We start from the raw sequence: 55,694 nt of genomic DNA, 5'->3' as shown, positions 1-55,694 counted from the left end.
AAGACCCGCAGCACCGCGATCCACACCAGGCAGGAACCGAACATGTGGGTGCCGACGACGAACTCGGGCGAGTCGTTGAAGTACTGCACGTAGCCGACGAGGCCCTGGAGCATCAGCACGGCGAACAGCTCGGCCGTGCGGCGGCGCGGGGCGGCGGGCGCGTTCACGGCCCGCAGCACGAACCACAGGGCCACGGTGAGGCCGATGACGACGTAGACGAAGTCGACGTGCAGCTGGGTGATCTCCCGCCAGTTCAGCGGGATGCGGTGCACGTCCTTGGCGGCGTCGCCCGCGTGCCGGCCGGAGCCGGTCACCACGGTGCCGATCACGATCAGCAGGGCGCTCGTGACGACCAGCACCCAGGTCAGCTGGCGCACCGGCACGGCCACCAGGTCGCGCGGCCCGGCGTCCCCCTCGCGGGAGCGCTGCCACATCACCACCGCGACCGTCAGCAGCGCGGTCGACAGCAGGAAGTGGGCGCTGACGATGTACGGGTTGAGGCCCGTCAGCACCGTGATGCCGCCGACCACGGCGTTGCCCATGACGATCCAGAACTGCGCCCAGCCCAGCCGGGTGAGGCTGTGGCGGCGGGGGACCGCCGAACGGGCCGCGACGATCGTCAGGCCGATGACCGCGCACAGCACGTACGTCAGCATGCGGTTGGTGAACTCGATGACGCCGTTGATGCCCATGGCCGGCGTGGGCGTCAGGCTGTCCTCCGTGCACGTGGGCCACGTGGGGCAGCCGAGCCCGGACTGGGTGAGCCGGACCGCGCCGCCTGTCACGACGATGACCACGGCCATGACGACGCAGGCCAGCGCGGCCCGCTCGACGAAGCGGGCGGAGGGCTGCCAGCGGTCGGCGACCATCTGGAGGGGGTTCAGCGTTCTGGGCACGGGAGCCATCGTAAGGGCCCGCTTGTGCACGGATTCACGAGGGGGGTGTGTGGCGGATTGCCCGGGGCTGAACGGGCGTGATCACTCCCAGCGGAAGAACCGGGCCGCCGCGCCCAGCCCCAGTGCGGCCCACGCGGCCAGGACGCCGAGGTCGGCCCAGGGCATGGCCGCGCCGTCGCGGAGGACGTCCCGCAGGCCGTCGGAGAGCGCCGCGATGGGCAGCAGCTCCAGCACCGACCGGGCCGCTTCGGGGAACTTCTCCAGCGGCACGATGACGCCGCCGCCGACGAGCAGGAGCAGGAAGACGAGGTTGGCCGCGGCCAGCGTCGCCTCCGCCCGGAGCGTGCCGGCCATCAGCAGACCCAGCCCGGAGAACGCGGCCGTGCCCAGGACCAGCAGCAGGACGACGGCGAACGGGTTGCCGTGCGGCGACCAGCCGAGCGCGAAGGCGATCACGGTCAGCAGCACGATCTGCAGGACCTCGGTGACCAGCACCGAGCAGGTCTTCGCGGTCATCAGCGCCCAGCGCGGCAGCGGGGAGGCGCCCAGCCGCTTGAGCACGCCGTAGCGGCGCTCGAAGCCGGTGGCGATGGCCTGCCCGGTGAACGCCGTCGACATCACCGCCAGCGCCAGCACGCCGGGGGTCAGGAAGTCGACGGCCTTGTCGTCGCCCGTGTCGATGATGTCGACGGTGCTGAAGAGCGTCAGCAGGAGGGTGGGGATGACCACGGTGAGCAGCAGCTGCTCGCCGTTGCGCAGCAGCATGCGGGTCTCCAGCGCGGCCTGCGCCCGGATCATCCGGCCGAGGGGGGCCGCACCGGGCTTCGGCGCGAAGGTACCGGTGGCGGTCATGCGCGCAGCTCCTTGCCGGTCGGCTCCAGGCTGCAGCCCTCCGGGGGGCAACCCCCGGGCCCCCGGCCGGTCCGTGTGTACCCGCTCATGCGCGCAGCTCCTTGCCGGTCAGCTCCAGGCTGCAGTCCTCCGGGGGGCAACCCCCGGGCCCCCGGCCGGTCCGTGTGTACCCGCTCATGCGCGCAGCTCCTTGCCGGTCAGCTCCAGAAAGACGTCCTCCAGCGTGTGCCGCTCGACCGTTATGCGGTCGGGCATGACGCCGTTCTGCGCGCACCACGACGTCACCGTCGCGAGCAGCTGCGGATCGACCGCGCCGTTGACGCGGTACGAGCCGGGGGCCGGCTCGGCGGCGGTGGAGCCGTCGGGCAGGGCCTTGACGAGCGAGGCCAGGTCCAGGCCGGGCCGGCCGCCGAAGCGCAGGGTGTTCTCGGCGCCGCCCCGGCACAGCTCCTCGGGGCTGCCCTGGGCGACGACCCGGCCGCCGTCGATGATGGCGACGTCGTCGGCCAGCTGTTCGGCCTCGTCCATGTAGTGCGTGGTCAGCACCACCGTCACGCCGTCCGCGCGCAGCTCGCGCACCAGCGCCCAGGTGGCGTGCCGGGCCTGCGGGTCCAGGCCCGCGGTCGGCTCGTCGAGGAAGACCAGCTCGGGGCGGCCGACGACGGCCATGGCGAGCGAGAGGCGCTGCTGCTGCCCGCCGGACAGCCGCCGGTAGCTCGTACGGCCGCAGTCGCCGAGGCCCAGTCGCTCGATCAGCGCACCGACGTCCAGCGGGTGCGCGTGCAGGGACGCCGTGTGGCGGAGCATCTCCTCGGCGCGGGCGCCGGCGTAGATGCCGCCGCTCTGCAGCATCACGCCGATGCGCGGGCGCAGCGCGGCGGAGTCGGCGAGGGGGTCGAGCCCGAGGACGCGGACGGTCCCGGCGTCGGGGCGGCGGTAGCCCTCGCAGGTCTCGATGGTGGTGGTCTTGCCGGCTCCGTTGGGGCCGAGGACGGCGGTCACGCCGCCGGCCGCCACCGTCAGGTCGAGGCCGTCGACCGCGGCTTTCGGCCCGTACCGTTTGACCAGGCCGTGGACTGCGACCGCGGGCTCTGCATGCATGCCCGGAAGTGTACGAAGTGCGGGGGTGCGCGCGGCCCGCCGGGGTCAGGGTTAGGTGACCCTAAGTGATCAAAGCCACCGTTCCGTGATCCGTTCGCGCTTGTCGCGCCTCCGGTAATTACGCAACAATGGTGTTGTGAAATACGCGGGCGAAGCTCCACAGGGCCCCGTGGCCGAGCCGGCCGCCGGGTCGGGGCCGCGCGTACCCGCAGGTCACGACGAGCTGCTCGGCACCCGCAACCGCGTCGCCCGGTCCATCCTCGACCACGGCCCGTCCACCGCCGCCGAGCTGGCCGAGCGCCTGGAGCTGACCCAGGCGGCCGTCCGCCGCCACCTCGACGCCCTCGTCGCCGAGGGTGTCGTCGAGCCCCGCGAGAAGCGTGTCTACGGCGCCCGGTCCCGAGGCCGCCCCGCCAAGGTGTTCGCCCTGACCGACTGCGGCCGGGACGCCTTCGACCAGGCGTACGACCAGCTCGCCCGGGACGCCCTGCGCTGGATCGCCCAGTCCGCGGGCGGCGGCGAGATGGGCGACGCCGCGGTCGCGGCCTTCGCCCGTGCCCGGATGGCCGCACAGGCCGAGGGGTACCGCGAGGCCCTGGCGGCCGTCCCGCCGGAGGACCGCGCGGAGGCCCTCGCCCGGGCATTGACCGCGGACGGGTACGCTGCTACGGCGCGTAGCGCGCCGGTCGGCGAACAGCTTTGCCAGCACCACTGCCCGGTCGCCCATGTCGCCGAGCAGTTCCCGCAGCTGTGCGAGGCGGAGACGGAAGTCTTCTCCCGCCTGCTCGGGACGCATGTGCAGCGTCTCGCCACCATCGCCCACGGTGACGGTGTGTGCACGACGTTCATCCCCAAGAAGACCACCACCGCATCCACCAGCACGGCCGGGAGGAACCCCGCATGACTCTCCCCACGGAGACTGCCCACCCTGAGCTTGAGGGCCTGGGCACGTACGAATACGGCTGGGCCGACTCCGACGCGGCCGGTGCCGCGGCCAAGCGCGGCCTCTCCGAGGAGGTCGTCCGCGACATCTCGGCGAAGAAGTCCGAGCCGGAGTGGATGCTCAAGCTGCGTCTGAAGGGTCTGAAGCTCTTCGAGAAGAAGCCCATGCCGACCTGGGGCTCCGACCTCACCGGCATCGACTTCGACAACATCAAGTACTTCGTGCGCTCCACCGAGAAGCAGGCCGCTTCCTGGGAGGACCTGCCGGAGGACATCAAGAACACCTACGACAAGCTGGGCATCCCCGAGGCCGAGAAGCAGCGCCTCGTCGCCGGTGTCGCCGCCCAGTACGAGTCCGAGGTCGTCTACCACCAGATCCGTGAGGACCTGGAGGAGCAGGGCGTCATCTTCCTGGACACCGACACCGCCCTGAAGGAGCACCCCGAGCTCTTCCAGGAGTACTTCGGCACGGTGATCCCGGTCGGCGACAACAAGTTCGCCTCGCTGAACTCCGCCGTGTGGTCCGGCGGCTCCTTCATCTACGTCCCGAAGGGTGTCCACGTCGACATCCCGCTGCAGGCTTACTTCCGTATCAACACGGAGAACATGGGCCAGTTCGAGCGGACGCTGATCATCGTCGACGAGGACGCCTACGTCCACTACGTCGAGGGCTGCACCGCCCCGATCTACTCCTCCGACTCGCTGCACAGCGCCGTCGTGGAGATCATCGTCAAGAAGGGCGGCCGCTGCCGCTACACGACGATCCAGAACTGGTCGAACAACGTCTACAACCTGGTCACCAAGCGCGCCGTGGCCTACGAGGGCGCGACCATGGAGTGGGTCGACGGCAACATCGGCTCCAAGGTGACGATGAAGTACCCCGCCGTCTACCTGATGGGCGAGCACGCCAAGGGCGAGACCCTGTCCATCGCCTTCTCCGGCGAGGGCCAGCACCAGGACGCCGGCGCCAAGATGGTCCACATGGCGCCCAACACCTCCTCCAACATCGTCTCCAAGTCGGTGGCGCGAGGCGGCGGCCGCACCTCCTACCGCGGCCTCATCGAGATCGGCGAGGGTGCCCACGGCTCCAAGTCGAACGTGCTCTGCGACGCCCTGCTGGTGGACACCATCTCCCGGTCGGACACCTACCCCTACGTCGACGTCCGCGAGGACGACGTCTCCATGGGCCACGAGGCGACCGTCTCCAAGGTCAGCGACGACCAGCTCTTCTACCTGATGAGCCGCGGTCTGTCCGAGGACGAGGCCATGGCGATGATCGTCCGCGGCTTCGTCGAGCCCATCGCGCGCGAGCTGCCGATGGAGTACGCGCTGGAGCTCAACCGGCTGATCGAGCTGCAGATGGAAGGCGCGGTCGGCTGACCCGGCCACCGTCCCCATCCGCAGCGAACCCTTTGTGACAGGAAGAGAGCACGACGACAGCCATGGCTGACAACACTCCCGCCGGCAGCACGACCGACGGCGCCATCCAGGTGGGCGGGCCGAAGCAGCCCATCGACGCGCGGGTCAGCGCACCCGCCTCGTACGACGTGGCGGACTTCCCCGTGCCGCACGGCCGCGAGGAGGAGTGGCGGTTCACCCCGCTGGAGCGCCTCCGCGGTCTGCACGACGGCACGGCGGTCGCCGACGGTGCCGGCGTCAAGGTCGAGGTGAGCGCCCCCGAGGGTGTGACCGTGGAGACCGTCGGCCGCGACGACGCCCGGCTCGGCAAGGCCGGCAAGCCGGTCGACCGGGTCGCCGCCCAGGCGTTCAGCTCCTTCGAGACGGCCTCGGTCGTCTCGGTGCCCAAGGACACGGTGCTCACCGAGCCCGTCCGCATCGGCGTGCAGGGCGTGGGCGGGGTGGCCTTCGGCCACCAGGTCATCGAGATCGGCGCGTTCTCCGAGGCCGTCGTGGTCATCGACCACACCGGTGACGCCACGCTCGCCGCCAACGTCGAGTACCTCGTCGGCGACGGCGCCAAGCTCACCGTCGTCTCCGTCCAGGACTGGGACGACACCGCGGTGCACACCGCCCAGCACACCGCGCTGGTCGGCCGCGACGCCACCTTCAAGTCCGTGATCGTCACCCTCGGCGGCGACCTGGTCCGCCTCCACCCGCGCGTCGTCTACGCCGGCCCGGGCGGCGAGGCCGAGCTGTACGGCCTGTACTTCACCGACAACGGCCAGCACCAGGAGCACCGCCTCCTCGTCGACCACGACACCCCGCACTGCCGCAGCAACGTCGTCTACAAGGGCGCGCTGCAGGGCAAGGACGCGCACGCCGTGTGGATCGGTGACGTGCTCATCCGCGCGGCGGCCGAGGGCACCGACACCTACGAGCTCAACCGCAACCTCGTCCTCACCGACGGCGCCCGCGTCGACTCGGTCCCCAACCTGGAGATCGAGACCGGCGAGATCGTCGGCGCCGGCCACGCCTCGGCGACCGGCCGTTTCGACGACGAGCAGCTCTTCTACCTGATGGCCCGCGGCATCCCCGCCGACGAGGCCCGCCGGCTGGTCGTGCGCGGCTTCTTCGCCGAGCTCGTGCAGCAGATCGGCATCCCCGACCTGGAGGAGCGCCTCATCGCCAAGATCGAGGCCGAGCTGGAGGCGTCCCTGGCATGAGCGAGTTCGTCAAGGTGGCCGCCCTGAGCGACCTGGAGGAGGACACCCCCAAGCGGGTCGAGATCGACGGCACCCCCGTCTCCCTCGTCCGCACCGAGGGGGAGGTGTTCGCGATCAACGACATCTGCTCGCACGCGAACGTCTCGCTGTCCGAGGGCGAGGTGGAGGACTGCCACATCGAGTGCTGGCTGCACGGCTCCAGCTTCGACCTCCGCACCGGCAAGCCCGACGGCCTGCCCGCCACGCGCCCCGTCCCCGTATACCCCGTCAAGATCGAAGGGGACGACGTGCTCGTCTCCGTCACCCAGGAGTCCTGAGTTCCCCATGGCAACGCTTGAGATCCACGACCTGCACGTCTCCGTCGAGGCCGAGAACGGCCCCCGGGAGATCCTCAAGGGCGTCGACCTGACCGTGAAGCAGGGCGAGACCCACGCCATCATGGGCCCCAACGGCTCCGGCAAGTCGACCCTGGCCTACTCGCTGGCCGGCCACCCCAAGTACACGATCACCGGCGGCACCGTCACCCTCGACGGCGAGGACGTCCTGGAGATGTCCGTCGACGAGCGCGCCCGCGCCGGCGTCTTCCTCGCCATGCAGTACCCGGTCGAGGTCCCCGGCGTCTCGGTCTCCAACTTCCTGCGCACCTCCGCCACCGCCGTCCGCGGCGAGGCCCCCAAGCTGCGCACCTGGGTGAAGGAGGTCAAGGAGGCCATGGCGCGTCTGCAGATGGACCCCGCCTTCGCCGAGCGCAACGTCAACGAGGGCTTCTCCGGCGGTGAGAAGAAGCGCCACGAGATCCTCCAGCTGGAGCTCCTCAAGCCGAAGATCGCGATCCTCGACGAGACCGACTCCGGCCTGGACGTCGACGCCCTGCGCATCGTCTCCGAGGGCGTCAACCGCGTCCGCGAGACCGGCGAGGTCGGCACCCTGCTGATCACCCACTACACGCGCATCCTGCGCTACATCAAGCCCGACTTCGTGCACGTGTTCGCCAACGGTCGTGTCGTCGAGTCCGGCGGCGCCGAGCTGGCCGACAAGCTGGAGGCCGAGGGCTACGAGGCTTATGTGAAGGGTGGCGTAACGGCGTGACCATACTGCTGCCGGGTCTCCTCGACACCGACGCGATCCGCAAGGACTTCCCGATCCTCGACCGCAGGGTCCACGACGGGAAGAAGCTCATCTACCTGGACAACGCGGCGACCTCCCAGAAGCCGCGCCAGGTGCTCGACGTGCTCAACGAGCACTACGAGCAGCACAACGCCAACGTCCACCGTGGCGTGCACGTGCTCGCCGAGGAGGCCACGGCGCTGTACGAGGGCGCCCGCGACAAGGTCGCCGCCTTCGTCAACGCCCCGAGCCGCGACGAGGTGATCTTCACCAAGAACGCCTCCGAGTCGCTCAACCTCGTGGCCAACATGCTCGCCTGGGCCGACGAGCCCTACCGGGTCGACCACGACACCGAGATCGTCATCACGGAGATGGAGCACCACTCCAACATCGTGCCGTGGCAGCTGCTCGCGCAGCGCTCGGGCGCGAAGCTGAAGTGGTTCGGCCTCACCGACGACGGCCGGCTCGACCTGTCCAACATCGAAGAGATCATCACCGAGAAGACCAAGGTCGTCTCGTTCGTGCTGGTCTCCAACATCCTGGGCACGCTCAACCCGGTCGAGGCGATCGTGCGCCGTGCGCAGGAGGTCGGCGCCCTCGTCGTCGTCGACGCCTCGCAGGCCGCCCCGCACATGCCGCTGGACGTCCAGGCCCTCCAGGCCGACTTCGTGGCCTTCACCGGCCACAAGATGTGCGGCCCCGACGGCATCGGCGTCCTGTGGGGCCGCCAGGAGCTGCTGGAGGACCTCCCGCCGTTCCTCGGCGGCGGCGAGATGATCGAGACCGTCTCGATGCACTCCTCCACGTACGCCCCGGCGCCGCACAAGTTCGAGGCCGGTACGCCCCCGATCGCCCAGGCCGTCGGCCTCGGCGCCGCGGTGGACTACCTCACCTCGATCGGCATGGAGAACATCGCCCGCCACGAGCACGCGATCACCGAGTACGCGATCCGCAGGCTCCAGGAGGTCCCGGACCTGCGCATCATCGGCCCCACCACGGCCGAGGACCGCGGCGCCGCCGTCTCCTTCACGCTCGGCGACATCCACCCGCACGACGTGGGCCAGGTCCTCGACGAGCAGGGCATCGCCGTCCGGGTGGGCCACCACTGCGCCCGCCCCGTCTGCCTCCGTTACGGAATTCCTGCGACCACGCGGGCGTCGTTCTACCTGTACTCCACCCCCGGCGAGGTCGACGCGCTGGTCGAGGGCCTGGAGCACGTACGGAACTTCTTCGGGTGACGAGGGCTGACTGTGAAGCTTGATTCGATGTACCAGGACGTCATCCTGGACCACTACAAGCACCCGCACGGCCGGGGCTTGCGGGACGGCGACGCAGAGGTGCACCACGTCAACCCCACGTGCGGTGACGAGATCACCCTGCGCGTGCGGCTGTCCGGTGAGACCATCGAGGACGTCTCGTACGAGGGCCAGGGCTGCTCCATCAGCCAGGCGAGCGCCTCGGTGCTCAACGAGCTGCTGGTCGGCAAGGACCTCGGCGAGGCCCGTCGGATCCAGGAGACGTTCCTGGAGCTGATGCAGTCCAAGGGCAGGATCGAGCCGGACGACGCGATGGAGGAGGTGCTGGAGGACGCGGTCGCGTTCGCCGGCGTCTCCAAGTACCCGGCGCGCGTGAAGTGTGCTCTGCTGAGCTGGATGGCGTGGAAGGACGCGACCGCCCAGGCACTGGGCGAGGGCTCCGACGATACTGCGAGGAAGACCGCATGACCGACAAAGCAGAGGTGGCCGGCACCAAGCCGGCCACGGAGGAAGAGGTCCGCGAGGCCCTCTACGACGTGGTCGACCCCGAGCTGGGCATCGACGTCGTCAACCTCGGCCTGATCTACGGCATCCACATCGACGACGCCAACATCGCCACCCTCGACATGACGCTGACGTCCGCGGCCTGCCCGCTGACCGACGTCATCGAGGACCAGGCGAAGTCGGCGACCGAGGGCATCGTCAACGAGCTCCGCATCAACTGGGTCTGGATGCCGCCGTGGGGCCCGGACAAGATCACGGACGAGGGCCGTGAGCAGCTCCGGGCACTGGGCTTCAACGTCTGATCCCCAGCCCTTCCCGTGCGTGCGGCAGCCCGCCACCTGACCCGGTCAGGCGGCGGGCTGCTGCTGTGTGGCGCAGTGGATGCCACCGCCGCCCCCGGCGAGGGCGGGGATCGGAACGACGCGGACGTCCCGCCCCGGGTGCAGGGCGCCCAGGAGGGCCGCCGCCTCCTCGTCGGCCCGGCGGTCGCCGAAGCGGGGGATGACGACGACGCCGTTGGCGACGTAGTAGTTCACGTAGCTGCCGAGGAAGTCGGGGCCGCGGTCGCCCAGTTCGCGCGGGTCGGGCTCGGGCAGGTCGACGATCTCCAGCGGTCGGCCGGCCGCGTCGGTGGCCGCCTCCAGGGCCGCACGGGCCTGCGCGTACACCCGGCTCCAGACGTCGTCGGGCTCCGCCGCGGACGGGCGGCTCAGGAGCACCATGCCGGGTCCCGCGAAGCGGGCCAGGGCGTCCACGTGGCAGTCGGTGATGTCCTCGCCCCGCACGCCCTCCAGCCAGATCACCTTGCGGATGCCGAGCAGGCCGGTGAGGGCCGCTTCGACGTCGTCGCGGCTCAGGCCCGGATTGCGGTTCTCGTTGACGAGGGAACTCTCGGTGGCCAGGAGGGTGCCGACGCCGTCGGTCTCCAGCGAGCCGCCCTCCGCGACGACCGGCGCCTCGATGCGGGGGATGCCGGACGTCTCCAGCACGCGCCGGGCGACGAGGCCGTCACGGGAGTGCGCCTGCTTGCCGCCCCAGCCGTTGAAGCGGAAGTCGACGCCCGCGACGGCTCCCGCGGGGTCCGTGACGAAGACCGGGCCCGTGTCGCGCAGCCACAGGTCGTCCACCGGCACGGGGACGACCTCCACCGCCCCGCCGCACGCCGCACGGGCCCCCTTGACGTCACCGGGTGCCGCGAGCAGCACCACGGGCTCGTAGTCCGCGACCGTCCGGGCCAGCGCGGCGACGTCCTCGCGCACGGCCGGGGTGTCCCGGCCCCAGACGGAGCGAGCCGGTGGCCAGCCCATGAACGTCCGGGCGTGCGGCAGCGACTCGGACGGCATCTGATGCATCGTCGGTTTTCCTCGGACTCCGGCAGACTGGACGCATGACCCTTTCGTTCTACACGATCGTCATCGATGCCCACGATCTTGCGGCACAGGCGCGGTTCTGGTGCCGCGCACTGGACTGGAAGGTGCTGTTCGAGGCCGACGACGAGGTCGTCATCGGCGCCGGCGAACACGCGCTGCCCGGCATCTGCTTCGTGCCGGCCGGGGAGCCCAAGAGCGGCAAGAGCCGGCTGCACATCGACCTCGCCCCCGACGACCAGGCCGCCGAGGTCGAACGGCTGATCGCGCTGGGGGCGCGGCCGGTGGACGTGGGGCAGGGGCCGGACGTGACCTGGCGGGTGCTGGCCGACCCCGAGGGCAACGAATTCTGCGTGCTGAGCCCGAAGAAGTCGCTGATCGCCTGAGGCCGCTCACAGGCCGCCCGTGTACAGCAGGCGGTTGGGCGTGCCCGTCTTGAGGTCCTTGGCCGCGTTCTTCGTCGACTGTTCGACGATCCAGTTGATGACGGCCGCCGACCCGGCCGTCGGGTTCTTCGCCTTGTAGAGCGCCGCCACGCCCGCCACGTGCGGCGACGCCTGCGAGGTGCCGCTGCGGGTGGCGCTGCCCCCGCCCATGGCCGCGGAGACGATGTCCGCGCCGGGGGCGAGGATGCGGGTGCACGGGCCGTAATTGCTGAAGTCGGTCATCCGGTCCTGCTGGTCGGTCGCCCCCACCGCGAGCGCCGCGAGCGCGCCGGCGGGGGAGTGATCGCAGGCGTTGTCGTTCTCGTTGCCGGCCGCGACGACGGGCGGCACGCCCTTGGCGGCCACGTTGCCGATCGCGGTGTCCACCGCCTGCGAGGAGGGGCCGCTGATCGAGGCGTTGACGACCGAGGCGGGGGCGGCCGACCGGACCACGTAGTCGAAGCCCGCGATGAGCTTGGCGACGGTGGTCCTGCCGCCGCAGTCCAGCACGCGCACGCTCACCAGGCTCACCTTGCGGGCCACGCCGAAGGTGGCGCCGCCCACGAGGCCCGCCACATGGGTGCCGTGCCCCGACCCCGTGCGGCAGTCGCTGCCGTTGCCCGTCACCGACACCAGGTCGGTGCCGTTCTTCGCCCGGCCGCCGAAGTCGGGGTGGGAGTAGTCGATGCCCGTGTCCATGACGTAGACGGTGGCGCCCTCGCCCGTCGCGGTGGCGTTGAACTGACTGTCGAGCGGGAGGTTGCGCTGGTCGATGCGGTCCAGCCCGTACGAGCCCGTCCCCACCCGGCCCGTGGTCCGCGTCGCGGGCGGCGCGGCCGCCTCGGCGGCCTGCGTGAGCACGGCGTCCTGTTCGACGGCCGCGACACCGGGCGTGCTGCGCACCGCCTCCAGCTGCTCGGCGCTCAGGGTGGCGGCGAAGCCGGTGAGGGCGTGCGTGTAGACGTAGTCCGGCGTCACGCCCAGCCGCCCGCTGAGGGCGCGGGGGCTGGTGCCGGTGCGCAGGGTGACGATGTAGTGGTCGGGCACGCGCTCGCCCGTCGTCGTCCGCAGCGGGGCGGGCCGGCGCGGCCCCCCGGGGCCGGGGCCGGACGGCCCGGCCGGGGCGCCCGGCGTGCCGGCCAGCGCGACGACCAGGGGGAGCACCAGGAGGAGGGCCGCGGCGGGTCCGTAGCGTCGGGCGGAGCGTCGGGGCAGTCTCATGCGGGGTCCGTTCGGGGCGGGGGCGGCATGCGGTCCGGGCGAATCCGGCGGATTGCACGGAAATGCCGGATCCTCGGGGACTCCTGGGGTGCGGTCCGGTGGTGCTGGACCGGCCCCGGGGGCGGGAGCGCGCCCACGGAGCCGTTCCTCTATGGATATGTCGACATGTCTGTCACCCGCGATCCGGGCTGAGCCGACCGGCTGGCCACGCTGCGCCACCCGCGTGACCGGCCGCCCGCCGCCCCGCAGGGTCCCGGCCGGGCGCCGGTTCGCCTTGAGCAGGCCGGTCCGGTTAGGTTTTCGGACATGACCGATGCTGTTGCTTCCCCCTCCACCACCGGCGCAGTCGCCGCCGGCCTCGCCACGATCGCCGCGGACGGCACCGTCCTCGACACCTGGTTCCCGGCTCCCGGGCTGACCGCCGAGCCCGGCCCCGCCGGTACCGAGCGGCTGACCGCCGAGCGCGCCGCCGAACTGCTGGGCGAGGGCGCCCTCAAGGCCGTGGGCCCGGACAGCCGCCGTGGCGTCGAGGTCGTGGCCGTCCGCACGGTCATCGCCTCGCTCGACGACAAGCCCCTCGACGCGCACGACGCCTACCTGCGCCTGCACCTGCTCTCCAGCCGCCTGGTCAAGCCGCACGGCCAGAACCTGGACGGCATCTTCGGCCTGCTCGCCAACGTCGCCTGGACCTCGCTCGGCCCCGTCGCCGTCGACCAGGTCGAGACCGTGCGCCTGAACGCCCGTGCCGAGGGCCTGCACCTGCAGGTCACCAGCATCGACAAGTTCCCGCGCATGACCGACTACGTCGCCCCGTCCGGCGTCCGCATCGCCGACGCCGACCGCGTCCGCCTCGGCGCGCACCTCGGATCCGGCACGACCGTCATGCACGAGGGCTTCGTCAACTTCAACGCCGGCACGCTCGGCACCTCCATGGTCGAGGGCCGCATCAGCGCGGGCGTCGTCGTCGGCGACGGCACCGACATCGGCGGCGGCGCCTCCACCATGGGCACCCTCTCCGGCGGCGGCAAGCAGATCATCTCCATCGGTGAGCGCTGCCTGCTCGGCGCCGAGTCCGGCATCGGCATCGCGCTCGGCGACGAGTGCGTCGTCGAGGCGGGCCTGTACGTCACCGCCGGCACCCGGGTGACCCTGCCGGACGGCCAGGTCGTCAAGGCACTGGAGCTCTCCGGCGCCGACAACATCCTCTTCCGCCGCAACTCCACCACCGGCGCCGTGGAGGCCCGTCCGTACAAGAGCACGTGGGGCGGGCTCAACGAGATCCTGCACAGCCACAACTGATCACCGGCTGATCCGGAGCAGGAGCGGCCGTCCCCACCCCCGTCGGGTACGGCCGCTCCCGCGTCTGCCGCGCACGCCGCGCCTACGGGGCCAGCTTTCCGTACGCCTCCAGCAGCGCCTCGGTGCACTCGGCGGACGCCGGACGCAGGGGTGCGCGGACCGGGCCGGCCGGCAGGCCCCGTTCGTTCAGCAGGGCCTTCGCCGTGACCGTGCCGGGGAGGCCGGAGGCCATCATGAGCTCCGTCAGCGGGAGCAGCCGCTGGTGCAGGCGCGTCGCCTCGTCCGTCGCCCCCCGGTCGAAGGCGTCCAGGACCGCGGCCACCGCCGGGCCCGCGACGTTGGCCACCGTGCTGACGTAGCCCACGCCGCCCACCGCGCGCAGCGGGAGGTTCAGCTCCTCCGAGCCCGAGTAGTAGGCCAGACCCGTCGCGGCGATCACCTTGGCGCTGCCGAACAGGTCGTACGCGCAGTCCTTGACCCCGGCGATGCGCGGGTGGTCGGCCAGCCGCAGCATGGTGTCGGGCTCGATGCGGGTGCCGGTGCGGCCGGGGATGTCGTAGAGCATCACCGGGAGGCCGATCGCGTCGGCGACCGTGCGGAAGTGCTCGGCGACGTCCTCCTGGGGCGGCCTGCTGTAGTAGGGGGTGACGGCCAGCACGCCGTGCGCCCCGGCCTTCTCGGCCGCCCGGGCCAGCTCCACGGTGTGCCGGGTGTCCGCCGTGCCGACGCCCGCCGTGATCCGCGCCCGGTCCCCGACCGCCTCGGCCACCGCGGTGATCAGCGCGCTCTTCTCGGCGTCACTGGTGGTCGGCGATTCGCCGGTGGTGCCGCTGAGCACCAGGCCGTCGCAGCCGCCCCGCCCGACGAGGTGGTCGGCGAGGCGCTGCGCGCCGTCCAGGTCGAGCGCCCCGTCCGGGGTGAACGGGGTGACCATCGCACAGACGGTACGGCCGAAGGGGCTGGTGGACGGCATGGCACTCACACTCACGCTCCGGAATCGGGATCTCCGCGGCTTCCGCGACTCTCCGCGGGCCACACCCGATTCTGGGCTCCTCCGACCGTACAGGTCTATTTAAATGTTCTGCCGGGTTCCCTTAAGGAGTGTTACGGCTTCCAGCGCAGCACCTGCGGGTCGTGGTCGCTTGCCTGGTCGGCGAACTCGGCGTTGACGTGCACGATGTCGTAGTCGACGCGGCCGAGGTGGCGGCTCGTCAGCATGTGGTCCAGGACCTGCGAGTTGCCCTGGTAGACGTAGCCGTACCGCTCCTTCTTCGGGAGCCGGTCGACGAGGTCCGTCAGGACGCCGCCCGCGGTGAGCGCCTTGAGGGCCGGCGAGAACTGGTAGTCGTTCAGGTCGCCCGCGACGATCACGTTGGCCTGCCGGTCGGCCGCCAGGAGGTCCTTGACGAAGGCGTTGACGGCCTGCGCCTGCTGGGTGCGCTGCACCTCCGACGTCCGCGCGGGGGGCTGGAAGCGGCTGTCGACGCCCTGGTCGCCGCCCTTGGAGTTGAAGTGGTTGGCGACGACGAAGACGTCCTTGCCGCGGAAGGAGAACTGCCCCACCAGCGGCTTGCGGCTGTTCGCCCAGGCCGCGTTCGCCGGGTCGATCCGGCCGGGGGAGGCGCTGAGCGCGGCCTTGCCGCCCTCGCGGGTGACCTTCACGGCCGTGGTGGAGTCGCCGCCCGGGACGTCCTTGAACGCCACGCGCGCGGGGTTGAAGAGGAAGGCCGTGCGGATGTTGCCGCCCGGCTGGCCGCCGTCCCGCCCGTCGACGGGGTTGACCTGCCGCCACTGGTACGCCGGGCCGCCCGCCGCGACGATCGCGTCCGTGAGCTTCTTCAGCGTCTGGTCGGCGTCGACGACGCCGTCGTTGGTCGTGCCGTTGTTGTCCTGGACCTCTTCGAGGGCCACGACGTCGGGCGAGGCGAGGTTGGTCACCAGCGCCGCCGCCAGGCGGTCGAACTTCGCCTGCGGCGTCTTCGGCGAGAGGTTCTCGACGTTGTAGGTGGCGACGGCCAGCTCGCCGTCCTTCTGCTTGCGCGTGGTCTCGCGCTGCAGCTTGCCGTCCTTGAGCGCGCCCAGCTCGGTGGCCTGGAGGGTGTAGCCGCCGAAGTTGTCGTAGTCGAGCGGGCCGGCGGTGGTGCCGGTGAGCTCGTCGCCGACGTTCGCGACCGGGAAGGGGTGCTGTGCGTAGGGGAGCAGGGAGACGACCTTCACCCGGCCGGCGTTCGGGTCGCCGTACGCGCCGTAGACCGTGCCGCCGCGGACGGTGCGGTTGTGCCGGGGGTCGGTGGTGACCCACAGGTCCTTGTGCTCGCTGGTGGCGCCGACGACGGGAGCGTCGCGGACCTCCACCCGCATGCCCTCCAGGGACTCGTAGCGGTCCAGGGCGTAACGGCCGGGGGTGAGCGGGAGCTTCTCGATGGAGCCGCCGTGCGCGTCGGGCGCGTAGCGGGCCGGAACGGTGGAGGGGCGCAGCCGCACGGCGGCGGGCAGGGCGTTGCCGGAGGACGTGACGCCGACGGTCGGCTTGGTGAGCTGGGTGACCGACTGCAGACCCGCGGCCTCGCCGCCGGGGTAGTACTCGGTGACCGTGCCGGAGACGAGCACGGCGTCGCCGACGGCGACGGCCGGGGCGTCCTTGCCGGTGAAGACGTAGATGCCCTCGCTGGTGGCGTCGTCCTTGTCGGGGTTCGGGTCCTGGACCCAGAAGCCGCGGGCCGAACCGAAGTTCTTGACGGCCGTGACGACGCCCGGGACGTCCGCGACCTGCCGGCCGGCGAGCGGGGAGACCCGGGTCGTGCCCTGGATGTCATGGATGCGGACCGCGGTCCCGTCGGCCGCGCTCGCGGACTGGGCGGGCACGAGCAGCCCGGCCGCGAGCGCGCCGGCTATGAGGGTGCCGACGGTCACATGGCGTCGGCGCGGGGAACGGCGGGTGGGCAGCACGAATGCCTCCGTGAGGAGTGATGAGGGGGGTGAGCAGGGGAGACCACGGCCCGACACCCCTGCCGGCCGTGGCTCCGGCCGGAGGGGCGACGCGCTGGGTGATCTTGTGTGGTGCCGGGTGATTACATGCCGTCACATGACCGGTACGCAATCTACGCGCGTCAATGTCGTGTGTGAGCAGGCCAGTTGTCAAGGGTCCGGCGGGAATCCGGTGCGGGGGGCGCCGGGACGGCGCCGGGATCGGGGAGTGGGCGGGGGCCGGGTCGGCGGCCCTGGTGCCGGGCATTGCGGGGACGTTGCCGGGCCGGCGCCGGGGTGGGGCCCGGTAGCGGGTGGCCTGGGGCCGGGTCGGCGGGGCGATGCCGGGGCGGCGCCGGTGGCCGGTGGCTGGGCGTGGGAGTGGGCGGGGCCGGAGCGGACCCGGGTTCGGCCCGGGGGTGCGAGGGGCTGGGGTCCGGGCGCTGGACCGGGGCGGGGTTGGCAGTGAGTTCGGTCTGATGGTTCGGGCAGGCGCCTGGGGGCAGGCAGCTGCTCCGGCTGCGACCGGGCGCGCGACCGGACCGGGGGCCGGCACGGGCGGGCCCCGGGCGATTGCGTCGCTTGCCGACGCTGGGCGGCCGGTGGGCCGGTGGGCGAGCCCGGGTCCGGGCGGGCCCGGGTGGGGGTCCTGGGGCCCGTTGCGGCCGTGAGTGGGGAGGGTCGGCGAAATCGCCGCCGGCACGGCCTAGGCTTGGCCCTTGCGCCCGGGACCACGGCGCCGCCCCGCCACCACGAGGAGATGACCCCCCTGATGTCCGCAGACCGCCCGACCATGCCGCCGGTGCGGCTGCCCTCCGACGCGGAGCTCGCGCGGGACGCGCTCTCCGCGCCGCTGTTCGCCCGCGCCGCGAAGCTCGCCCGCTGGGCCGGCGAGGGCACCCCGGTCGGAGCGGGCGGCGAACTGCTCGCCGGTCAGCTGCAGACCGCCACCGAACTCCTGGGCCTGGAGGCCGAGGAGGACGGCACCGCCTACGCCGCCGAGGCGTGGCAGCTCGCCCTGGACACCGGCCTCGTCGAATTCACCGAGAACGAGGGCGCCGACGCCGAGGACCTCGACGCGGACGCCGACCAGCCCTACGGCACGGCCGTCGCCGGCGAGGAGCTCGCCACGCTCACCTCCGGCAGCCCGCAGGACGTCCTCGAACTCTGGCTCGGTGGCCTGGAGACCGTCCTCGCCGACGCCGCCGCCCCCGACCTCGGCGACCTCGTCGAGCAGCTCACCGACTCCTCCGGCGACCTGGACCTCGACGCCCTCGACTGGAACCCCGAGGAGGAGGCCGACTTCCTCGACGGCATCCTCGGCAACCTCTACCTGCTCACCGCCGTCGGCGAGGGCTCCGCCGAACGGCCCGTCCCGCTGCCCGCGCTCGCCGCCTCCATGATCGTGCCCGACGACATGGACGAGCCCACCGACGACGTCCTCGAAGAGGTCTCCGACGCCATGATGCGCCTGGACGACCAGTTCCGGATGCTCGCCCCGACCGGCATCGTCCACTACCGGCCCGTCGACGAGTCCCTCATCGAGGTCGTCGACGGCGAGGGCCACATCCGCGAGTCCGTCGACGGCGTGGACTCCGAACTCCCCGAGGACGAGGACGTCTCCCGCTACGGCATGGTCGCGCTCACCCCGCTCGGCCTCTTCGCCGTGCGCAGCCGGATGCTCGACGCCGGCGTCGACGCCCCGGCCGTCGGCGACCTCGCCGAGGCCGGAGCCGACGACCTCCTCGCGGCCCTGCCCGGCCACCCGGCCGCCGCCGCCCGCGCCGAGGCCGAGCTCTGGCTCGCCCGCCGCGCGCCCCTCGACGCCGCCCGCGAACTGCTGGCCGCCGCCCGCGGCGCCGACGACGAGGGCCCCGGCCGTCGCCTGCTCTGCCAGCAGACGCTCTCCCTCCTCGGCACCGAGGCCGAGCCCGCCCTGCGCGAGGTCCTCGACGACCCCCAGCTCGCCGGCCTCGCCCGCGTCTGGCTCGCCGAGCGCGGCGTCACGGACGTCCCCGAGCCCGGCCAGGACGTGGTCTTCTGGCTGACCATCGACACCATCGCCGCCCAGCTCGCCGCCGAGGAGGAAGACTCCGAGGAGCTCCAGGGCCTGGTGGAGAGCCTCGTCGGGCAGCACAGCGGCTTCTTCGACCTCGCCTGGAAGGTCGACCACCCCGCCACCGCCGACGTCCTGGAGGCGATGGGCCGCCTCCACCCCGACAAGGCCACGGCCAAGGAGGCCCGCAAGGCCGCCTTCAAGGCGCGCTCGCGGGGCTGAGGAACACTCATCGCGGCCGGCGGGGCCGGGCGGCGACGGTCCGGGCGGCGACGGTCCGGGCGGTGACGTGTCCGGGCGTCACCCGGCCGGTCCGTCCGTCCGTTCGGCCGGTCGGATCCGGCCGAATGGTGCTCGCGGCCCGGCGGCTCTCGGTCCCACCGGGCCCGTCACCCGGCCCCGGCAGCGTCGGCGGGTACTTGTCCTTCCGACGCCGGGGCTTCGGGCCGTGTTCACCCCGGCTTTCCGGGGGAACGGGAACGTAAGCGCCGTCGCCGGGCTTTCGCGGGCCCTGCGACGGCGAGCTGTCGAACCCGCCCCGGAGCCTGGAGACGACGATGACCCTCAGCCGCAGAGATTTCGCCAAGCGATCAGCGTTCACCGGCGCCGGAGTGGTGCTCGCCGGAAGCGTCGGGGTGCTCGCCAGCGCGCCCGGTGCGCTCGCCGGCGAGGCGTCGGACGGGCAGGAGCCGCAGGAGGCGCGCGCGGCGCGCCGGATCGGGTACGGGCCGCTCCGGCCCGACCCCGCCGGGCTGCTCGCGCTGCCCGCCGGGTTCTCGTACCGCGTCATCACCCGCACCGGCGTCACCGAGCTGGAGTCCGGCGAGTCCACCCCCTCCCACCACGACGGCACCGCCGCCTTCGAGGGACGGCGCGGCACCGTCCTGCTCGTCAACAACCACGAGCTCAAGGGACCCCGGTCCGGCTGGAAGCACCCCGTGCCGCTGGCCGAGGGACTCGTCTACGACCCCGCCGCCTCCGGCGGCTGCACGGTCGTGGAGGTCGCCCGGCACGGCGAGCACGTCGCCGAGTGGGTCGGCATCGCCGGTACGTCCACCAACTGCGCCGGCGGCAGCACCCCGTGGGGGACGTGGCTCACCTGCGAGGAGACCGAGGACAAGGCCGGCCAGAACGGCATGACCAAGGACCACGGCTACGTCTTCGAGGTCGACCCGTACGACCGGCGCGCCAACCGCGCCCCCAGGCCCGTCAAGGCGCTGGGCCGCTACGCCCACGAGGCCGTCGTCGTCGACCCGGGGCGCGGCCACCTGTATCTGACCGAGGACGCCTCCGGTCCCAACGGGCTGTTCTACCGCTGGACTCCGCCGGCCGGTTTCCGGCACGGGCGCGGTCGGCTGCGGACGCTCGCCGACGGCGCGGGCGCGCTGCAGGCGTTCACGTGCTACGACTCCGGCGGCCGGTTCGTCGACGACCTCTCGCGCGCCACCCGCGTCGGCACCGTCTACGGCGTCGACTGGACCGACGTTCCCGACCGCGACGCGCGGACGACGCCCGTGCGCAAGCAGTTCAAGGACGGGCAGGTCACCCGGGCCCGCAAGCTGGAGGGCATGTGGTGGGGCGACGGCGGCGTGTACGTCGTCTCCTCCTTCGCCCGGGACGAGAGCCCCGTGCAGCACGACGGGCAGGTCTGGTTCTACAACCCGCGCCGCCGCACCCTCACCCTGAAGGTGCTGCTCGGCGTCAACAAGGACCCCGGGCGCGACGGGGCCTTCGACGGGCCCGACAACATCACCGTCTCCCCGTACGGGGGCCTCGTCATAGCCGAGGACGGCGAGGGCGTGCAGCACCTCTTCGGTGCCGTCGACGACGGGCGCACGTACCCCATCGCCCGCAACGAGCTCAACATCGGGACGCCGGAGAAGCCGGAGTTCAGCGAGTTCACGGGGGTGACCTTCTCGCCCGACGGGCGGACGCTGTTCGCCAACCTCCAGGATCCCGGGATCATGCTGGCCATCAGCGGGCCCTGGCGGCGGCACTGATCGCCTGTGCGGGGCGTGGGAATCCCGGGGGCCTGCGCTTGTTGATGTGGAGGTGACCTTTCAGCTCTCCGTACTGGACCGCTCCCGTACCCGGCAGGGGCGGCCACCCGGCGAGGCCCTGCGCGAGACCGTGCGCTTCGCGCAGGAGGCCGAGGCCCTCGGCTACCACCGGTTCTGGGTCTCCGAGCACCACAGCGTGCCCGGCGTCGCCGGCTCGGCGCCCACCGTCCTCGCGGCGGCGGTCGCCGCGGCCACGTCCCGGATCCGGGTCGGTACGGGCGGTGTGATGCTGCCCAACCACCGGCCCCTGGTGGTCGCCGAGCAGTTCGGGGTGCTGGAGTCGCTCTTTCCGGGGCGCATCGACATGGGGCTGGGGCGGTCGGTGGGCTTCACGGGTGGGATCCGGCAGGCGTTGGGCGTCCCCAAGGACGCCATGGGGGGCTTCGGGGCGCAGCTCCGGGAGCTGGCGGGGTGGTTCGGCGGGGTCCCGCCGGTTCCGGGCGTGCATGCGCTGCCTGCGGAGGGGCTGCTTCCGCCGCTCTTCGTGCTGGCCAACGCCTCCGGGGCCGACGTTGCCGCGGAGGCCGGCGCAGCGCTGGTCGTCGGGGGGTTCTCGGAGTCGGCCGCCGCCGCCGTCGAGCGGTACCGGGCGGGGTTCCGGGCCTCGGTGTGGTGGGAGAAGCCGTACGTCGTCGTCGCCGGGAACGTCGCCGTGGGGGAGACGCGGGAGGCGGCGCGGCGGCTGCTGGTGCCCGAGGCGTGGGCGGTGGCCCATTCGCGGACGCACGGGGTGTTTCCGGCGTTGCGGCCGGCTGAGGAGGTGGAGCGGCTGGACATGTCCGAGCGGGAGCGGGGGTTCTACGAGGGTGCCTTGCGCGGGCACGTTTACGGCACGGAGGGCGAGGTCGCTGCTGCTCTGGGCTCTTTTGTGCGGAGTGTCGGTGCCGATGAGGTGCTCGTCACCACCGGGTCGTACGACCGTGACGCGTTGGTGGACTCCTACCGGAGGCTCGCGGCGGTCGTGGGGCGGGGCTCCCTCCCCCGCCCCGGTCCCTCCTGACCGTGGTCCCCCGCGCGTCCCTACAGCGCCTGCGCCGCCGGCTTCACCAGGTCGCGGACCGTCTTCGCCTTGACGTAGTCGCCCAGCGCCGTCATCTCCCACTCGCCCGAGAACTGGCGGATGAACTTGCACATGAGGACGCCCGTCTTCGGCTCCGCGCCCGTGAGGTCGAAGCGGACCAGCTCCTCGCCGGTCTGGGCGTCGAGGAGGCGGCAGTACGCCTTGGCGACCTCCGTGAACTTCTGGCCGTTGAACGAGCTGACCGTGAACACCAGGCCCGTCACCTCCGGCGGGAGGCCGCCCATGTGGACGGTGATCGTCTCGTCGTCGCCCGAGCCGTCGCCGGTGAGGTTGTCACCGGAGTGCTGGATGGCGCCGTTGAGGATCTGGAGGCGGCCGAAGTAGCAGGCGTCGATCATGTTGCGGTCGGGGCCGTAGGCGATGACCGAGGCGTCCAGGTCGATCGCCCGGCTGTTCCACGCCGGCTCCCAGCCCAGGCCCATCCTCACCGAGCGGGTCAGCGGCTGGCCGCCCTTGACCAGCGACACCGTCTCGTTCTTGCGGAGGCTGACCTTGCCCTTGTCCAGGTTGATCCTGCCCGGGGCGGCGGGCGGGGCCGGGGGAGCGGCGGCCGGCATGGGCGGTGCCGCTGCGGGGACGGGGGCCGGTGCGGCCGCCGTCGGCTCCTCCACGCTCACGCCGAAGTCCGTGGCGATGCCCGCCAGGCCGTTCGCATAGCCCTGGCCCACCGCGCGGACCTTCCACGCGCCGTTGCGGCGGTAGACCTCCACGACCAGCAGTGCGGTCTCCGTGCCCAGCCGGGGCGGGGTGAAGGTGGCGATCACGGAGCCGTCGTCCGCGTTGCGGACGGTGGCGGTGGGCTCGGTGCCCGCGAAGGTGGCGCCCGTGGCGTCCGGGCTCGCCGTGACCACGATCTTCTCGATGGCGGCCGGGACGGCCGTGGTGTCGACGGTGATCGCGTCGGGCGTTGCCCCGGACGCGGCCCGGTGGGTCACGCCCGGGCCGCTGGGCTGGTTGTAGAAGACGAAGTCGTCGTCGGAGCGCACCTTGCCGTCGGCGGTGAGCAGCAGGCCCGAAACGTCGAGCCGCACCGGGGCGGTGACGTCCACCGTCACGCGGGCGACGGAGAGCGGGATGTTCGAGCCGGGTGTCATAGCGGTCATGTCCCGGGTAACGAGCGGCCCGGCTTTACGGTTCCATGACCCGCCCGGTTCGAACATCTCACCCCGGGGAGACGAAGCCGCTCTCGTAGGCGGCGATGACCGCCTGGGTGCGGTCGCGCACCCCCAGCTTGGCGAGCACCCCCGCCACATGGGTCTTCACCGTGGCCGCGCCCAGCGTCATCCGGGCGGCGATCTCGGCGTTCGACAGCCCCGCCGTCATCAGCCGCAGCACCTCCGCCTCGCGGTCGGTGAGCCGGTCGCGCAGGGTGTCCTTGCGGGGAGCGGTGCGGCCCGCGTGCGCGGCGGCCAGGGCGCGTACCGCGGAGGGGAAGAGCAGCGAGTCGCTGCCGGCCACCACGCGGACGGCCTGGACGAGTTCGTCGGCGCCCGACCGCTTGAGGAGGAAACCGGAGGCGCCGGCGCGCAGGGCGTCGTAGACGTAGCTGTCGTTCTCGAAGGTGGTGACGACGACGATGCGCGGCGGGTCGTCCATGGTGGCCAGGATGCGCTCGGTGGCGCGGATCCCGTCCACCTCGGGCATCCGGACGTCCATCAGCACGACGTCGGGGCGCAGTGCGCGGACCACGGTGACGGCCTCGGCACCGGTGGCCGCCTCGCCGACCACTTCCATGCCCGGCTCGGTGCCCAGGATGGTCCGCAGGGCCGTGCGGACCAGGTGCTCGTCGTCGGCCAGGACGATGCGTATCACCGGGCCTCACCGCGCAGCGGCAGGCGGACCGAGAGCTGCCAGACGCCGTCGTGCGCGCCCGAGGAGCTGCTGCCGCGCAGCAGCCGGGCCCGTTCGGCGATGCCGAGCAGGCCGCGGCCGCCGCCCTGGCGGCGGGGGGTGGGGCCGGGTTTCAGGGGATTCTCCAAGGTGACCTCCAGATCGTCGTCGTCCACGGTGATCCGCAGCTGCACGGGCACCCGGCCCGCGTGCCGCAGGGCGTTGCTGAGCCCCTCCTGCACGATGCGGTACGCCTCGCGCGAGACGACCGCGGGCACCTCGGCCAGGCCGCCGTGGGCGGCGAAGTCGACGGTGCCGCCGGCCGCGCGCGTCCGCTCCAGCAGTCCGTCCACGTCGGTGAGGGTGGGCGCGGGGGCGGTGGGGGCGGTGCCGTCCTCGCGCAGCAGGCCCAGGACGGTGTCGAGTTCACCGACCGCCTCGCGCGCGGTCTCCTCGATCGAGGTCAGCGCCTGGCGGGCGAACGCCGGGTCGGCGTCGAGGACCCTGCGGGCGGCGGCTGCCTGCAGGGTCACGGCGCTCAGCGCGTGGCCGACCGAGTCGTGGAGCTCGCGCGCCAGGCGGTTGCGCAGCGCCAGCTGCAGGGCACGCTCCTCGGCCTCCGCGAGCCGGTCCGCCGCCGTGGGGCCGAGCAGGACGGGCGCGCAGCGCGCCAGCAGCGAGCCCGCCGCCCAGGACGTGCCGATGAGCAGTGCCAGCAGGGCGAGCCCCGCCACGGGGGCCAGTGCGGGCCACGGGAAGCCCGTGCCACCGAGGGGGTAGTGGTCCTCGATGCCGGCCGGCAGCCCGGTGACCGGCGAGGCGATCAGTACGACGGCCATCGGCGGCACGGCCAGGGACATGCCGCTGACGATGCCGCCGGTCAGCAGGTGCAGCGTGTACCAGGCGGCCGTCCGTCCCCGTGCCGCCCACGACCGGCTGGGCCCGGTGGCCAGGTCGGCCTCGGGCACCCCGCACAACGCCCGGGCCGCCGCGCCCTCCAGCGGCCGTACGAGCGGGTAGAGGGCCGTGACGGCCGCGGGGGCGAGGGCCAGGGCGAAGACGGCGAACTGCCAGGAGAGCGAGGAGGGGACGAAGGTGCCGCGGTCGGGGTCCTGGACGGCGACCACCAGCAGCGTGTTCGCCGCCAGGTAATACGGCGTCAGCAGGGCGCCACCCAGCAGCAGGTGCACCCAGCGCAGCCGGGCGCGGCGCCCCAGCGCCGCGTGGCGCAGGGCCGCCGTCACGGGGTGCTGCGCCGGTGGAAGTAGTGGGCGCCGCCCGCGAGTACGAGCAATCCGATGATCACCTGCACAGCGTAGGTGATCGCCGCCGGCGGGGTCGCGGCCCGCTGGACCAGCCCGGTCGTGAGCAGCCAGCCGCCCCAGCAGCCGAGCGCCGCCGAGCCCACGCCCGTCAGCAGCAGCGGCACCCACAACGGCACGGCCCGCCGGCTCAGCAGCAGCACGATGCCGGCCACGGCCGCGGCGCCGTAGAGGACGTACGCCGCCTCCTGCACGGCGGCGTCCGCGCCGGAGCGGCCGGCCATCGCGCCCGGCAGCCCGGTGCGCACGCCGCTCGACCACACCAGGTGCGCGCCCGCCTGACCCACCGCCAGCACCGCCGCGGCCACCGCCGCGCCGCGCGGCCACCGGCCCCGCAGCCGGGCGGCCGGGTCCCCGGCGCTTCCCTGCCACAGGTGGCCCCACCGCCCGCGGGCGTACAGCACGAACAGGGCCCCCAGCGCCAGACCCTGGACGATGAACCCGCTGTAGACCACGGTGAAGACCCACTCGTCCAGGAACGGCCGTCCGTCCGCGGGGTGTCCGGCGTCCGTCGCGCCCAGCATCCCGAGCGCGAGCCGCGCCGGGAAGCCGACGATGACGGGCGTCAGCAGCCCCACGGCACCCCACATCGGCAGCACCAGGAGCCAGGACGGGGCGCGCCTGCCCCACGGGCACGTCAGCAGCAGGGCCAGGACGATCACGCCCGTGTCCATCAGCAGCGTGAGCGCGTTGGCCGCCTTCAGGAGCGTTTCGTGCTCCAGTGCAGCACTGCCCTCGGGAATGCCGATGCGGCTGCCGGCCAGCCAGGCGACCTTCAGCGCGAGGTAGGGCACACACGCGGCGATGGCGCCGGCCCGCAGCAGACGGCGGGCCGTCACGTGGTCGTCCCGGCGCGGCTCCGCCGTCGCGGTGACGGCGGCCGGCGACAGCGGTGGCGAAGGCATCCGGCTCATGCGCCCAGCCTTCCGTCCCCGGCCGCCGGGCGCCTCGGCCCGGACGGCGGACCTTCTCCGCCGCAAGGCTGAACCGCCCCTCCTCCGCACGGCCCGGGCCCGCGGGCCGCCGGTCCGCCCCAGGGCGGGTGGGGCCGGGCCGGGCGGCCCTCGCCGTCATGGGACGCCGGGCTCGTACAGTGCCTGCATGGACGACAGCGCGGTGTTGCACATCAAGGGACGGATACTCGTCGGACCGGACCCGCTGGACGGGGTGCGCGACGAGTTGTGGGTCGTCGGCGGGCGGATCACCTTCGACCGGCCCACCGGCGCGCGGGACGTCACCACCGTCGAGGGATGGGTCCTCCCCGGCCTGGTGGACGCCCACTGCCACGTGGGGCTCGACGCGCACGGCGCGGTCGACGACGCGACCACCGAGAAGCAGGCGCTGACCGAGCGGCACGCCGGCGCGCTGCTGCTGCGCGACGCCGGATCCCCCTCCGACACCCGCTGGATCGACGAGCGCGAGGACCTGCCGCGCATCATCCGCGCCGGCCGCCACATCGCCCGCACCCGCCGTTACATCCGCAACTACGCACACGAGATCGAGCCCGAGGACCTCGTGGCGTACGTGGCGCGCGAGGCACGGCGGGGCGACGGCTGGGTCAAGCTCGTCGGCGACTGGATCGACCGCGAGACCGGCGACCTGGGAGCCTGCTGGCCGCGCGGCGCGGTCGAGGCCGCCATCGCCGAGGCCCACCGGCTGGGGGCCCGCGTCACCGCGCACTGCTTCGCGGAGGAGACGCTCGCCCCGCTGGTGGAGGCGGGCATCGACTGCATCGAGCACGCGACGGGCCTCACCGAGGAGACGATCCCGCTCTTCGCCGAGCGGGGCGTGGCCATCGTGCCGACGCTGGTCAACATCGCCACCTTCCCCCGGCTCGCGGACGGCGGCCAGGGCAAGTTCCCCCGCTGGGCGGACCACATGCGGCGCCTGCACGCGCGCCGCTACGCGACCGTGGGCGCCGCCCACGACGCCGGCATCCCCGTCTACGTCGGCACCGACGCGGGTGGCTCGCTCCCGCACGGACTGGTCGGCCAGGAGGTCGCGGAGCTGGTCAAGGCGGGCATCCCGGCGTCGGCCGCCCTGTCGGCGGCGACGTGGGGGGCCCGGGCGTGGCTGGGCCGCCCGGGCCTGGAGGAGGGCGCCCCGGCCGACCTCGTGGTCTACGACGCCGATCCGCGCGCCGACGTCCGGGTGCTGGGGACGCCGCGCCGGGTGGTACTGAGGGGGCGCGTGGTGGCGTGAGGGCCGGCCGTCAGCCGAACACGGCGTCCAGGGCGGCCACGACCAGCCCGACGCCCGTGAACAGGGCGGCCACGCCCCCGCAGCCGGCGCCCAGCACCGTACGTGCTCGCAGGGGCTCCCGGCCGGCGGCGCCGCGGAGGTGGGAGTGGCGCGTCACCAGCGCGACCGGGACGGTCGCCGCGGTGAGTCCGAGCCACCACCACAGGTGGACCGCCGGCGCCGCCGCGCCCCCGTGCGCCAGCCCGGTCGCCGCCCCCACCACGGCGACCACGAAGGCCGTCACCACGGCACTCGCGGGCGGCACCCACCACCAGGCCCCCGCACCGCCCCACCGGGTGCCCGCCTGCCGTGCCAGCACGGTGGTGGGCAGCACGAACGTGCAGACGAAGCAGAGGGACGCCGCGGCCAGGAGGGGCAGCAGGACCGGCAGGGCGAAGACGGCCAGGGCCGGGCTCTCGGGACCCGCTTCGCCCTCGGGCACCGGCGTCGGACGCACGAACTCCCACATCCACAGACCCGCCCACGCCAGCGCCGTTTCGACCATGAAGGCCGCTGTGGCGACCTTGGTCATCGACCACGTCCACGCCGTGTGGGGCGCTATCGCTGCTTTCACGCCACTGATCATCCTCCGTCCGCCGATGTGACGGAAAACCGCCCCCGGTACACGGGAATCGAATACCTGGGCGAAACTCATCCTTCGGAGTGAACTCCCTCTGGTCATATGGTCGTTCACCCTCACGTGATCGAACATTGCGGGGTCGATGCCGTCGGCGCGCGATGTCCCCCATTGGCGCGCCGGCGGCTCCTTTCTCCCGTGGGGGTTCCACACACGTGTCCAGCACCACCAGCGCTTCCTCCGGCATGCCCGCACGCCGGTTCACGGCCCTCGCCGCGACGGCCACGGCCACCGCCCTCGCCCTGGGCGCCGCGCCCGCGCACGCCACCGACTCCGGCACCGCGGCGGCGACCGTGCTGCGCACCGGCCTCGACGTCTCCCTCCTCGGCGGCGCCGCGCACGTACCGGTCAACGCCGGCCTCAACGACGTGAAGGCGCCGGGCGACGCCGCCAGGACCGCCCTCACCGTCACCCTCGACGGCATCGAACAGGGCAGGCCCGTCAGCATCCTGCGCGCCGACGCCGCCACCTCCCGCGCCACCGCCGACCGCACCGGGTCCAAGGGCTACGCCCGCCTCGTCCACGCCGCCGTGCACGTCCCCGGCCTCCCGCTGCGCCCCCTCATCGAGGTCGAGCAGGTCACTTCCGAGGCCGCGTGCACGACGGGCGGGAAACCCACCGCCACCTCGAACGTCCTCGGCGGCGTCTCGGTGCTCGGCAAGAAGGTCACGCTCAGCGCCACCGGCCCCACCAAGGTGAGCGTGCCCGGCGTCGGCGACGTGCGCCTGGACCTGTCGAAGACGGACACCACGTCACGCACGGCGGCGGCCACCGCCCTCCGGCTCGACGTCGTCATCGACCCGCTCACCCTGGGCGTCGCCAAGGTGCGGGGCACGGTCACGCTCGTCCAGGCCAGCTGCGAGACGCCCGCCGGTACGGGCGAACCGGCGAAGGAGACCCCCGGCACCGGCCCCACGCCGCAGACCGCCGCCCATCAGGCCGCCGCACCGGCGAAGGGCGGCCTCGCCGAGACCGGCGGCAGCTCCGCCACCCCCTACCTCGCGGGCGCGGCCGGCCTGCTCGTCGTCGGGGGCGGCGGAGCCCTCCTCGCCGCCCGCCGCCGCAAGGACGCGCACGGGAACGACTGACGCCCCGGCGCACGGGGCGGCGGCGGGGTCAGCCGGCCGCCAGGGCCTCGCCCAGCGCCGCGACGAAGCGGTCCGTGGTCGCACGGTCCCGGACCGCCAGGCGCAGATAGTCCGGCCCCAGGCCCGGGAACGTGTCGCCCCGGCGCACCGCGAAGCCCAGCCCCCGGAGCCGCGTCCGCACGGCCCCCGCCCCCGCCACCCGGATCAGCACGAACGGCCCGGCCGCCGGACCGCACACGGTCACCTGCGGGAACTCCGCCAGCCGCAACTGCAGGTGCGAGCGGTCCGAGGCGATCCGGTCGGCGGCGTGCGCGGCCTCGGCGAGCGCCGCCGGCGCACTGCACGCCTCCGCCGCCGCCAGCGCCGGCGACGACACCGGCCACAACGGCTGCGCCCGCTCCAGCCTGGCCACCGTGCCGGGCGAGGCCAGCACGTAACCGATGCGCAGCCCCGCCAGGCCCCAGGTCTTGGTGAGGCTGCGCAGCACCACTAGCCCCGGCAGATCCGTACGGGCCGCGAGGGACTCCCGCTCGCCCGGCACCGCGTCCATGAACGCCTCGTCCACCACCAGCGTCCGTCCCGGCCGGGCGAGACGTGCCAGGGCGCGGGCGGGATGGAGGACCGACGTCGGGTTGGTGGGGTTGCCCACGACCACCAGGTCCGTGTCCCCCGGCACCGCGCGCGGATCGAACCGGAAGCCGTCCGCCGCGTCCAGCACCACCCGCTCGACCATGTGCCCGGCGTCCCGCAGGGCCGCCTCCGGCTCGGTGAACTGCGGGTGCACGACCACGGCACGCCGTACCGGCAGCGCCCGGGCGATCAGCACGAACGCCTCGGCCGCCCCCGCCGTCAGCAGCACCCGCTCCTCGGGCAGCCCGTGCCGGTCCGCCACGGCGCGCCGGGCCGCCCGCCCGTCCGGGTACGCCGCGAGCGTGCCGAGCGAGTCGGCTATGCGGTCGCGCAGCCACTGCGGCGGCGTGCCGGAGCGCACGTTGACGGCAAGGTCCGTCAGTTCCGCTCCCATGCCGCGTACTTCGGCGTCTCCGTGGTGCCGCAGGTCGGGTTCGGCGGATGTGTGCATGACGTAAACGGTACTGAGCAGCCGGGTGCGTCGTTCACCCGGGGCGGCCCGCGACGGCCGCCGTGGCCTGCGCGGATTTGCGTTTGGGGACGAGCAGCACGGCCCCCGGCCCCGCCGTCAGCAGCGCGGCCGCCTCGGCGACGCCCGGGGTGCCGAGGGCCCGCCGGGCCGATTCCGAGGGATGCGGCACCGGTTGCGCGGCGAGCACGTGGGGGGCGTACGCGAGCAGGCGCACGCCGAAGCGGGCGGCGGCCGCCAGCAGGGCGGGCTCGGAGGCCCGCACGTCGACGGTGGCCAGCCCCGCCACCGTGGCCGTCCCGGCCTCGGCGACCGTCCGCTCGACGAGTGCGAGCACCTCCTCGACGGACGCCCCGCGGCAGCTGCCGACTCCCACGTACAGGGCGCCGGTCATCGCCCGGCCGCCCGCGCCACGAAGCGCCCCGCCGTGCCGGGGGCTCCCGCCCAGTGGACGTGCAGGTACGAGGCGTGCACGCCGTCCTGGACGAAGCCCTCGACGCGGCGCTGCGGATGGGTGATGCCCCACGCGGGGGCGGCACCGGCACCCGGCTCGACCACCGTGCGGTGGAACTCGTGTCCGCGGACCCGGGTGCCGGCGGTGGCCAGCGGGTTGTCCGCGATCGCCACGGCCTCGCGGTAGCCGAGGGTGAGCCGCTCGCCCATGCGGGCGTCCGCCGGGAGCACGCCGCACATCGGCTTCCCGTCGAGGGAACGGGCGAGGTACAGCAGGCCGGCGCACTCGGCGGCGATGGGCGCGCCCGACCGGGCCAGTGCCGCCACCGCCTGGCGCAGGGGCTCGTTGGCGGAGAGCTCCGCGGCGTACATCTCGGGGAAGCCGCCGCCGATGACGAGGCCGGCGGTGCCGGCCGGGAGCTTTTCGTCCCTCAACGGGTCGAAGGTCACGACCTCCGCGCCGGCCGCGCGCAGCAGCTCGGTGTGCTCGGCGTACGAGAAGGTGAACGCGGCACCACCGGCGACGGCGATCACGGGGGCACCGTTCGGGTGCGGAACGGGTGGGCACGACGCGGCGTGCGTATCCAGCCCCTCCGTCGTCTGAGGAGCGGGGTCCGGGGCGGAGCCCCCGTTCAGGGAAGGGGCGGGGTGGGGGAGAGGCTCGCCGCAGGCGCTCCACGGTTCGGCATCCACCGGCGGGGCCGAGCGGGCCAGGGCCAGGAGCCGCTCCAGGTCGCAGCCCTCCCGGACCCGCGCCGCGAACTCCGCCACCGCGTCGACCGCCTCCGCCCGCCGCTCGGCGACCGGCACCAGGCCCAGGTGCCGGGACGGCGTGTGCACGGGCTCCGCCCGCCGCACCGCGCCCAGCACCTCCACCCCCGACTCCTCCAACGCCTCCCGCAGCAACACCTCGTGGCGGTCCGAGCCGACCTTGTTGAGGATCACCCCCGCCACCCGGACCTCCGGGTCCCAGGACGCGAAGCCGTGCACCAGCGCCGCCACCGACCGCGACTGCGACGACGCGTCGACGACCAGCACCACCGGCGCCCGCAGCAGCTTCGCCACGTGCGCCGTCGACGCCAGCTCGCCCTGCCCCGCCGCCCCGTCGTACAGGCCCATCACGCCCTCGACGACCGCCAGATCGCATCCCGCCGCCCCGTGCAGGAGCAGCGGGGCGATCCGCTCCGGGCCGCACAGGAAGGCGTCCAGGTTGCGGCCCGGACGGCCCGTCGCCAGCGCGTGGTAGCCCGGATCGATGTAGTCCGGGCCCACCTTGTGCGGGGACACCGCGAGGCCCGCGTCCGCGAAGGCCCGCATCAGGCCCGTGGCCACGGTGGTCTTGCCGCTGCCGGACGCCGGAGCGGCGATGACGAGACGGGGGAGGTGCGTACTCACCACTCGATGCCCCGCTGGCCCTTCTGGCCGGTGTCCATGGGGTGCTTGACCTTGGACATGTCCGTCACCAGGTCGGCGAACCCCACCAGCTTCTCCGGGGCGTTGCGGCCGGTGATGACGACGTGCTGGGTGCCCGGCCGGTCGCGCAGCACCTCGATCACCTCGTCCGTGTCGATCCAGCCCCAGTGCATCGGGTACGCGAACTCGTCGAGCACGTACAGCTTGTACGTCTCCGCCGCCAGGTCGCGCTTGACCTGCTCCCAGCCCTCGCGGGCCTTCTCCTCGTTACTGAGCTCGGAATCGCGCTGGATCCACGACCAGCCCTCGCCCATCTTGTGCCAGTCGACGGTCCCGCCCTCGCCGGACGCGCCGAGCACGCGCAGCGCGTTCTCCTCGCCGACCTTCCACTTGGCCGACTTCACGAACTGGAACACCCCGATCGGCCAGCCCTGGTTCCAGGCCCGCAGGGCCAGGCCGAAGGCGGCGGTCGACTTGCCCTTGCCGATGCCGGTGTGGACGAAGACCAGCGGCCGGTTGCGGCGCTGGCGCGTGGTGAGTCCGTCGTCCGGTACGACGGTCGGCTGTCCCTTGGGCATTACGCGGCCCTCCCCGTGTTGGTGTTCCGTACGGCACGCACGTCGCGTACCAGCGCGGAGACGTTGTCCGCGCGCAACTCTTCCAGCGTCACCACCGGACCGCCCAGCGCGCGGCCCAGCTCGCCCGCCAGCCCGAGCCGGACCGGCCCCGCCTCGCAGTCCACGACGACCGACGCCGTGCCCTCGCCGGCCAGCAGCCGCGCCGCGTGCGCGGCGCGCACCAGCGGCTCGGGGCCGCCGGTGGCCCGCCCGTCCGTCACCACGACCAGCAGCGGGCGGCGCGACGGATCACGCAGGCGCTCCACCCGCAGCACCTCGTGCGCCTGCAGCAGGCCCGCGGCGAGGGGGGTGCGGCCGCCGGTCGGCAGCTTCTCCAGCCGCGCCGCGCCCGCCTCCACCGACGAGGTCGGCGGCAGCGCCACCTCGGCACCCGCACCGCGGAAGGTGACCATCCCGATCTTGTCGCGCCGCTGGTAGGCGTCCATGAGCAGCGACAGCACCGCGCCCTTGACGGCGCTCATCCGCTTGCGCGCCGCCATGGAGCCGGAGGCGTCGACGACGAACAGCACCAGATTGCCCTCGCGGCCCTCGCGCACCGCTTCCCGCAGGTCGTCGCGCCGGACCACCAGCCCGGGACCGCTGCGCCCGCGCGCCCGCTGGTGCGGGGCCGCGGCCTGCACGGTCGCGGCCAGGTGCAGCGTGGACAGGCCGCCGCCGCGGGGCCGGCGCGCCCCCGTCGTGCGTCCGTGCGCGGTCAGGGCGCGCGAGCGGCGGCCGTCGGCGCCCTCGCCCAGCCCCGGGACGTCGAACCTGCGGGTCCGGAACGGGTCGGCCGCGGCGACGGCGGGTGCGTCGGGGGCTTCGCCGTTGCCGCCGGGCGCGCCGTCGGGCGTGCTCTGCTGCGGGGCGGGGGTGCCGGAGTCCTGTCGCTGCTGCGGCAGGTCGGGGCCGCCGGTGCCGTCGGGGCGCGGGCCGTCCTGGGGCGGCCGCCCGCCGCCGTCGGGGCCGTCGTCGCCGGGGCCACCGTCCTCCGGGCCCTCGGGCTCCGGGTCCGGCTCGGGCTCCGGCTCGTCGTCCTCGAAGGCGTTCAGGATCTCGTCGAGCTTGTCCTCGTCGAGCCCCGGTGCGTCGAACGGATTGCGCCGCCGCCGGTGCGGCAGCGCCAGCAGCGCCGCCTGCCGCACGTCCTCCACCGTGACGTCCGTACGCCCCGCCCACGCGGCCAGCGCGGTCGCCGTGCGCGCGGTCACGATGTCGGCGCGCATGCCGTCCACCTCGAACCCGGCGCACACCGCGGCGATCCGGCGCAGCGCGCCGTCCCCGAGCCGTACGTCCGGCAGCAGCGCCCGGGCGGCGGCGATGCGCTCGCGCAGCGCGTCCTCCTCCGCCGCCCACTTGGCGGCGAAGGCGGCCGGGTCCTCGTCGTAGGCCAGGCGGCGGCGCACGACCTCCACCCGCTCGTCGGTCTCGCGGGAGGCGGCGACCTCCACGGTGAGGCCGAAGCGGTCGAGGAGCTGCGGCCGCAGCTCGCCCTCCTCGGGGTTCATGGTGCCGACCAGGAGGAAGCGGGACGCGTGACGGACGGAGACGCCCTCGCGCTCGACGGAGGACGAGCCGGTGGCCGCCGCGTCGAGCAGGGAGTCGACCAGGTGGTCGCCCAGGAGGTTGACCTCGTCGACGTACAGCACGCCGCGGTGGGCGGCGGCCAGCAGGCCCGGCTCGAACGCCTTCACGCCCTCGCCCAGGGCACGCTCGATGTCGAGCGAGCCGACGAGCCGGTCCTCGGAGGCGCCGACGGGCAGTTCGACCATGCGGGCGGCCCGGACCTCCGGCGCCCCGCCGCCCGCGTGCGGCCCGTCCGGGCAGGCGGGGTCGGGCGCCGCCGGGTCGCAGGAGAAGCGGCAGTCCGTGACGGTCACCACCTCGGGCAACAGGGCGGCCAAGGCCCTGACGGTGGTGGTCTTCGCGGTCCCCTTCTCGCCGCGCACCAGGACGCCGCCGACCGACGGCGAGATCGCGTTCAGCAGAAGGCCCAGCCGCATGTCGTCCATGCCGACGACCGCGGTGAAGGGGTAGGTGGACGAGGACATCAGCGGTTACCTCCCTGGGGGGAACGACTCGGGCCGGTACGGGTGCTCACGGCGCCCCCGGTGGGATGAAGGGAGCGCCGGCCGGCACCCCGTCCTCGATCAAGCGCAGCAGCGCATCCGTGTCCGCGTGCTCCTCGATCAAGTCGCCCAGCCGGTCCAGCTGTTCCTCCCGCAGCGCCGCGAACGACGTGTCCGGTGCCGGGACGAACGCCCGCCCGGCCGCCTGCGCGACCCGGCGCAGGAACGCCCGGCGGAAGCCGTCGCTCTCCAGCGAGCCGTGCCAGTGGGTGCCCCACACGGCGCCGGACCGGCAGCCGTCCAGGAACGGTTCGTCGCCGCCCCGGACGTCCGCGACGCCGTGGTGGATCTCGTACCCCTCCACCCGTTCGCCCAGGGCGGTGCCCACGGGCCGGGCCAGGGTCTTCTCCACGGCGAACCGCACCCGCACCGGCAGCAGCCCCAGGCCCTCGACCACGCCGGCCCGGGACTCCACCTCGTCCTCGATCCGCTCGCCCAGCACCTGGAAGCCGCCGCAGACGCCCAGCACCGGGCGGCCCTCGGCGGCGCGGCGGGCCAGGGCGTCCGCGAGCCCCCGCTCCCGCAGCCAGGCCAGGGCCTTCACCGTGCCGCGCGTACCCGGTACGACCACGAGGTCCGCGTCGGCGAGCTCCTCGGGCCGGTCCACGAAGCGCACCACGACGCCCGGTTCGGCCGCGAGGGCGTCCACGTCCGTGAAGTTGGACATCAGCGGCACCGCGCACACCGCCACCCGCAGCACGTCCGCGCCGTGCGGCGGCGCCACCACCGACTCCCGTACGGCGCCGCGCAACGAGACGCGCAGGCCGTCCTCCTCGTCGATGCCCAGGCCGTGGGCGAACGGCAGCACGCCGAACGTCCGCCGCCCCGTCAGGTCGCGCAGCATCTCCAGGCCCGGCTCCAGCAACGTCACGTCGCCGCGGAACTTGTTGACGATGTAGCCCGCTATCAGCTCCTGGTCCTCGGGCGAGAGCAGCGCCGTCGTGCCGAAGAAGGAGGCGAAGACGCCACCCCGGTCGATGTCGCCGACCACGACGACGGGCAGCCGGCCCGCGCGGGCGATGCCCATGTTGACGATGTCGCTGCGCCGCAGGTTGATCTCCGCCGGGCTGCCGGCGCCCTCGCAGATGACCGCGTCGTGCGTGCGCCGCAGCTCCTCCAGGCACTCCGTCACCGTGCCGAACAGCTGCTCCTGTCGGCCCGCGTGATAGCCGCGCGCGCTCAGCTCGCCGACCGGCTTGCCCATGAGGACGACCTGGCTGCTGCGGTCGCCGCCGGGCTTGAGCAGCACGGGGTTCATGAGCGCGCTGGGCTCGACGCGGGCGGCCGCGGCCTGCATGGCCTGTGCGCGCCCTATCTCGGCGCCCTCGCGGGTGACGTACGAGTTGAGCGACATGTTCTGCGCCTTGAAGGGCGCGACCTTGACGCCCTTGCGGACCAGCCAGCGGCAGATGCCGGCCGTGACGACGCTCTTGCCCGCGTCCGAGGTGGTCCCGGCCACCAGCAGGCCCCCGCCCAGCGGGCCGCCCGGCCCGCTCCCGTCGGCTGTCACCGGTTCCTCCTCCGTGCGGACGTCCGTGCGGACTTCGTGACGACGGACGTCGTGATCGTGGACTTCGTGAGGGCGGACCTCGTGAGGCTCGCCAGGGAGAGCCTGCCCACCACCGCGGCTCCCAGGGCGAGGGCGGACACCCTGCGCGAGAGCCGCACCGCGCGTTCGATGTCGGCCGTGCGCACCGGGCGCAGCCCGGCTCCCAGGACGGGGCGGTGCTCGACGCGGCCGGCGTAGGCGAGGGTGCCGCCCAGCCGCACCCCGAGGGCGCCGGCGAACGCGGCCTCGACGGGACCGGCGTTGGGGCTGGGGTGGCGGGAGGCGTCGCGCCGGGTCACGCGCCAGGCGCGGCGCGGGTCGGGGCCGGCGAGCACGGCGAGGGCGGCGGTGAGCCGGGCGCCGGGCCAGCCGACGACGTCGTCGAGCCGGGCGGAGGCCCAGCCGAACCGCCGGTGGCGGGGCGACTTGTGGCCCACCATGGCGTCGAGGGTGTTGACGGCGCGGAAGCCCACCAGGCCGGGCACGCCGGCCAGGGCTCCCCACACGAGGGCGCCCACGACGGCGTCGGAGGTGTTCTCGGCGACGGATTCGACGACCGCCCGCGCGATCTGCTGCGCGTCCAGCGCCTGCGGGTCGCGGCCGCACAGGTGCGGCAGCCGCTCCCGGGCGACGTCCAGGTCGCCCGCGGCGAGCGCACCGCCGATGGCGCGCGCCTCGCGGCCCAGGGACGTGCCGCCCAGCACGGCCCAGGTCGCGGCGGCGGTCAGGGCGATGTCCGCGGGACGGGAGCGGCGGGCGGTACGGGCGAGGAGCGCGGCGCCGGCCACGGCACCCCCGGCGCACAGCAGGGCGTGCGCGGTGCCGTAGCCGCGGTGGTCGCGCCACAGGCGCTGTTCGACGGCGTGCGCGGCGCGGCCGAAGGCGGCCACGGGGTGGCCCCGGCGGGGGTCGCCCAGGACGAGGTCGCAGGCGAAGCCGAGCGCCGCACCGCACGCGAAACCGATGTGATCGGCACGCATCACGTCAGACCGCCGTCACGCCTCGGCGGTGGTGGTGGGGGAGTTCGAAAGGTGTGCGGCCGGGCATGGCGATGTGTCCTCACTCAGGGTCCGCGCCCTGGCTCGACGTGACCGGCGACCAGAGTCTCCTGGCTCCCGGATCGGCGTCGCCCCCGGCCTTCCGGCCCGCGTCGGCGGACCGTGGCCCTCGGTGGGGGGACACTCCCCGGTGACAGTGGCGGGACCGCGCCGGATTCGCACCGGCTTCCTCTGCTGTCGCCGTTTGGCTCCGGAAGTCCACCACGGCCCGGGAAGGGCAGTCAACTCACCCTGACCTGCGGTGAGGCTGCCGGTCACGGGTGGGGCCACGGGCGACGCCGGCAACGACGAAGCGCCGGTCCGGCGGGTGCCGGGCCGGCGCTTCGTGCGCGGGTCGTGCGGGGTCGCGTCAGGCGACGATCAGGTAGATCCCGTATCCGACGGCCGCCGCGCACAGGGCGAAGCAGGCGTACGCGCCGGTGCGCATCATCGCGCCCGGGGCGACGGGCGCGGCGACGGTGCCGTCCGGCTGCTCCTGGGGCTTGCGGGACGAGGTGCCCACGATGCCGAGGGTGAAGACGCCGACGAGCGTCACGGTCACGACGAGGCTGACGCCGAAGACCTGGCCGAGGGCTTCCCAGTTGATCTGCATGAGGGGGTTCCTTGGTTCCTTAGCTCGTCGCCGCGGCGGCGGGGGCGGCGGAGGAGGCGGTCGCGGGGGCGGCCAGGGGGCCGGCCGGCGGCGGGGCCACGGCCTGCAGGGCGGCGGTGATCACACCGGCGGGCTCGACGGGAGCGGCGTCCACGCCCTGCGGCTGGTTGAGGTCGTTGACGTTGTCGTGCGTGACCGGCTTGCGGCGGGAGGCCAGCCAGATCGCGCCGGAGACGGCCAGGCCGAGGACGGCCACCGTGGCCACGCCCCAGTCGCCCTGGTCGGCGAGGAGGGCCGCGCCACCGGCGACCAGGCCCGCGGCGGGCAGGGTCAGGCCCCAGGCCATGACCATGCGGCCGGCGGTCGACCAGCGCACCACGCCGCCCTTGCGGCCGAGGCCGGCGCCCATGATCGAGCCGGAGCAGACCTGGGTGGTGGAGAGCGCGAAGCCGATGTGCGAGGAGGCGAGGATGACCGTCGCCGCGCCGGTCTGGGCGGCGAAGCCCTGCGCCGGCTTGATGTCGGTGAGGCCCTTGCCGAGCGTCTGGATGATGCGCCAGCCGCCCAGGTACGTGCCGAGCGCGATGGCCAGGCCCGCGGAGACGATGACCCACATCGGCGGGTCGGAGTGCGGGGCGACGACGCCGCCGGTGACCAGGGCGAGGGTGATCACGCCCATCGTCTTCTGGGCGTCGTTGGTGCCGTGGGCGAGGGAGACCAGGGCGGCCGAGGCGATCTGCCCGGCGCGGTAGCCCTTGGCGGTCTCCTGCTCGTCGCGGCCCCGGGCCAGGCGGTAGGTGAGCCGGGTCGCGCACCAGGCGGCGAGGCCGGCCACCAGCGGCGCGGCGACCGCCGGGATGAGGACCTTCATGACGACCTTGTCGGCGTTGACCGCGTCGAAGCCGACGGCGACGACGGTCGCACCGATCAGACCACCGAAGAGGGCGTGGGAGGAGCTGGAGGGAAGTCCGGCCAGCCACGTGAGCAGGTTCCAGACGATGGCGCCGACCAGTCCGGCGAAGATCACCTCTGGCCTGACGCCGGCGGTCTCGTCGATGATGCCGCCGGAGATCGTCTTGGCGACCTCGACGGACAGGAAGGCGCCCACGAGGTTGAGCACGGCCGACATGGCCACCGCGACCTTGGGCTTGAGCGCCCCGGTGGAGATGGTGGTGGCCATGGCGTTGGCCGTGTCGTGGAAGCCGTTCGTAAAGTCGAACACCAAGGCCGTGACGATCACGATCCCGATGAGAAGCGTGATGTTTTCCATTCACCCAGGCAATCAGCTCGATGGTCAGTACAGCGGCGACCGTAAGGAGCCATGGTGAACGGAAGGTGAACTGGGACGGGACGACCGATGACGCCAACCGGAGGCGGGGACCGATGAGAGCACGCGAACAGACGCCGGGACCGGACGACCGCACGGCCCGCACCTGGGCGGACGTCGTGGCCACGGCCCGCCGCAGCACCGCCGACGGCCTCGTGGTGGGCACCTCGGGGAACGTCTCCGCACGCGTCGGGGACGTGGTGCTCGTCACGCCCAGCGGCGTCCCCTGCGACCGGCTCGGCCCCGGCGACGCGGTCGGCGTGGACCTCGACGGCCGGCAGGTGCTCGGCGAGCTGGCCCCCACCAGCGAGCTCCCCCTGCACCTGGCCGTATACCGGAACACCGACGCCGCCGCGATCGTGCACACCCACGCCGTGCACGCCACCGCCGTCTCCACCCTCGTCACCGAAGTGCCGCCGATCCACTACATGGCCGCCGCCCTCGGCGGACCCCTGCGGGTCGCCCCCTATGCCCTCTACGGCTCCGAGGAACTGGCCCACCACGCCCTGCGCGCCCTCGACGGCCGCACCGGATGCCTCCTGCAGAACCACGGCACCCTCACCTACGGCGCCACCCTCGACCAGGCGTACGACCGCACCGCCCAGCTGGAGTGGATGTGCCGGGTCTGGCTCACCGCCGTCACCGTCCCCGGCCGCACCCCCTCCCTGCTGAGCCCCGAGCGGCTCGCCGAGGCCGCCGAGCGGCTCCGGGGCTACGGGCAGCGCGGCTGACCGCCCACTGGCCAGGGCCGCCGACCGCGCCCACACTGGAGACGATGGTGCTGCGCACGGCGGCGGCCCTGGCCGCCACGACGCTGATCGGTGCCGGAGCGGCCGCTGTGGCGGCCGGACGGTACGCCGGCGACGCTGCGCTCAAAGCGGGCCCCGGCAAGCCGCTGCCGGGCGAGCCGCGGCTGACCGTCCACGACGTCGGCGCCGGCACCGTCACCCTCGGCCGGACCCCCGCGGCGCTGCGCCCGGGCACCTACGGCCTCGCCGGAGCCCACCTGCACGCGGTCGTCGGACCCGTCGTCGCCGACGTCTCGCACCCCCACGACCGCGTCGTCCGGCGCCTGGAGTCGCTCGCCCGCGGCCTGCCGCAGCCCGGCGACCACGTCTGGCTCACCCCCCAGGTGCACACCGGCGACCCCCGCGAGGCCCTCGGCCTCGACCACCGGGACGTGGACGTCCCGGGCGAGCTCGGACCGCTGCCCGCCTGGTTCGTCCCCGGCAGCCGCGACACCTGGGTGATCACCGTGCACGGACTGGGCACCACCCGCGAGCACCCGCTGAACGTGCTGCCCGTCCTGCACCGCCAACGGCTCCCCGTGCTGGACATCGCCTACCGCGGCGACCCCGGCGCACCCCGCCCCGCCCACGGAATCCGCCACTTCGGCGCCGGCGAATGGCGGGACCTCGACGCCGCCATCCGCTACGCGGTCCGCGCCGGCGCCCGCCGCGTGGTCCTGCACGGCTGGTCCACCGGCGCCACCATGGCCCTGCTGGCCGCCCGGGACTCCTCGCTGCGCGACCGCATCAGCGGGCTCGTCCTGGACGCCCCCCTCCTCGACTGGCCCGCCGCGCTGCGCGCCCTCGCCGCCCACCGCATCCCGGCATCCCTCATTCCGCTTGCGGTCCGTGCGACCGAGGGACGCACCGGCCTCACCCCCGGCAGCCTGCTGGCCGCCGCCGACCCTGCCCGACTGACCGTGCCCGTGCTCCTCGTGCACGGCGCCGACGACACCCTCGCGCCCCTGGTGCACTCCCGTGAACTCGCCGCCGCCCGACCGGAACTGATCACCTTGCGGACCGTGCGCGGAGCCGGGCACGCCGGGTCGTGGAACGCCGGTCCGCAGGGCTACGAAGAGGCCCTGCGCCGCTTCCTCGTCCCCCTCATGTAGGGCGCTCGCCGCCCGGCTGCAGCCCCTCCGTCGCCCCGCACCACCGCTCACGGGCGACCGGTTCGCCGGTTCCGATTGGGTTTTCGGAGCGTGAACGGCAAGACTGCTCCTGTGACGTCCCGTACTCCGCGCGACTCCCGGCTCAGACTCGTCCCCCGACAGCCGATCGCCGCCGCCCGCCGGGCCGTGGCGAACCGAGGCACCCGCCCGGCGCCCCGCCCGCCCGCGGGCACCCCGGGCCGGCCCGAACTCGCCGGTCAGGCGAGAGCCGGGCTGGCCGGCGCCGTCCGCCTGGCCCGCTGGGCCGCGGCCGAAGCCGGCCGCGGCGCCACCCTGCGGCCGGGCCTGGCCGCGGGGTTGAGCGACGGCACGGCCGAGCGCGCCGCCGCCGCACTGGGACTGACGGCGGGCCAGGTGCGCGCCGACTGGGACCGCGCCCGCCTCGCCGGCCTCCTCGAACTGCACGGCGGCACCGCCCGCCCCGGCTGGCGCCTGCAGGCATGGGACCGTGACGACAGCGCCGTCCTGCGCGGCTGGGTCGCCCTCTTCGACGCCTGGTCCCTCGCCCACCCCGAGCCCGCCGGCGCCGACGCCACGATCGCCGCCGAGGTCGTCGAGGCCGCCCCGCAGCTGCTGTCCGTCATGCACCTGTCGGCCGGCCCGGTCTCCGTGGCCATGCTCCTCGACCTGCTCCAGCAGCGCGTCGCCGAGATCCGCGCCGAGCGCTGCGAGATCCCCTACGACACCCCCGGCACGCCCCCGCCCCCCGCCCCGCCCCACCCCGCCGACGGCGACCCGCTCCCGGAGCTCCTCGACTGGGCCCTCGAAGGGCTCGCCTCCGTCGGCGCCCTGGTGATGCGCGGCGGCTCCGGCCCCCGCGCCGAGGCCGTGCTGACCCCCCTCGGCAACTGGGCCGTGTGGGTCAAGCTCGAACAGATCTGCGTCGCCGCCCAGAGCCCCGCCGGCAACATCGAGCTCTCCGCCGAGGCCATGCTCCGCGGCTGCGCCGACCTCACCCCCGGCCCCGCCCGCGCCGAGTACCGCGCCTGGCTCGCCGCCCGGCCCGTGCGCAGCGCCGTCGAGGAGCTGCTCGGCAGCGCCCGCGGCGACGACGCGATGGTGCGGGGACTGGCCTTCGAGGCCCTGCGCGCCGTGGGCGCCCCCGCCGAGCCCGCCGTGCGGGCGGCGGCGGACGAGCCGGTGCTGCGCCCGTACGCGCTGCTGTGGCTCGCCGAGCACGAGGGCCACGACCCGGAGGAGGCCGCGGAGGTCCTCACCCGGGAGGAGGCGACATGGCTGTGGATCGACACGGCGGCGGCCGTCGCGGACCACGGCGAGAGCCGGCTGCTGGTGCGGCACCTGGACTCGGCGGTGCAGGGGACGGTGCCCGGGCTCCTGGAGGAGGTACGGGCCGTGGGGCACCCGCGCACCGTGCAGGTGCTGGTGGCCCTGGCCGCCGCCCACCCCGACCCGGCCCTGGCCAAGGCCGTGCGCCGGGCGGCCTTCCAGGTCCACCGCGGCGGCGCGTGAGGGCGGAGCCCGGAACTAGCCCGCGGCGGTGACCTCCGGGCCCTTGGGGGCGTACGTGCCGAAGCTCCAGATGTTCCCGCCGACGTCACGGGCCATGTAGTCGCGGGAACCGTACTCCTGGTCCGTCGGGGGCATCAGGATCTCGGCGCCGTTCTCCCGGGCCCGCCGGTGGTGGGCGTCGGTGTCCTCGACCACGACGTACACCGCCGCCGGGCCCGCCCCCGCCATCGCGTGGTCGAACACCCCGCCCGTGCCTCTGGAGCCGACCATCACCATCCCGTTGCCGTAGACGAGCTCGGCGTGCAGCACGGCACCGTCCTCGCTCTCGTAGAGGGCGGTGCGGGTGAAGCCGAACGCCTCCGTGAGCTGCACGATCGCCGCCTTGGCGTCGTCGTAGAGCAGCGCCGGGCTGATGGTCGGCGACGCCGTGCTCAGGTCGGTCATGACGGTCACTCCTCGGTCGAAGGTCAGCGGAAGGTGTCGCAGCGCCCCATGTCGCCCGTGGAGTAGCCGGTGGTGAACCACTGCCGGCGCTGGGCCGCCGAGCCGTGGGTCCAGCTCTCGGGGGTGACCCGCCCCTGGAACTTCTCCTGGATGCGGTCGTCGCCGACCGCCGAGGCCGCGGAGAGGCCGTCGTCGATGTCGGCCGGTGTCAGCTGCTCGATCAGCGGCCGGCCCGTGGACTTCTCCGGGGTCGTGGTCGCGTGCCGGGCCCAGACCCCGGCGTAGCAGTCGGCCTGCAGTTCGGTGCGGACGGAGGCGCTGTCGGCGCCCGTGCGCCGGTCCTGGGAGCGGCCCAGGACGCCCGTGAGGTTCTGGACGTGGTGGCCGTACTCGTGGGCGACGACGTACGCCTGGGCGAACGGGCCGCCGCTCGCGCCGAACTTCGTCCGGAGGTCGTCGAAGAAGCCCAGGTCCAGGTAGACCTTGCGGTCGGCCGGGCAGTAGAACGGCCCGACCGCCGAGGTGGCCGCCCCGCAGCCGGTGCCGACCCGGCCGGTGAAGAAGACCGTGGAGGCCGGCGTGTACGTGCCGCCGCGGCGGGGCAGCTCCCGGCTCCAGAACGACTGCGCGCTGTTGACGACCGCCACGATCCGGCAGTCCTCCCGGGCATTGGCGTCCCGGCCCGTCCGGCAGCTCTCGGAGACCTGCGCGGCGGTGGTCCCGGCCGGCCGCGTCCCCGGCTCCTGTGAGGTGAGACCCAGCTCACCCGGGCCGATGCCGAAGAACAGCCCCAGCACCAGGGCGATCAGCCCGGCGATGCCGCCGCCGACGGTCAGCCCGCCGCCCGGGATCCCGCCGCCCCGCCGGTCCTCCACCTGGGAGGTGTCGAGATCCGCGTCGTCGTCGAACTGCATGCGTCACCGCCCTCTCCGCTCCTCCCGGCAGGCTTTTCCACCCTGAGTATCCGCGAATCACCCCTTCTCCGCCCTTTTCGGCGCACGGAATCGGCGGGCGGCCCCCCGGGCGACCCCGGGAACCGGCTTGCGCGCCCCCGTTAGACTTGTGCCCATGGCATTCCTCCTCGTGCATTAGACGGCGTCGAATCGACCCAGTCCGCCCTTCCGCCGTTCTTCCCTGCCCTGGAGTAGAAACCCGTGATCACCGCCTCCGGCATCGAGCTGCGCGCCGGCGCACGCGTCCTCATCGAGTCCGCCAGCTTCCGCATCGCCAAGGGCGACCGCGTCGGCCTCGTCGGCCGCAACGGCGCGGGCAAGACCACCCTCACCAAGTGCCTCGCCGGCGAGGGCATCCCCGCCGGCGGCACCATCGCCCGCTCCGGTGAGGTCGGCTACCTCCCGCAGGACCCCCGCACCGGCGACCTCGACGTGCTCGCCCGCGACCGCATCCTCTCCGCGCGCGGCCTGGACACCGTCCTGCGCAAGATGCGCGAGAACGAGGACCGGATGGCCAACGGCAAGGGCGCCACCCGCGAGAAGGCGATGAAGAAGTACGAGCGCCTGGAGACGGAGTTCCTCACCAAGGGCGGCTACGCCGCCGAGGCGGAGGCCGCGACCATCGCCGCCAGCCTCGGCCTGCCCGACCGCATCCTCACCCAGCCGCTGCACACCCTCTCCGGCGGTCAGCGCCGCCGCGTCGAGCTGGCCCGGATCCTCTTCTCCGACGCCGACACGCTCCTGCTCGACGAGCCCACCAACCACCTCGACGCGGACTCCATCGTCTGGCTGCGGGACTACCTCAAGAGCTACCGCGGCGGCTTCATCGTCATCTCCCACGACGTCGACCTCGTCGAGACCGTCGTCAACAAGGTCTTCTACCTCGACGCCAACCGCTCGACCATCGACGTCTACAACATGGGCTGGAAGCTCTACCAGCAGCAGCGCGAGGCCGACGAGAAGCGCCGCAAGCGCGAGCGCCAGAACGCCGAGAAGAAGGCCGCGGCCCTCAATTCGCAGGCCGACAAGATGCGCGCCAAGGCCACCAAGACCGTGGCCGCGCAGAACATGGCCAAGCGCGCCGAGCGGCTGCTCAAGGGCCTGGACGAGGTCCGGGTCTCCGACAAGGTCGCCAAGCTCCGCTTCCCCGAGCCCGCGCCCTGCGGCAAGACCCCCCTCATGGCCGAGGGCCTGTCGAAGTCCTACGGCTCCCTGGAGATCTTCACCGACGTCGACCTGGCCATCGACAAGGGCTCCCGCGTGGTCATCCTCGGCCTCAACGGCGCCGGCAAGACCACCCTGCTGCGCCTGCTGGCCGGCACGGAGAAGTCCGACACCGGCCAGGTCACGCCCGGCCACGGCCTCAAGCTCGGCTACTACGCCCAGGAGCACGAGACCCTCGACCCGGACCGCACGGTCCTGGAGAACATGCGGTCCGCCGCGCCCGACCTCGACCTCGTCGAGGTGCGCAAGACCCTGGGCTCGTTCCTCTTCTCCGGCGACGACGTCGACAAGCCCGCCGGCGTGCTCTCCGGCGGCGAGAAGACCCGCCTCGCGCTCGCCACGCTCGTCGTCTCCTCCGCCAACGTCCTCCTCCTGGACGAGCCCACCAACAACCTCGACCCGGCCAGCCGTGAGGAGATCCTCGGCGCGCTGCGCACCTACAAGGGCGCGGTCGTGCTGGTGACCCACGACGAGGGCGCCGTCGAGGCCCTGGAACCCGAGCGGATCATCCTGCTGCCGGACGGCATCGAGGACCTGTGGGGCCCGGACTACGCGGACCTGGTGGCGCTCGCCTGACCCGTCCGCGGGGCCCCCGGGCCCCCTTCCCGGCCGGCGCCGCGCGCTCCGGCCGGGGCTCTTGATCAGTCCCGTCCCGATCATTCGGCCGACAGGTGATCCATCATCTGAGTGAGGACGGCTCGTACCCCGATAACACCCGGTGCTCCGGCGCATGCGCTGCGCGAGGTGCGGGGCGCCGTTCGCGCCGCGCGTGAGGGTGCCCCGCCTGACCTGCCGCTTCACCCCGCCACCCGTACGGCCGTACGAGCGGGATCACTCGGAATTGCCTGCTCCGGGCGGTGCCCGGGCCCCGATTTCCGGACGGTCGTTCCCCCCGACTTCGCATCGACCTTGCCGAATGGGTGGCCATGAGGCCGCCAAGGGGTGATCATGAGAGACAAGAGGCGCATCTCCCATGAGGAGGCACGGGTGGCCGAGACTCTGAAGAAGGGCAGCCGGGTGACCGGCGCCGCGCGCGAAAAGCTCGCGGCAGACCTGAAGAAGAAGTACGACTCCGGTGCGAGCATCAGGGCGCTGGCCGAAGAGACCGGTCGCTCCTACGGCTTCGTTCACCGGATGCTCAGCGAATCCGGCGTGGTCCTGCGGGGCCGCGGCGGAGCCACGCGCGGCAAGAAGGCCGCCTCGGTCTGACGCCGCGCACCGGGAACAGCAGTCGGAGCACAGCAGTCAGGACAGTCGCCACCCGGTCGGCCGACCGGCCCTCCGGGTGGTTACTGTGCAGTCAACCAAAGTGACTGCGGCCATTCCGGAGGCCCCCATGACTGCCCGCAAGACCCTGCTCGACCAGGACGGCGTACAGCTCACCGTCGATGATGCGGTTGCCACCGTCACGCTCACCAACCCCGCCAAGCGCAACGCCCAGTCGCCCGCGCTGTGGCGGGCCCTGGCCGAGGCGGGACGGCTGCTGCCGGGCACCGTACGCGTGGTCGTGCTCAAGGGAGAGGGCAAGTCCTTCTCCGCGGGCCTCGACCGCCAGGCGTTCACGCCCGAGGGCTTCGACGGCGAGCCGTCCTTCCTCGACCTCGCGCGCGGCACGGACGAGGCGCTCGACGCCGAAATCGCCACGTACCAGGAGGCGTTCACCTGGTGGCGGCGCAGCGACGTCGTCTCCATAGCCGCCGTGCAGGGCCACGCCATCGGCGCGGGCTTCCAGCTCGCCCTCGCCTGCGACCTGCGCGTCTGCGCCGACGACGCGCAGTTCGCCATGCGCGAGACCAGCCTGGGCCTGGTGCCCGACCTCACCGGTACGTACCCGCTGGTATCCCTGGTGGGGTACGCCCGCGCGCTGGAGATCTGCGCGACCGGACGCTTCGTCCACGCCACGGAGGCCGAACGCGTGGGCCTGGCCAACATCGTCGTCCCGCTCGCCGAACTGGCCGCCGCCACCGACGATCTGACCGCCGCCCTGCTGGCCGCGCCGCGCGACGCCGTCATCGAGACCAAGGCGTTGTTGCGGGGCGCGGGGGACCGCACCTACGACGAGCAGCGCGTCGCCGAGCGCGCCGCGCAGGCCCGCCGGCTGCGGGACCTCGCGGGTCTGGGCGAGTAGCGGCCCGCCCGTCCGGGACGGGGCCCACTCGAACGGTGGCCTCCGTCCCGCCCTTCCGGCGCATCGGCCGCGCACGGCGGGGCAAGCGCACCTATGGTGGCAAATGGACGGGAAAAGAGGCGATCGACCATGAGCGAAAGCACCAGCCAGACCGGCCGCCCGGGCGACCGGGGCAAGCAGCCACCGGTTGCCCCGGGCGACCGCGGCCGCACCACCATCGCCGACGGCGTCGTCGAGAAGATCGCGGGACTGGCGGCCCGCGAGGTGATGGGCGTCCACGCCATGGGCAGCGGCTTCGCCCGCACCTTCGGCGCCATGCGCGAGCGGGTACCCGGCGGGGGCAGCAAGTCCGTCACCCGGGGCGTCAAGGCCGAGGTCGGTGAGGTGCAGACGGCCCTCGACCTGGAGATCGTCGTCGAATACGGCGTCGCCATCGTGGAGGTGGCCCGCGCCGTGCGGGAAAACGTCATCGCGGCCGTGGAACGCATGACGGGCCTGCAGGTCGTCGAGGTGAACATCGCCGTCACCGACGTCAAGCTGCCCGACGAGGAAGAGGAAGAGCCGGAGCCCAGGATCCAGTGAGGAGCGCGCCATGAGCATGGCCGGGGCCGGCATGATCGCCGGCATGGCGTTGGGGTTCGCCGGCTACTTCGGCGGATTCGGGGCCTTTCTGCTGGTGGCGGCGCTGGGCGCCGTCGGGTTCGTGGCGGGCCGGTTCCTCGACGGCGATCTGGAGCCGGGTGACTTCTTCCACCCGCGCGACCGCGACGGACGCGGGAGGTAGGGCGTGGGGGGAGGACCCGCGGTGGAACCCGCCGAGCGCGGGGCGACCCGCATCGCCGACCGCGTCGTAGCGAAGATCGCCTCCCAGGCGGCCCGCGAGGCACTGCACGGGACGGCGACGGAAGGGCACGAGTCGCCCCGGGCGTCCGTCGTCGTCCGCGACGGCACCGCCCGGGTGCGGATCACCGTCGACCTGGACTACCCCGCGGACATCGGCGCCCGCTGCAGTGCGGTGCGCGGCCGCATCGTCGAGCGGATCCGCGGCCTGGCCGGCATGGACGTACCCGAGGTGGTGATCACCGTGGAGCGGCTGCACTCGTCGCACACCGGCCGCGTGGGCGCGGAGCGGGTCCGATGAGCGGTGTACCGCTGCAGAAGACGCCGCCGGACGCACCGCCGCCCGGCGACGGGGCCGCACACCGCTTCTGGTCGGTGCGCCGCCTGCCCGCCGCGTTCGTCGCGGCCGGCGTGCTGGCGGCCGCGGGCCTCCTCCTCTACGACGTCGTCTCCGTACGGACCGGCCACCCCGCCATGGCCTGGCGCCGCGGCCTCGCCCGGGAGCTCGCCGGGCGCCCCCTGGGCGACGGCTGGGTGACGGCAGGCGCCGCCGTGGCCGTCCTGCTGGGCCTGTGGCTGATCGTGCTGGCCGTCACCCCCGGACTGCGCGGCGTCCTGCCGATGCGGCGGGCCGCCGGCGTGCGGGCCGGACTCGACCGGCGGGCCGCGGCCCTGGTACTGCGCGACCGGGCCCTGCGGGTCTCCGGCGTGCAGTCCGTACGCGTCGACGTCGGCCGCCGTGTGGTCAGGGCCCGTGCCCAGGCGCACTTCCGCGACCTGGACGAGGTGCGCACGGACGTCAACAGCGTTCTGGCCGAGGGCGTGCGGGAGCTGGGGCTGGCCCGGGAGCCGTCCCTGTCCGTGCACGTCCGCAGGGCGGCGAAGGGGTGAGCGCACGGTGCTGAGGACCGTCAACCGGATCCTGGTGGGGCTGGCCGGAGCGCTGCTGCTGGCGCTCGGCGCCGCCGTCCTGATCGCGGCGCTGGACCTGCCGCGGCACTGGGACGTCCTGCCGTCGGCGTGGCCGTTCGACGGCCCGCACGACGTGCTGCTCGCCCGTGAGGACCGGCTGAGGTGGCGCGGCAGCGGCTGGTGGTGGCCGGTGGTGATCGCGGCGCTGGCCGTCGCCGTCCTGCTCGCCGTGTGGTGGCTGCTGGCGCTGGCCGCCCGGCGCCGGCTGCGCGAACTGGCCGTTCACAGCGGCGGGAGTGCGGTGGCGTCGGTGCGGGGGCGGGCGCTGGAGGAGGCGATGGGCGCCGAGACGGAGGGGCTGGAGGGCGTGGAGCGGGCCGCGGTCGCCCTGACGGGGCGGCGGGGTGCGCCGCAGGTGCGCCTCGTGCTGGTCCTGGGCGCGCACGCCGGCCCCGCCGCGGCGCTGGAACGGCTGCGGGCCGAGGTCCTGCACCACGCCAGGGTCTCGGCGGGGGTGCCCCACCTGCCCGCCGAGGTCCGCCTGCGCACGGTGCGGCACCGCCCGGAGCGGGTGGAGTGAGCCCGGGCCCCGGACGGTCCTGCGGCCGGAGGTGCCGGGGCGTCAGAAGCCGTGGCGGGCACCCCCGTCCACGGGCAGCACCACGCCCGTCAGGTAGGAGGCCGCGGGCGACAGCAGGAACGCCGCCGCCCTGCCGAACTCCTGCGGCGTCCCGTAGCGGCCCAGCGGGATCGCCGCCCCGCGGCGGGCCCGGACCGCCTCCGGGTCCCCGGCGAGCGCGTCGAGCTCGCGCAGGCGGTCGGTGTCGATCCGGCCGGGCGCGAGCCCCACGACCCGGATGCCGCGCGGGCCCAGGTCCCGGGAGAGCGACTTGGCGAAGCCGGCCAGGCCCGGGCGCAGCCCGTTGGAGATCGTGAGACCGGGGATCGGCTCGTGCACCGACGCCGACAGGACGAAGCCGATGACGCCGCCCTCGGACAGCCCGGCCGCCGCCGCCCGGGCCAGTCGCACCGCACCGAGGAAGACGGAGTCGAAGGCGGCCTGCCACTGGGCGTCGTCGTTGTCGGCCGCCGAGCCCGGCGGCGGGCCGCCGACGCTGATGAGGATGCCGTCGAAGCGGCCGAAGCGCTCGCGCGCGACGGCGATCAGCCGTTCCGCGGTGGCGGGGTCGGCGTTGTCGGCGGCGACGCCGACGGCGTTCGGGCCGAGCTCCCGCGCCGCCGCCCCGGCCGCCTCGCCGTCCCGGCCGGAGACGACGACCCGGGCGCCGTCGGTGGTCAGCTCGCGGGCGGTGGCCAGTCCCAGCCCACGGCTCGCGCCGGTCAGCACGTACACCCGGTCCTTGAGTCCAAGATCCATGCGCTCAGTCTGCCGTTCCGCCGCCGGAGAGGAGAAGAGCCGTGCCCACCAGGCCGATGTGGCTGAACGCCTGCGGGAAGTTGCCGAGCTGCCGGCCGGCCAGGGGGTCGTACTCCTCGGACAGCAGGCCCACGTCGTTGCACACCCCGAGCACCTGCTCGAACAGCTCCCGGGCCTCCTTGGTGCGGCCGGTCAGGTGGAGCGCGTCGGCGAGCCAGAACGAGCAGACGGTGAAGACGCCCTCGCCGGCGGGCAGTCCGTCCACGGGCGGGCCCTCGCCGCTGTAGCGGCGGACGAACCCGCCGTGGGCCAGCTCCCGGCGCACCGCGTCGACCGTGCCGACGACGCGCGGGTCGTCCGGCGGCAGGAAGCCGACGCGGGGGATGAGGAGGGTGGCCGCGTCCAGCTCGTACGAGCCGTAGGACTGGGTGAAGGTGCCGCGCTCGGCGTCGTAGCCCCGCTCGCACACCTCGCGGTGGACCTCGTCGCGCATCGCGCGCCAGCCGTCGAGGTCGCCCTCCAGCCCGGGGTCCGCCTCCAGGGTCCGTACGGCCCGGTCGGCGGCGACCCAGGCCATGACCTTGGAGTGCACGAAGTGCCGGCGGGGCCCGCGGACCTCCCACAGTCCCTCGTCGGGCTCGCGCCAGTGGTGCTGCAGGAACGTCAGGAAGCAGCGCTGGACGTTCCAGGCGTGCGGCTTGCCGCTCAGCCCGCCCCGGCGGGCGGTGTGCAGGGAGTCGATGACCTCGCCGTAGATGTCGAGCTGCAGCTGGGTGGCGGCGTTGTTGCCGACGCGGACGGGGAAGGACCGCTCGTACCCGGGCAGCCAGGGCAGGTCCGTCTCCGGCAGCCGGCGCTCGCCCCCGAGGCCGTACATGATCTGCAGGTCGGCGGGGTCGCCGGCGACCGCGCGCAGCAGCCAGTCGCGCCACGCGGCGGCCTCGTCCTCGTAGCCGAGGGAGAGCAGGGCGTTGAGGGTGAGGGTGGAGTCGCGCAGCCAGCAGTAGCGGTAGTCCCAGTTGCGCACGCCCCCGATCTCCTCGGGCAGGGAGGTGGTGGGCGCGGCGACGATGCCGCCGGTGGGGGCGTAGGTGAGGGCCTTGAGCGTGATCAGCGAGCGGACGACCGCCTCCCGGTACGGTCCGCGGTAGCGGCAGCGGCCCGCCCACTCGCGCCAGTCCTCCAGGCTGTGGCGCAACGCCTCGTGCGGGTCGACGAGCCGGGGGCGGGGCTCGTGGGAGGGGTGCCAGGTCAGGACGAAGGCGACCTTCTCGCCCGCCTCGACGGTGAATTCGGAGCGGGTGCTGAAGTCACGGCCGTACGTGGGGACCTCCGGTTCGCTGCGCAGCCAGACCGAGTCCGGTCCGGCGACGGCGACGCGGTGGCCGTCGGTACGGCGTATCCAGGGCACGACGTGGCCGTAGTCGAAGCGCAGCCGCAGCACGCTCAGCATCTCGACGCTGCCGCTGACGCCCTCGACGATGCGCACGAGGTCGGGGGCCCGGTCGCGCTGCGGCATGAAGTCGGTGACCTTGACGGTGCCGGTGTCCGTCTCCCACACCGAGTCCAGGACGAGGGAGTCCTCGCGGTAGGCGCGCCGGGTGCAGGCGCCCGCCCCGGCGGGGGCCAGGCGCCAGTGGCCGTTGTCGTCGTCGCCCAGGAGCGCGGCGAAGCAGGCGGGTGAGTCGAAGCGGGGCAGGCAGAGCCAGTCGACGGAGCCGTCGCGGCCGACGAGGGCCGCGGTCTGGAGATCGCCGATGAGCGCGTAGTCCTCGATGAGTGCAGCCACGCGAGGCGTCTTCCCTGATCGGCGCGGGCCTACTCCGGCGTGGCGGCCGTCCGGGCGGCGCCGGCGTCCGCCTCTGCGCTCTCCTGTGCGCCGGTGGCGGCGGCCAGGCGGTCACGGCGCTCCCGGCGCACCAGGACGACCCAGCCGACGGGGACGAACGCGGCGAACAGCCACCACTGCACGGCGTAGGCCATGTGCGGGCCGATGCTGCTGTGGTCGGGGGCGGCGACGGGCTTGGGGCCGCCCTTGCCGGCCGGTCCGGTGAGCTCGACGTAGCCGCCGAGCAGGGGGCGGTGCAACTGGGCCGCGCGCTGCTCGCTGTTGATGAGCATCACCTGGCGGGGCGGCAGGCCCGCGGTGTTCTTGATGCCGCTGGCGGTGGTCTCGTCGGCCTTCAGCCGGCCGGTGACGGTGACCTTGCCGGCCGGTGCGGCGGGGACGTCCGGGAAGCGGGTCAGGTCGCCGTCGGCCGGGACCCAGCCGCGGTTGACGAGCACGGCCCGGCCGTCCTCCATGACCAGCGGCGTGAGGACGAAGTAGCCCTGGTTGCCGTCGGAGTCCGTGCGCATCCGGACGACGACCTCGCCCTGGGGGTCGTAGGTACCGCTGGCCGTGACGGCGCGCCAGACGGCGTCGTGCGCCACCGTGCGGCCGGGGGCGGTGAGCTCGGTCACGGGGACGGGATCGGCGGACAGGCTCCGGGCGATCTGGTCGTTCCGCGCGACCCGGTGCTCGTGGCGATGCAGCTGCCAGAAGCCCAGCTTGATCATCACCGGGATGAGGGCGAGTCCCACGAGTGTGGTGATCACCCACTGCCGGGACAACAGGAAGCGGTACACGCTTTGACGGTACCTGGTGGGGTTCGCCCCCCGGCCAGCGGGTGGCGTGCGGGCGTTATGCGCCACTTGTCCCGTTCGTGGGTGTCGCCGGGGTCACATGCGAGAGCAGCTGGACGAACGCCGCCTCGTCGATCACGGGCGTGCCGAACGAGCGGGCCTTGGTGGTCTTGGACGTGGGGGAGTCCGGGTCGTTGGTGACCAGCACGCTGGTGAGCCGGGAGATGCTGGTGGCCACGTGCAGCCCGGCGTCGACGGCCCGGTCCTCCAGCAGCTCGCGGTCGATGGAGGTGTCTCCGGAGAACGCCACCCGCATGCCCTGCACGAGCTGCCCGCCGGGGATGTACCGGCCGGGGTTGGGGTACGGGCAGGCCGGGCGCTTCCGGCTGGCCCGCCACGTCGCCGGCCGGTAGGACGCCTGATACCCGACCCGCGCCGAGCGGGCGCCGGCCGACGGGCCGTCGGACCACTCCGTCAGCGGCTGGCAGGCCAGCAGCGGCAGCTGCAGCCCCGCCTCCGCCGCCAGGTGCAGGCTCGGCCGGAACGCCTCGGCGAGCACCCGGGCGTCGTCCAGCGCGTGGTGGGCGCGCTGCTGCACGACGCCGTAGTGCGCGGCCAGCGACTCCAGCTTGTGGTTGGGCAGCGGCAGCCGCAGCTCCTTCGACAGCGCGATGGTGCACAGCCGTTGCCGCACGGGGGCGGCGGACCGCGCCCGGGCGTACTCCCGCGCGATCATCGACCAGTCGAAGGCCGCGTTGTGCGCGACCAGGACCCGCCCGTCGAGCCGCTTGGCGAACTCGTCCGCGATCTCCGGGAACAGCGGCGCGCCCGCCAGGACTTCGGAGGTCAGCCCGTGGATCCACACCGGACCCGGATCCCGCTCCGGATTGACCAGCGTGTACCACTGGTCCTCCACCCGGCCGCGGGCGTCGAGCTGATAGACCGCCGCCGACACTATCCGGTCGTCCCGGGCGAGACCGGTGGTCTCGACGTCGACGACCGCGTACCCCTCGGGATACGCGGTCGGCCACGGGCTGGGCGAGGCGGCGGCGGTGCGGTCTTCGAGCATGGTCCAAGAGCTTACGGGCCCCCGCTGACAACGCGGGATCCGGCCGGGGCCCGGGAGCGGGCGGACGGCCGGGATCAGGCCAGCGGCGTCAGGAGGTCGCCGGCCGTGACACGCTCCGCCTCCTGCCAGGCGTCCACGGCACCGGGGAAGAGCCGGTAGACAGTGCCGGTCGCCTCCTCGGGGCACACGGTCCCCTCGGCGAACGCGAGGAGGACGTGCCGCCCCCGGGCGGCCCGGGCCGCGAGGCCGTCAGTGTTTTCGGCGTTTCCGGCGTTCCCGGCGGTCCCGGCCTGCTCCCGGGCCTCGGGCGCCCCCAGCGCCCGCAGCCGCGCCGCGAAGGACGACACGTCCTCTCCGGCGCGGCGCCGGTAGCGCCACAGCTCGCCGGGCGCTCCCGGCGCCGGGGCCCGGCGGACCACGGCCGTCTCGTCGGCGCGCGCCGCCGCGTGCCAGCAGGCGACGTCCCACAAGGTGGTGCGGGCACCGCCCTCGAAGTACGCCCACAGGTCGCGGCCGAGCGAACCCAGGCCGTCGCCGTGCCGCCCCGCGTCGTGGAAGCCGATCTCACCCGGAAGGTGGACGTCGGTCCACACCGCGCGCCCGTCGGCGAGGTCGACGAGCATCGGCACGCACACGCGCGACGGCCCGGCGAGGTCGAACCGCTGTCGCACGCTCCCCGCGTCGTACGACGCATCGCGCACCCCGGGGGCGGGCAGGGCCATGAAGCCCGCGAAGGCGTCCGGCAGCTCGTCGAAGGGCACGTCGTTGAAGCTGAAGACGACCGGCACGGCGAAACGCGCACCACCGGACCTCAGCGCGGCGAGGTCGAGGTCGACGTACTCGGTCGCACCGTCCGGAGCGGGCGCGGAGGTGAGGTCGCCGGAGTGCACGGCGGCGTCGCCCCGGCGCAGGTCGGTGTAGTCGCAGACGCCGGCCACGTTCCAGTCGTCGTCGAAGAACACCACCGACAGGTCGAGGTCCACGCGCGTGCCCGCGGGCTCGGTCCAGTGCAGGAACAGGCGCAGCGTCCCGCCCTCCGGCAACGGCAGCTCGCTGCCGCGCGGCACGGCGACCAGGGAAGCCGAGGACGCCCGCTCCGCGAACGGCACCGCGAGCGAGGCCAGCTCCGGGTCGAGCACGGCGAGCTCGTAGCGCGGCGCCCGGCCCAGCCGCCGCAGCAGCTCGGCCTCCAGCAGCGCGCGCACCCTCGTGACGAGCGGTTCCGCGAGCGGCGCCCGCGTGTCGTCGGCGGGGTAGGCGTGCGTGACCCGGCCCCGGGGGAAGAACACCCGCCGCCGCGCCGGCAGGTGCCGGCCGCGCAGCGCACCCCACGCGCCCAGCAGCGGCCCGGGCCCCACCCGGGGCAGGGCGTGCTCCAGCGCTCCGGCCAGCGCGGGCGCCGGCTCCTCGCCGCCGTACGCGCGCAGCAGCTGGTCCAGCCGCCGCACCAGCTCGCCCGGCCGCTGCCGCAGCAACGCCACGGCCGCCCCGGGATCACCGGCGCGCAGCGCCGCCTCGACCCGGCCGGCCCAGGTGCGGGCGACGAGGCGGCCGCCGCGCACCGCAACGGCCTGCGGG

The 55,694-nt window shown here is 73.9% G+C and carries 54 protein-coding genes and 1 riboswitch (1 of these 55 running past the window's edge); of the genes, 26 read left to right on the top strand and 28 right to left on the bottom strand.

What is annotated here, in order from left to right; translation table 11 throughout:
* The 3 genes from LE181_RS05910 to LE181_RS05900 form a co-directional block, all read right to left on the bottom strand.
* A protein-coding gene (locus LE181_RS05910; RefSeq protein WP_225660074.1) for a COX15/CtaA family protein crosses the window boundary here: on the bottom strand, nucleotides 1-896 show its 5' portion. Its footprint begins 103 nt before the window's first position; 896 of the gene's 999 nt are visible here — the first part of the coding sequence; it begins with the start codon at nucleotides 894-896; its stop codon lies beyond the left edge, outside the window.
* Between the two features lie 81 nt (nucleotides 897-977).
* The gene (locus LE181_RS05905) at nucleotides 978-1,748 is read right to left on the bottom strand and encodes an ABC transporter permease (RefSeq protein WP_225660073.1); all 771 of its coding nucleotides are present in this window, start codon (nucleotides 1,746-1,748) and stop codon (nucleotides 978-980) included.
* Nucleotides 1,749-1,922: 174 nt separating this feature from the next.
* The gene (locus LE181_RS05900) at nucleotides 1,923-2,849 is read right to left on the bottom strand and encodes an ABC transporter ATP-binding protein (protein WP_225660072.1); all 927 of its coding nucleotides are present in this window, start codon (nucleotides 2,847-2,849) and stop codon (nucleotides 1,923-1,925) included.
* A 136-nt stretch (nucleotides 2,850-2,985) separates the two neighbouring features.
* On the opposite strand from LE181_RS05900, the gene LE181_RS05895 reads away from it, so the two are divergent.
* The 8 genes from LE181_RS05895 (at nucleotide 2,986) to LE181_RS05860 (ending at nucleotide 9,584) form a co-directional block, all read left to right on the top strand.
* Nucleotides 2,986-3,753 carry a helix-turn-helix transcriptional regulator gene (locus tag LE181_RS05895; protein WP_372458255.1) on the top strand — a complete coding sequence of 256 codons (768 nt, stop codon included), beginning with the start codon at nucleotides 2,986-2,988 and terminating at the stop codon, nucleotides 3,751-3,753.
* A complete protein-coding gene (gene sufB, locus LE181_RS05890; RefSeq protein ID WP_190110867.1) occupies nucleotides 3,750-5,171 on the top strand; it encodes a Fe-S cluster assembly protein SufB in 1,422 nt (473 codons plus the stop codon). The genes LE181_RS05895 and sufB overlap by 4 nt, the downstream gene beginning before the upstream one ends.
* 62 nt (nucleotides 5,172-5,233) lie before the next feature.
* Nucleotides 5,234-6,415, top strand: a complete 1,182-nt coding sequence (gene sufD / locus LE181_RS05885; RefSeq protein ID WP_225660070.1) for a Fe-S cluster assembly protein SufD — start codon at nucleotides 5,234-5,236, stop codon at nucleotides 6,413-6,415.
* A complete protein-coding gene (locus tag LE181_RS05880) occupies nucleotides 6,412-6,732 on the top strand; it encodes a non-heme iron oxygenase ferredoxin subunit (RefSeq protein WP_225660069.1) in 321 nt (106 codons plus the stop codon). The genes sufD and LE181_RS05880 overlap by 4 nt, the downstream gene beginning before the upstream one ends.
* 7 nt (nucleotides 6,733-6,739) lie before the next feature.
* Nucleotides 6,740-7,504: a Fe-S cluster assembly ATPase SufC gene (sufC, locus tag LE181_RS05875; RefSeq protein ID WP_225660068.1), complete on the top strand. Its 765-nt coding sequence runs from the start codon at nucleotides 6,740-6,742 to the stop codon at nucleotides 7,502-7,504.
* Between the two features lie 2 nt (nucleotides 7,505-7,506).
* Nucleotides 7,507-8,760 (top strand): cysteine desulfurase, encoded by a 1,254-nt coding sequence (locus LE181_RS05870; protein WP_225660135.1) that lies wholly within the window; start codon nucleotides 7,507-7,509, stop codon nucleotides 8,758-8,760.
* 12 nt (nucleotides 8,761-8,772) lie between these two features.
* Nucleotides 8,773-9,246, top strand: a complete 474-nt coding sequence (gene sufU, locus LE181_RS05865) for a Fe-S cluster assembly sulfur transfer protein SufU (RefSeq protein WP_225660067.1) — start codon at nucleotides 8,773-8,775, stop codon at nucleotides 9,244-9,246.
* Complete coding sequence (locus LE181_RS05860) at nucleotides 9,243-9,584, top strand: metal-sulfur cluster assembly factor (protein WP_225660066.1); 342 nt, start codon at nucleotides 9,243-9,245, stop codon at nucleotides 9,582-9,584. Before sufU ends, LE181_RS05860 begins: the two co-directional genes overlap by 4 nt.
* 45 nt (nucleotides 9,585-9,629) lie before the next feature.
* Here LE181_RS05860 and LE181_RS05855 read toward each other — a convergent pair whose 3' ends face one another.
* On the bottom strand, nucleotides 9,630-10,634 hold the full coding sequence (locus LE181_RS05855; protein ID WP_225660065.1) for an agmatine deiminase family protein: 1,005 nt from the start codon (nucleotides 10,632-10,634) through the stop codon (nucleotides 9,630-9,632).
* A 35-nt stretch (nucleotides 10,635-10,669) separates the two neighbouring features.
* Between LE181_RS05855 and LE181_RS05850 the strand changes: the two genes are divergently transcribed.
* Nucleotides 10,670-11,035 carry a VOC family protein gene (locus LE181_RS05850; RefSeq protein ID WP_225660064.1) on the top strand — a complete coding sequence of 122 codons (366 nt, stop codon included), beginning with the start codon at nucleotides 10,670-10,672 and terminating at the stop codon, nucleotides 11,033-11,035.
* A 6-nt stretch (nucleotides 11,036-11,041) separates the two neighbouring features.
* On the opposite strand, the gene LE181_RS05845 is transcribed toward LE181_RS05850, so the two are convergent.
* Nucleotides 11,042-12,295, bottom strand: coding sequence for a S8 family peptidase (locus LE181_RS05845; RefSeq protein WP_225660063.1), 1,254 nt, complete (start codon nucleotides 12,293-12,295; stop codon nucleotides 11,042-11,044).
* Between the two features lie 306 nt (nucleotides 12,296-12,601).
* Here LE181_RS05845 and dapD point away from each other — a divergent pair, with 306 nt between their 5' ends.
* Nucleotides 12,602-13,594 (top strand): 2,3,4,5-tetrahydropyridine-2,6-dicarboxylate N-succinyltransferase, encoded by a 993-nt coding sequence (dapD, locus tag LE181_RS05840; RefSeq protein ID WP_225660062.1) that lies wholly within the window; start codon nucleotides 12,602-12,604, stop codon nucleotides 13,592-13,594.
* Between the two features lie 82 nt (nucleotides 13,595-13,676).
* On the opposite strand, the gene dapA is transcribed toward dapD, so the two are convergent.
* Together dapA and LE181_RS05830 are read right to left on the bottom strand one after the other, a co-directional pair.
* A complete protein-coding gene (gene dapA / locus LE181_RS05835; protein WP_225660061.1) occupies nucleotides 13,677-14,567 on the bottom strand; it encodes a 4-hydroxy-tetrahydrodipicolinate synthase in 891 nt (296 codons plus the stop codon).
* 131 nt (nucleotides 14,568-14,698) lie between these two features.
* Entirely contained in the window at nucleotides 14,699-16,540 is a 1,842-nt protein-coding gene (locus tag LE181_RS05830; RefSeq protein ID WP_225660134.1) for a DUF8508 domain-containing protein, read from the bottom strand.
* Between the two features lie 793 nt (nucleotides 16,541-17,333).
* On the opposite strand from LE181_RS05830, the gene LE181_RS05825 reads away from it, so the two are divergent.
* The 3 genes from LE181_RS05825 to LE181_RS05815 all read left to right on the top strand — a co-directional run bounded on the left by LE181_RS05825 (nucleotide 17,334) and on the right by LE181_RS05815 (nucleotide 21,677).
* The gene (locus LE181_RS05825; RefSeq protein WP_225660060.1) at nucleotides 17,334-18,839 is read left to right on the top strand and encodes a hypothetical protein; all 1,506 of its coding nucleotides are present in this window, start codon (nucleotides 17,334-17,336) and stop codon (nucleotides 18,837-18,839) included.
* 335 nt (nucleotides 18,840-19,174) lie between these two features.
* Nucleotides 19,175-20,617 carry an alkaline phosphatase PhoX gene (locus tag LE181_RS05820; RefSeq protein ID WP_225660059.1) on the top strand — a complete coding sequence of 481 codons (1,443 nt, stop codon included), beginning with the start codon at nucleotides 19,175-19,177 and terminating at the stop codon, nucleotides 20,615-20,617.
* Between the two features lie 46 nt (nucleotides 20,618-20,663).
* Nucleotides 20,664-21,677 (top strand): MsnO8 family LLM class oxidoreductase, encoded by a 1,014-nt coding sequence (locus tag LE181_RS05815; protein ID WP_225660058.1) that lies wholly within the window; start codon nucleotides 20,664-20,666, stop codon nucleotides 21,675-21,677.
* Nucleotides 21,678-21,697: 20 nt separating this feature from the next.
* Here LE181_RS05815 and LE181_RS05810 read toward each other — a convergent pair whose 3' ends face one another.
* From LE181_RS05810 to LE181_RS05795, 4 genes are all read right to left on the bottom strand, one after another.
* Nucleotides 21,698-22,852, bottom strand: coding sequence for a TerD family protein (locus LE181_RS05810; protein WP_225660133.1), 1,155 nt, complete (start codon nucleotides 22,850-22,852; stop codon nucleotides 21,698-21,700).
* A 67-nt stretch (nucleotides 22,853-22,919) separates the two neighbouring features.
* Nucleotides 22,920-23,567: a response regulator transcription factor gene (locus LE181_RS05805; protein ID WP_225660132.1), complete on the bottom strand. Its 648-nt coding sequence runs from the start codon at nucleotides 23,565-23,567 to the stop codon at nucleotides 22,920-22,922.
* A complete protein-coding gene (locus LE181_RS05800; RefSeq protein WP_225660057.1) occupies nucleotides 23,567-24,832 on the bottom strand; it encodes a sensor histidine kinase in 1,266 nt (421 codons plus the stop codon). The genes LE181_RS05805 and LE181_RS05800 overlap by 1 nt, the downstream gene beginning before the upstream one ends.
* Nucleotides 24,829-25,824 carry a hypothetical protein gene (locus LE181_RS05795; RefSeq protein ID WP_225660056.1) on the bottom strand — a complete coding sequence of 332 codons (996 nt, stop codon included), beginning with the start codon at nucleotides 25,822-25,824 and terminating at the stop codon, nucleotides 24,829-24,831. Before LE181_RS05795 ends, LE181_RS05800 begins: the two co-directional genes overlap by 4 nt.
* 187 nt (nucleotides 25,825-26,011) lie before the next feature.
* Here LE181_RS05795 and LE181_RS05790 point away from each other — a divergent pair, with 187 nt between their 5' ends.
* Nucleotides 26,012-27,112, top strand: coding sequence for an amidohydrolase family protein (locus LE181_RS05790; protein WP_225660055.1), 1,101 nt, complete (start codon nucleotides 26,012-26,014; stop codon nucleotides 27,110-27,112).
* A gap of 10 nt (nucleotides 27,113-27,122) precedes the next feature.
* Here LE181_RS05790 and LE181_RS05785 read toward each other — a convergent pair whose 3' ends face one another.
* Entirely contained in the window at nucleotides 27,123-27,725 is a 603-nt protein-coding gene (locus tag LE181_RS05785; protein ID WP_225660054.1) for a hypothetical protein, read from the bottom strand.
* A gap of 218 nt (nucleotides 27,726-27,943) precedes the next feature.
* Between LE181_RS05785 and LE181_RS05780 the strand changes: the two genes are divergently transcribed.
* Nucleotides 27,944-28,876 carry an SCO1860 family LAETG-anchored protein gene (locus LE181_RS05780; protein WP_225660053.1) on the top strand — a complete coding sequence of 311 codons (933 nt, stop codon included), beginning with the start codon at nucleotides 27,944-27,946 and terminating at the stop codon, nucleotides 28,874-28,876.
* 28 nt (nucleotides 28,877-28,904) lie between these two features.
* On the opposite strand, the gene cobC is transcribed toward LE181_RS05780, so the two are convergent.
* From cobC to LE181_RS05735, 9 genes are all read right to left on the bottom strand, one after another.
* Nucleotides 28,905-29,957 carry an Rv2231c family histidinol phosphate aminotransferase CobC gene (gene cobC / locus LE181_RS05775; protein ID WP_225660052.1) on the bottom strand — a complete coding sequence of 351 codons (1,053 nt, stop codon included), beginning with the start codon at nucleotides 29,955-29,957 and terminating at the stop codon, nucleotides 28,905-28,907.
* Between the two features lie 34 nt (nucleotides 29,958-29,991).
* Complete coding sequence (locus LE181_RS05770; protein ID WP_225660051.1) at nucleotides 29,992-30,369, bottom strand: cobalamin biosynthesis protein; 378 nt, start codon at nucleotides 30,367-30,369, stop codon at nucleotides 29,992-29,994.
* Nucleotides 30,366-31,826: a cobyrinic acid a,c-diamide synthase CobB gene (locus LE181_RS05765; RefSeq protein ID WP_372458254.1), complete on the bottom strand. Its 1,461-nt coding sequence runs from the start codon at nucleotides 31,824-31,826 to the stop codon at nucleotides 30,366-30,368. Before LE181_RS05765 ends, LE181_RS05770 begins: the two co-directional genes overlap by 4 nt.
* Nucleotides 31,820-32,419 (bottom strand): cob(I)yrinic acid a,c-diamide adenosyltransferase, encoded by a 600-nt coding sequence (gene cobO / locus LE181_RS05760; protein WP_225660049.1) that lies wholly within the window; start codon nucleotides 32,417-32,419, stop codon nucleotides 31,820-31,822. The genes LE181_RS05765 and cobO overlap by 7 nt, the downstream gene beginning before the upstream one ends.
* The gene (locus LE181_RS05755; protein WP_225660048.1) at nucleotides 32,419-34,509 is read right to left on the bottom strand and encodes a putative cobaltochelatase; all 2,091 of its coding nucleotides are present in this window, start codon (nucleotides 34,507-34,509) and stop codon (nucleotides 32,419-32,421) included. Before LE181_RS05755 ends, cobO begins: the two co-directional genes overlap by 1 nt.
* Before the next feature lie 46 nt (nucleotides 34,510-34,555).
* Nucleotides 34,556-36,064 (bottom strand): cobyric acid synthase, encoded by a 1,509-nt coding sequence (locus LE181_RS05750; protein WP_225660131.1) that lies wholly within the window; start codon nucleotides 36,062-36,064, stop codon nucleotides 34,556-34,558.
* A gap of 29 nt (nucleotides 36,065-36,093) precedes the next feature.
* On the bottom strand, nucleotides 36,094-37,116 hold the full coding sequence (locus LE181_RS05745; protein WP_225660047.1) for a cobalamin biosynthesis protein: 1,023 nt from the start codon (nucleotides 37,114-37,116) through the stop codon (nucleotides 36,094-36,096).
* Nucleotides 37,117-37,238: 122 nt separating this feature from the next.
* A riboswitch (cobalamin riboswitch) is annotated at nucleotides 37,239-37,365 on the bottom strand.
* Between the two features lie 178 nt (nucleotides 37,366-37,543).
* Nucleotides 37,544-37,786 carry a hypothetical protein gene (locus LE181_RS05740; RefSeq protein ID WP_225660046.1) on the bottom strand — a complete coding sequence of 81 codons (243 nt, stop codon included), beginning with the start codon at nucleotides 37,784-37,786 and terminating at the stop codon, nucleotides 37,544-37,546.
* A gap of 19 nt (nucleotides 37,787-37,805) precedes the next feature.
* On the bottom strand, nucleotides 37,806-39,056 hold the full coding sequence (locus tag LE181_RS05735; RefSeq protein ID WP_225660045.1) for an inorganic phosphate transporter: 1,251 nt from the start codon (nucleotides 39,054-39,056) through the stop codon (nucleotides 37,806-37,808).
* 113 nt (nucleotides 39,057-39,169) lie between these two features.
* Here LE181_RS05735 and LE181_RS05730 point away from each other — a divergent pair, with 113 nt between their 5' ends.
* The 3 genes from LE181_RS05730 to LE181_RS05720 all read left to right on the top strand — a co-directional run bounded on the left by LE181_RS05730 (nucleotide 39,170) and on the right by LE181_RS05720 (nucleotide 42,543).
* A complete protein-coding gene (locus tag LE181_RS05730; RefSeq protein ID WP_225660044.1) occupies nucleotides 39,170-39,844 on the top strand; it encodes a class II aldolase/adducin family protein in 675 nt (224 codons plus the stop codon).
* A gap of 44 nt (nucleotides 39,845-39,888) precedes the next feature.
* Nucleotides 39,889-41,013, top strand: a complete 1,125-nt coding sequence (locus LE181_RS05725) for an alpha/beta hydrolase family protein (RefSeq protein WP_225660043.1) — start codon at nucleotides 39,889-39,891, stop codon at nucleotides 41,011-41,013.
* 111 nt (nucleotides 41,014-41,124) lie between these two features.
* On the top strand, nucleotides 41,125-42,543 hold the full coding sequence (locus LE181_RS05720; protein ID WP_225660042.1) for a hypothetical protein: 1,419 nt from the start codon (nucleotides 41,125-41,127) through the stop codon (nucleotides 42,541-42,543).
* A gap of 15 nt (nucleotides 42,544-42,558) precedes the next feature.
* Here the strand turns inward: LE181_RS05720 and LE181_RS05715 are convergent, their stop codons facing one another.
* Together LE181_RS05715 and ypfJ are read right to left on the bottom strand one after the other, a co-directional pair.
* On the bottom strand, nucleotides 42,559-42,987 hold the full coding sequence (locus LE181_RS05715; RefSeq protein WP_225660041.1) for a VOC family protein: 429 nt from the start codon (nucleotides 42,985-42,987) through the stop codon (nucleotides 42,559-42,561).
* Between the two features lie 23 nt (nucleotides 42,988-43,010).
* Nucleotides 43,011-43,901: a KPN_02809 family neutral zinc metallopeptidase gene (ypfJ, locus tag LE181_RS05710; protein WP_225660040.1), complete on the bottom strand. Its 891-nt coding sequence runs from the start codon at nucleotides 43,899-43,901 to the stop codon at nucleotides 43,011-43,013.
* A gap of 240 nt (nucleotides 43,902-44,141) precedes the next feature.
* Here ypfJ and abc-f point away from each other — a divergent pair, with 240 nt between their 5' ends.
* The 8 genes from abc-f (at nucleotide 44,142) to amaP (ending at nucleotide 49,624) form a co-directional block, all read left to right on the top strand.
* Nucleotides 44,142-45,740 carry a ribosomal protection-like ABC-F family protein gene (gene abc-f, locus LE181_RS05705; protein ID WP_225660039.1) on the top strand — a complete coding sequence of 533 codons (1,599 nt, stop codon included), beginning with the start codon at nucleotides 44,142-44,144 and terminating at the stop codon, nucleotides 45,738-45,740.
* Between the two features lie 411 nt (nucleotides 45,741-46,151).
* Nucleotides 46,152-46,373 carry a helix-turn-helix domain-containing protein gene (locus LE181_RS05700; RefSeq protein WP_016573902.1) on the top strand — a complete coding sequence of 74 codons (222 nt, stop codon included), beginning with the start codon at nucleotides 46,152-46,154 and terminating at the stop codon, nucleotides 46,371-46,373.
* Nucleotides 46,374-46,500: 127 nt separating this feature from the next.
* Entirely contained in the window at nucleotides 46,501-47,292 is a 792-nt protein-coding gene (locus LE181_RS05695) for an enoyl-CoA hydratase/isomerase family protein (protein ID WP_225660038.1), read from the top strand.
* Nucleotides 47,293-47,421: 129 nt separating this feature from the next.
* The gene (locus LE181_RS05690) at nucleotides 47,422-47,874 is read left to right on the top strand and encodes an Asp23/Gls24 family envelope stress response protein (protein WP_225660037.1); all 453 of its coding nucleotides are present in this window, start codon (nucleotides 47,422-47,424) and stop codon (nucleotides 47,872-47,874) included.
* Between the two features lie 10 nt (nucleotides 47,875-47,884).
* The gene (locus tag LE181_RS05685; RefSeq protein ID WP_225660036.1) at nucleotides 47,885-48,076 is read left to right on the top strand and encodes a hypothetical protein; all 192 of its coding nucleotides are present in this window, start codon (nucleotides 47,885-47,887) and stop codon (nucleotides 48,074-48,076) included.
* 21 nt (nucleotides 48,077-48,097) lie between these two features.
* Nucleotides 48,098-48,433 (top strand): Asp23/Gls24 family envelope stress response protein, encoded by a 336-nt coding sequence (locus LE181_RS05680; protein ID WP_308103077.1) that lies wholly within the window; start codon nucleotides 48,098-48,100, stop codon nucleotides 48,431-48,433.
* Nucleotides 48,430-49,023 (top strand): DUF6286 domain-containing protein, encoded by a 594-nt coding sequence (locus tag LE181_RS05675; protein ID WP_225660034.1) that lies wholly within the window; start codon nucleotides 48,430-48,432, stop codon nucleotides 49,021-49,023. Before LE181_RS05680 ends, LE181_RS05675 begins: the two co-directional genes overlap by 4 nt.
* A 7-nt stretch (nucleotides 49,024-49,030) precedes the next feature.
* Entirely contained in the window at nucleotides 49,031-49,624 is a 594-nt protein-coding gene (amaP, locus tag LE181_RS05670; protein ID WP_225660033.1) for an alkaline shock response membrane anchor protein AmaP, read from the top strand.
* 42 nt (nucleotides 49,625-49,666) lie between these two features.
* Here amaP and LE181_RS05665 read toward each other — a convergent pair whose 3' ends face one another.
* From LE181_RS05665 to LE181_RS05645, 5 genes are all read right to left on the bottom strand, one after another.
* Nucleotides 49,667-50,422 carry an SDR family oxidoreductase gene (locus LE181_RS05665; protein ID WP_225660032.1) on the bottom strand — a complete coding sequence of 252 codons (756 nt, stop codon included), beginning with the start codon at nucleotides 50,420-50,422 and terminating at the stop codon, nucleotides 49,667-49,669.
* Between the two features lie 4 nt (nucleotides 50,423-50,426).
* Nucleotides 50,427-52,211, bottom strand: coding sequence for a glycoside hydrolase family 15 protein (locus LE181_RS05660; RefSeq protein ID WP_225660031.1), 1,785 nt, complete (start codon nucleotides 52,209-52,211; stop codon nucleotides 50,427-50,429).
* 29 nt (nucleotides 52,212-52,240) lie between these two features.
* The gene (locus LE181_RS05655; RefSeq protein ID WP_225660030.1) at nucleotides 52,241-53,050 is read right to left on the bottom strand and encodes an SURF1 family cytochrome oxidase biogenesis protein; all 810 of its coding nucleotides are present in this window, start codon (nucleotides 53,048-53,050) and stop codon (nucleotides 52,241-52,243) included.
* 55 nt (nucleotides 53,051-53,105) lie between these two features.
* On the bottom strand, nucleotides 53,106-54,116 hold the full coding sequence (locus LE181_RS05650; protein WP_225660029.1) for a DEDDh family exonuclease: 1,011 nt from the start codon (nucleotides 54,114-54,116) through the stop codon (nucleotides 53,106-53,108).
* 74 nt (nucleotides 54,117-54,190) lie between these two features.
* Nucleotides 54,191-55,694 (bottom strand): MXAN_6230/SCO0854 family RING domain-containing protein (locus LE181_RS05645; protein WP_225660028.1); only part of this gene is annotated, 1,504 nt, incomplete at its 5' end.

Source organism: Streptomyces sichuanensis, from assembly GCF_020328095.1.
GTDB lineage: Bacteria > Actinomycetota > Actinomycetes > Streptomycetales > Streptomycetaceae > Streptomyces > Streptomyces cinnamoneus.
The sequence above is the reverse complement of the archived record's forward strand: the minus strand, read 5'-3'. Positions and strand labels throughout refer to the sequence as shown.

Excerpts from the sequence above, each read along its gene's own strand:
- LE181_RS05725 (WP_225660043.1), top strand. The coding sequence starts at position 39,889 with ATGGTGCTGCGCACGGCGGCGGCCCTGGCCGCCACGACGCTGATCGGT.
- LE181_RS05730 (WP_225660044.1), top strand. The coding sequence starts at position 39,170 with ATGAGAGCACGCGAACAGACGCCGGGACCGGACGACCGCACGGCCCGC.
- LE181_RS05790 (WP_225660055.1), top strand. The coding sequence starts at position 26,012 with ATGGACGACAGCGCGGTGTTGCACATCAAGGGACGGATACTCGTCGGA.
- LE181_RS05650 (WP_225660029.1), bottom strand. The coding sequence starts at position 54,116 with ATGCTCGAAGACCGCACCGCCGCCGCCTCGCCCAGCCCGTGGCCGACC.
- cobO (WP_225660049.1), bottom strand. The coding sequence starts at position 32,419 with ATGCCCAAGGGACAGCCGACCGTCGTACCGGACGACGGACTCACCACG.
- LE181_RS05715 (WP_225660041.1), bottom strand. The coding sequence starts at position 42,987 with ATGACCGACCTGAGCACGGCGTCGCCGACCATCAGCCCGGCGCTGCTC.
- LE181_RS05905 (WP_225660073.1), bottom strand. The coding sequence starts at position 1,748 with ATGACCGCCACCGGTACCTTCGCGCCGAAGCCCGGTGCGGCCCCCCTC.
- LE181_RS05825 (WP_225660060.1), top strand. The coding sequence starts at position 17,334 with ATGTCCGCAGACCGCCCGACCATGCCGCCGGTGCGGCTGCCCTCCGAC.
- sufD (WP_225660070.1), top strand. The coding sequence starts at position 5,234 with ATGGCTGACAACACTCCCGCCGGCAGCACGACCGACGGCGCCATCCAG.
- LE181_RS05770 (WP_225660051.1), bottom strand. The coding sequence starts at position 30,369 with ATGACCGGCGCCCTGTACGTGGGAGTCGGCAGCTGCCGCGGGGCGTCC.
- LE181_RS05845 (WP_225660063.1), bottom strand. The coding sequence starts at position 12,295 with ATGAGACTGCCCCGACGCTCCGCCCGACGCTACGGACCCGCCGCGGCC.
- LE181_RS05795 (WP_225660056.1), bottom strand. The coding sequence starts at position 25,824 with ATGAGCCGGATGCCTTCGCCACCGCTGTCGCCGGCCGCCGTCACCGCG.
- LE181_RS05745 (WP_225660047.1), bottom strand. The coding sequence starts at position 37,116 with ATGCGTGCCGATCACATCGGTTTCGCGTGCGGTGCGGCGCTCGGCTTC.
- LE181_RS05850 (WP_225660064.1), top strand. The coding sequence starts at position 10,670 with ATGACCCTTTCGTTCTACACGATCGTCATCGATGCCCACGATCTTGCG.
- LE181_RS05900 (WP_225660072.1), bottom strand. The coding sequence starts at position 2,849 with ATGCATGCAGAGCCCGCGGTCGCAGTCCACGGCCTGGTCAAACGGTAC.
- LE181_RS05755 (WP_225660048.1), bottom strand. The coding sequence starts at position 34,509 with ATGTCCTCGTCCACCTACCCCTTCACCGCGGTCGTCGGCATGGACGAC.
- LE181_RS05735 (WP_225660045.1), bottom strand. The coding sequence starts at position 39,056 with ATGGAAAACATCACGCTTCTCATCGGGATCGTGATCGTCACGGCCTTG.
- dapA (WP_225660061.1), bottom strand. The coding sequence starts at position 14,567 with ATGCCGTCCACCAGCCCCTTCGGCCGTACCGTCTGTGCGATGGTCACC.
- LE181_RS05810 (WP_225660133.1), bottom strand. The coding sequence starts at position 22,852 with ATGACACCCGGCTCGAACATCCCGCTCTCCGTCGCCCGCGTGACGGTG.
- sufB (WP_190110867.1), top strand. The coding sequence starts at position 3,750 with ATGACTCTCCCCACGGAGACTGCCCACCCTGAGCTTGAGGGCCTGGGC.
- sufC (WP_225660068.1), top strand. The coding sequence starts at position 6,740 with ATGGCAACGCTTGAGATCCACGACCTGCACGTCTCCGTCGAGGCCGAG.
- LE181_RS05695 (WP_225660038.1), top strand. The coding sequence starts at position 46,501 with ATGACTGCCCGCAAGACCCTGCTCGACCAGGACGGCGTACAGCTCACC.
- LE181_RS05820 (WP_225660059.1), top strand. The coding sequence starts at position 19,175 with ATGACCCTCAGCCGCAGAGATTTCGCCAAGCGATCAGCGTTCACCGGC.
- ypfJ (WP_225660040.1), bottom strand. The coding sequence starts at position 43,901 with ATGCAGTTCGACGACGACGCGGATCTCGACACCTCCCAGGTGGAGGAC.
- LE181_RS05690 (WP_225660037.1), top strand. The coding sequence starts at position 47,422 with ATGAGCGAAAGCACCAGCCAGACCGGCCGCCCGGGCGACCGGGGCAAG.
- cobC (WP_225660052.1), bottom strand. The coding sequence starts at position 29,957 with ATGCACACATCCGCCGAACCCGACCTGCGGCACCACGGAGACGCCGAA.
- LE181_RS05740 (WP_225660046.1), bottom strand. The coding sequence starts at position 37,786 with ATGCAGATCAACTGGGAAGCCCTCGGCCAGGTCTTCGGCGTCAGCCTC.
- LE181_RS05855 (WP_225660065.1), bottom strand. The coding sequence starts at position 10,634 with ATGCATCAGATGCCGTCCGAGTCGCTGCCGCACGCCCGGACGTTCATG.
- LE181_RS05675 (WP_225660034.1), top strand. The coding sequence starts at position 48,430 with ATGAGCGGTGTACCGCTGCAGAAGACGCCGCCGGACGCACCGCCGCCC.
- LE181_RS05665 (WP_225660032.1), bottom strand. The coding sequence starts at position 50,422 with ATGGATCTTGGACTCAAGGACCGGGTGTACGTGCTGACCGGCGCGAGC.
- LE181_RS05860 (WP_225660066.1), top strand. The coding sequence starts at position 9,243 with ATGACCGACAAAGCAGAGGTGGCCGGCACCAAGCCGGCCACGGAGGAA.
- dapD (WP_225660062.1), top strand. The coding sequence starts at position 12,602 with ATGACCGATGCTGTTGCTTCCCCCTCCACCACCGGCGCAGTCGCCGCC.
- LE181_RS05685 (WP_225660036.1), top strand. The coding sequence starts at position 47,885 with ATGAGCATGGCCGGGGCCGGCATGATCGCCGGCATGGCGTTGGGGTTC.
- LE181_RS05880 (WP_225660069.1), top strand. The coding sequence starts at position 6,412 with ATGAGCGAGTTCGTCAAGGTGGCCGCCCTGAGCGACCTGGAGGAGGAC.